50 protein-coding genes (1 of these 50 cut by a window edge) are annotated in these 57671 nt (G+C 66.3%); 16 read left to right on the forward strand and 34 right to left on the reverse strand.

Annotation, left to right across the window (positions count from 1 at the left end; translation table 11 throughout):
- The 8 genes from ACFPZJ_RS01095 to ACFPZJ_RS01130 form a co-directional block, all read right to left on the reverse strand.
- On the reverse strand, positions 1–3620 hold the 5' portion of the coding sequence (locus tag ACFPZJ_RS01095; RefSeq protein WP_381015875.1) for a phage tail tape measure protein. 649 nt of this gene lie to the left of the window's left edge; the window shows 3620 of its 4269 coding nt (coding positions 1–3620); it begins with the start codon at positions 3618–3620; its stop codon lies beyond the left edge, outside the window.
- A 37-nt stretch (positions 3621–3657) separates the two neighbouring features.
- Positions 3658–4056: a TFIIB-type zinc ribbon-containing protein gene (locus ACFPZJ_RS01100; protein WP_215170681.1), complete on the reverse strand. Its 399-nt coding sequence runs from the start codon at positions 4054–4056 to the stop codon at positions 3658–3660.
- Positions 3999–4553: a hypothetical protein gene (locus ACFPZJ_RS01105; protein WP_215170683.1), complete on the reverse strand. Its 555-nt coding sequence runs from the start codon at positions 4551–4553 to the stop codon at positions 3999–4001. Before ACFPZJ_RS01105 ends, ACFPZJ_RS01100 begins: the two co-directional genes overlap by 58 nt.
- A gap of 2 nt (positions 4554–4555) precedes the next feature.
- Positions 4556–5191, reverse strand: a complete 636-nt coding sequence (locus tag ACFPZJ_RS01110; protein WP_055550365.1) for a phage tail tube protein — start codon at positions 5189–5191, stop codon at positions 4556–4558.
- 131 nt (positions 5192–5322) lie between these two features.
- The gene (locus ACFPZJ_RS01115; RefSeq protein ID WP_143662768.1) at positions 5323–5766 is read right to left on the reverse strand and encodes a hypothetical protein; all 444 of its coding nucleotides are present in this window, start codon (positions 5764–5766) and stop codon (positions 5323–5325) included.
- A complete protein-coding gene (locus ACFPZJ_RS01120; protein WP_215170687.1) occupies positions 5763–6191 on the reverse strand; it encodes an HK97 gp10 family phage protein in 429 nt (142 codons plus the stop codon). The genes ACFPZJ_RS01115 and ACFPZJ_RS01120 overlap by 4 nt, the downstream gene beginning before the upstream one ends.
- On the reverse strand, positions 6191–6622 hold the full coding sequence (locus tag ACFPZJ_RS01125; protein WP_215170689.1) for a DUF6093 family protein: 432 nt from the start codon (positions 6620–6622) through the stop codon (positions 6191–6193). The genes ACFPZJ_RS01120 and ACFPZJ_RS01125 overlap by 1 nt, the downstream gene beginning before the upstream one ends.
- A complete protein-coding gene (locus ACFPZJ_RS01130; protein WP_381015878.1) occupies positions 6612–6989 on the reverse strand; it encodes a hypothetical protein in 378 nt (125 codons plus the stop codon). The genes ACFPZJ_RS01125 and ACFPZJ_RS01130 overlap by 11 nt, the downstream gene beginning before the upstream one ends.
- Before the next feature lie 228 nt (positions 6990–7217).
- On the opposite strand from ACFPZJ_RS01130, the gene ACFPZJ_RS01135 reads away from it, so the two are divergent.
- From ACFPZJ_RS01135 to ACFPZJ_RS01160, 6 genes are all read left to right on the forward strand, one after another.
- The gene (locus ACFPZJ_RS01135) at positions 7218–8432 is read left to right on the forward strand and encodes a helix-turn-helix domain-containing protein (RefSeq protein ID WP_361001241.1); all 1215 of its coding nucleotides are present in this window, start codon (positions 7218–7220) and stop codon (positions 8430–8432) included.
- A 158-nt stretch (positions 8433–8590) separates the two neighbouring features.
- Positions 8591–8971: a hypothetical protein gene (locus ACFPZJ_RS01140; protein WP_241837774.1), complete on the forward strand. Its 381-nt coding sequence runs from the start codon at positions 8591–8593 to the stop codon at positions 8969–8971.
- A 151-nt stretch (positions 8972–9122) separates the two neighbouring features.
- Positions 9123–9482, forward strand: a complete 360-nt coding sequence (locus ACFPZJ_RS01145) for a hypothetical protein (protein WP_381015881.1) — start codon at positions 9123–9125, stop codon at positions 9480–9482.
- Between the two features lie 5 nt (positions 9483–9487).
- A complete protein-coding gene (locus ACFPZJ_RS01150; protein ID WP_084907741.1) occupies positions 9488–10789 on the forward strand; it encodes a radical SAM protein in 1302 nt (433 codons plus the stop codon).
- Positions 10786–11691, forward strand: a complete 906-nt coding sequence (locus tag ACFPZJ_RS01155; protein WP_381015884.1) for a radical SAM protein — start codon at positions 10786–10788, stop codon at positions 11689–11691. The genes ACFPZJ_RS01150 and ACFPZJ_RS01155 overlap by 4 nt, the downstream gene beginning before the upstream one ends.
- 34 nt (positions 11692–11725) lie before the next feature.
- Entirely contained in the window at positions 11726–12496 is a 771-nt protein-coding gene (locus tag ACFPZJ_RS01160) for a hypothetical protein (protein ID WP_381015887.1), read from the forward strand.
- Between the two features lie 58 nt (positions 12497–12554).
- On the opposite strand, the gene aspS is transcribed toward ACFPZJ_RS01160, so the two are convergent.
- Entirely contained in the window at positions 12555–13865 is a 1311-nt protein-coding gene (gene aspS, locus ACFPZJ_RS01165; protein WP_055550337.1) for an aspartate--tRNA(Asn) ligase, read from the reverse strand.
- Positions 13866–14206: 341 nt separating this feature from the next.
- Between aspS and ACFPZJ_RS01170 the strand changes: the two genes are divergently transcribed.
- From ACFPZJ_RS01170 to ACFPZJ_RS01180, 3 genes are read left to right on the forward strand one after another with little or no spacing between them, the layout of a single operon-like run.
- Positions 14207–14689, forward strand: coding sequence for a GNAT family N-acetyltransferase (locus tag ACFPZJ_RS01170; protein WP_381015890.1), 483 nt, complete (start codon positions 14207–14209; stop codon positions 14687–14689).
- Complete coding sequence (locus tag ACFPZJ_RS01175) at positions 14686–15636, forward strand: hypothetical protein (protein ID WP_381015893.1); 951 nt, start codon at positions 14686–14688, stop codon at positions 15634–15636. Before ACFPZJ_RS01170 ends, ACFPZJ_RS01175 begins: the two co-directional genes overlap by 4 nt.
- Before the next feature lie 42 nt (positions 15637–15678).
- Positions 15679–17205 (forward strand): amino acid permease, encoded by a 1527-nt coding sequence (locus ACFPZJ_RS01180; protein WP_381015895.1) that lies wholly within the window; start codon positions 15679–15681, stop codon positions 17203–17205.
- A 384-nt stretch (positions 17206–17589) separates the two neighbouring features.
- Here the strand turns inward: ACFPZJ_RS01180 and ACFPZJ_RS01185 are convergent, their stop codons facing one another.
- Genes ACFPZJ_RS01185 through queC form a run of 4 tightly spaced genes read right to left on the reverse strand, consistent with a single transcriptional unit; the run spans position 17590 to position 20065 of the window.
- Positions 17590–18357, reverse strand: a complete 768-nt coding sequence (locus tag ACFPZJ_RS01185) for a GTP cyclohydrolase I FolE2 (RefSeq protein ID WP_215166558.1) — start codon at positions 18355–18357, stop codon at positions 17590–17592.
- Positions 18358–18360: 3 nt separating this feature from the next.
- On the reverse strand, positions 18361–18717 hold the full coding sequence (gene queD / locus ACFPZJ_RS01190; protein ID WP_381015896.1) for a 6-carboxytetrahydropterin synthase QueD: 357 nt from the start codon (positions 18715–18717) through the stop codon (positions 18361–18363).
- Entirely contained in the window at positions 18717–19352 is a 636-nt protein-coding gene (gene queE / locus ACFPZJ_RS01195) for a 7-carboxy-7-deazaguanine synthase (protein WP_215166560.1), read from the reverse strand. The genes queD and queE overlap by 1 nt, the downstream gene beginning before the upstream one ends.
- Positions 19353–19354: 2 nt before the next feature.
- Positions 19355–20065: a 7-cyano-7-deazaguanine synthase QueC gene (queC, locus tag ACFPZJ_RS01200; RefSeq protein ID WP_381015899.1), complete on the reverse strand. Its 711-nt coding sequence runs from the start codon at positions 20063–20065 to the stop codon at positions 19355–19357.
- Between the two features lie 110 nt (positions 20066–20175).
- On the opposite strand from queC, the gene ACFPZJ_RS01205 reads away from it, so the two are divergent.
- Genes ACFPZJ_RS01205 through dbpB (ACFPZJ_RS01220) form a run of 4 tightly spaced genes read left to right on the forward strand, consistent with a single transcriptional unit; the run spans position 20176 to position 24598 of the window.
- The gene (locus ACFPZJ_RS01205; protein WP_381015901.1) at positions 20176–21063 is read left to right on the forward strand and encodes a hypothetical protein; all 888 of its coding nucleotides are present in this window, start codon (positions 20176–20178) and stop codon (positions 21061–21063) included.
- Positions 21060–22202, forward strand: coding sequence for a DGQHR domain-containing protein DpdB (gene dbpB / locus ACFPZJ_RS01210; RefSeq protein ID WP_215166563.1), 1143 nt, complete (start codon positions 21060–21062; stop codon positions 22200–22202). Before ACFPZJ_RS01205 ends, dbpB (ACFPZJ_RS01210) begins: the two co-directional genes overlap by 4 nt.
- Positions 22199–23455, forward strand: a complete 1257-nt coding sequence (gene dpdA, locus ACFPZJ_RS01215; protein WP_215166564.1) for a tRNA-guanine transglycosylase DpdA — start codon at positions 22199–22201, stop codon at positions 23453–23455. Before dbpB (ACFPZJ_RS01210) ends, dpdA begins: the two co-directional genes overlap by 4 nt.
- Before the next feature lie 48 nt (positions 23456–23503).
- Positions 23504–24598, forward strand: coding sequence for a DGQHR domain-containing protein DpdB (gene dbpB, locus ACFPZJ_RS01220; RefSeq protein ID WP_381015902.1), 1095 nt, complete (start codon positions 23504–23506; stop codon positions 24596–24598).
- A 59-nt stretch (positions 24599–24657) separates the two neighbouring features.
- On the opposite strand, the gene dpdD is transcribed toward dbpB (ACFPZJ_RS01220), so the two are convergent.
- Genes dpdD through dpdE form a run of 8 tightly spaced genes read right to left on the reverse strand, consistent with a single transcriptional unit; the run spans position 24658 to position 42375 of the window.
- The gene (gene dpdD / locus ACFPZJ_RS01225; RefSeq protein ID WP_381015905.1) at positions 24658–26709 is read right to left on the reverse strand and encodes a protein DpdD; all 2052 of its coding nucleotides are present in this window, start codon (positions 26707–26709) and stop codon (positions 24658–24660) included.
- A complete protein-coding gene (dpdK, locus tag ACFPZJ_RS01230) occupies positions 26706–27227 on the reverse strand; it encodes a phospholipase D-like domain-containing protein DpdK (protein WP_308114528.1) in 522 nt (173 codons plus the stop codon). Before dpdK ends, dpdD begins: the two co-directional genes overlap by 4 nt.
- A complete protein-coding gene (dpdJ, locus tag ACFPZJ_RS01235; protein ID WP_381015907.1) occupies positions 27224–31726 on the reverse strand; it encodes a protein DpdJ in 4503 nt (1500 codons plus the stop codon). Before dpdJ ends, dpdK begins: the two co-directional genes overlap by 4 nt.
- Positions 31723–32409, reverse strand: coding sequence for a hypothetical protein (locus tag ACFPZJ_RS01240; protein ID WP_381015909.1), 687 nt, complete (start codon positions 32407–32409; stop codon positions 31723–31725). The genes dpdJ and ACFPZJ_RS01240 overlap by 4 nt, the downstream gene beginning before the upstream one ends.
- Positions 32406–35531 carry a protein DpdH gene (gene dpdH, locus ACFPZJ_RS01245; RefSeq protein ID WP_381015912.1) on the reverse strand — a complete coding sequence of 1042 codons (3126 nt, stop codon included), beginning with the start codon at positions 35529–35531 and terminating at the stop codon, positions 32406–32408. Before dpdH ends, ACFPZJ_RS01240 begins: the two co-directional genes overlap by 4 nt.
- The gene (dpdG, locus tag ACFPZJ_RS01250) at positions 35524–36432 is read right to left on the reverse strand and encodes a protein DpdG (RefSeq protein WP_381015915.1); all 909 of its coding nucleotides are present in this window, start codon (positions 36430–36432) and stop codon (positions 35524–35526) included. The genes dpdH and dpdG overlap by 8 nt, the downstream gene beginning before the upstream one ends.
- Positions 36432–39068, reverse strand: coding sequence for a protein DpdF (dpdF, locus tag ACFPZJ_RS01255; RefSeq protein WP_381015918.1), 2637 nt, complete (start codon positions 39066–39068; stop codon positions 36432–36434). Before dpdF ends, dpdG begins: the two co-directional genes overlap by 1 nt.
- Entirely contained in the window at positions 39058–42375 is a 3318-nt protein-coding gene (gene dpdE / locus ACFPZJ_RS01260) for a protein DpdE (RefSeq protein WP_381015921.1), read from the reverse strand. Before dpdE ends, dpdF begins: the two co-directional genes overlap by 11 nt.
- 552 nt (positions 42376–42927) lie before the next feature.
- On the opposite strand from dpdE, the gene ACFPZJ_RS01265 reads away from it, so the two are divergent.
- Together ACFPZJ_RS01265 and ACFPZJ_RS01270 are read left to right on the forward strand one after the other, a co-directional pair.
- Positions 42928–43443 carry a VUT family protein gene (locus tag ACFPZJ_RS01265; protein ID WP_381015923.1) on the forward strand — a complete coding sequence of 172 codons (516 nt, stop codon included), beginning with the start codon at positions 42928–42930 and terminating at the stop codon, positions 43441–43443.
- 113 nt (positions 43444–43556) lie between these two features.
- Entirely contained in the window at positions 43557–44003 is a 447-nt protein-coding gene (locus ACFPZJ_RS01270) for a hypothetical protein (protein WP_381015926.1), read from the forward strand.
- On the opposite strand, the gene ACFPZJ_RS01275 is transcribed toward ACFPZJ_RS01270, so the two are convergent.
- The 5 genes from ACFPZJ_RS01275 to ACFPZJ_RS01295 all read right to left on the reverse strand — a co-directional run bounded on the left by ACFPZJ_RS01275 (position 43939) and on the right by ACFPZJ_RS01295 (position 48640).
- On the reverse strand, positions 43939–44862 hold the full coding sequence (locus ACFPZJ_RS01275) for an IS5 family transposase (protein WP_381015929.1): 924 nt from the start codon (positions 44860–44862) through the stop codon (positions 43939–43941). The two genes, ACFPZJ_RS01270 and ACFPZJ_RS01275, sit on opposite strands and share 65 nt — an antisense overlap.
- A 1206-nt stretch (positions 44863–46068) precedes the next feature.
- On the reverse strand, positions 46069–46350 hold the full coding sequence (locus ACFPZJ_RS01280; protein ID WP_215166575.1) for a hypothetical protein: 282 nt from the start codon (positions 46348–46350) through the stop codon (positions 46069–46071).
- Positions 46350–47399 (reverse strand): major capsid protein, encoded by a 1050-nt coding sequence (locus ACFPZJ_RS01285; RefSeq protein ID WP_381015932.1) that lies wholly within the window; start codon positions 47397–47399, stop codon positions 46350–46352. Before ACFPZJ_RS01285 ends, ACFPZJ_RS01280 begins: the two co-directional genes overlap by 1 nt.
- Before the next feature lie 14 nt (positions 47400–47413).
- Entirely contained in the window at positions 47414–47830 is a 417-nt protein-coding gene (locus ACFPZJ_RS01290; protein WP_215166577.1) for a head decoration protein, read from the reverse strand.
- Positions 47831–47935: 105 nt separating this feature from the next.
- Positions 47936–48640 (reverse strand): hypothetical protein, encoded by a 705-nt coding sequence (locus ACFPZJ_RS01295; RefSeq protein WP_215166578.1) that lies wholly within the window; start codon positions 48638–48640, stop codon positions 47936–47938.
- 120 nt (positions 48641–48760) lie between these two features.
- Between ACFPZJ_RS01295 and ACFPZJ_RS01300 the strand changes: the two genes are divergently transcribed.
- The gene (locus ACFPZJ_RS01300; protein WP_381015935.1) at positions 48761–49813 is read left to right on the forward strand and encodes a nitrilase-related carbon-nitrogen hydrolase; all 1053 of its coding nucleotides are present in this window, start codon (positions 48761–48763) and stop codon (positions 49811–49813) included.
- Between the two features lie 28 nt (positions 49814–49841).
- Here ACFPZJ_RS01300 and ACFPZJ_RS01305 read toward each other — a convergent pair whose 3' ends face one another.
- From ACFPZJ_RS01305 to ACFPZJ_RS01340, 8 genes are all read right to left on the reverse strand, one after another.
- Entirely contained in the window at positions 49842–51587 is a 1746-nt protein-coding gene (locus tag ACFPZJ_RS01305) for a hypothetical protein (RefSeq protein WP_381015938.1), read from the reverse strand.
- A gap of 84 nt (positions 51588–51671) precedes the next feature.
- Positions 51672–51899, reverse strand: coding sequence for an HNH endonuclease signature motif containing protein (locus tag ACFPZJ_RS01310; protein WP_215166581.1), 228 nt, complete (start codon positions 51897–51899; stop codon positions 51672–51674).
- A 631-nt stretch (positions 51900–52530) separates the two neighbouring features.
- Complete coding sequence (locus ACFPZJ_RS01315; protein ID WP_381015941.1) at positions 52531–53997, reverse strand: terminase large subunit domain-containing protein; 1467 nt, start codon at positions 53995–53997, stop codon at positions 52531–52533.
- Between the two features lie 23 nt (positions 53998–54020).
- On the reverse strand, positions 54021–54554 hold the full coding sequence (locus ACFPZJ_RS01320) for a hypothetical protein (protein WP_215166584.1): 534 nt from the start codon (positions 54552–54554) through the stop codon (positions 54021–54023).
- 25 nt (positions 54555–54579) lie between these two features.
- Complete coding sequence (locus ACFPZJ_RS01325) at positions 54580–55482, reverse strand: ParB N-terminal domain-containing protein (RefSeq protein WP_215174648.1); 903 nt, start codon at positions 55480–55482, stop codon at positions 54580–54582.
- Positions 55483–55484: 2 nt separating this feature from the next.
- Positions 55485–56819, reverse strand: coding sequence for a putative antirestriction adenine methyltransferase (locus ACFPZJ_RS01330; RefSeq protein ID WP_381015944.1), 1335 nt, complete (start codon positions 56817–56819; stop codon positions 55485–55487).
- 134 nt (positions 56820–56953) lie between these two features.
- Positions 56954–57355 (reverse strand): DUF488 family protein, encoded by a 402-nt coding sequence (locus tag ACFPZJ_RS01335; protein ID WP_381015946.1) that lies wholly within the window; start codon positions 57353–57355, stop codon positions 56954–56956.
- Between the two features lie 146 nt (positions 57356–57501).
- Positions 57502–57645 (reverse strand): hypothetical protein, encoded by a 144-nt coding sequence (locus tag ACFPZJ_RS01340; RefSeq protein WP_381015948.1) that lies wholly within the window; start codon positions 57643–57645, stop codon positions 57502–57504.
- Positions 57646–57671: the final 26 nt, after the last annotated feature.

The following is a 57671-nucleotide window of genomic DNA, read 5'->3' on the forward strand; positions in this document are numbered from 1 at the left end:
GTGACGGTCACCTCTTTGCCGCGCAGCGCGTTGATGCGGCCCTGGATCGTGTCGGCCGCCTTGGTCGGGCCCCCGGTGGGAACCGTGACCTTCACGTCCTTGGAGCCGGGGATCTTCTTGATGCGGAAGCCGAGCGACTCCAGCTCCTTGCGGGCGCCCGCGGTCGGCGCGCTGACCCGGACGCTCTTCGCGCCGGGCGTCGCCCGGATCTTCGCCTGCACGGCCTCAAGGCTCTTGATCGCCGCGGCGGTCGGCGCCGACACCTTCACGTTCTTCGACTTCGGGGTCTGCCCGAGCTTGTCGATCAGCACGTCCAGGTTCTTGCGGACGCCCGCGGTCGGAGCGGTGATCTTGATCTGTCGTGTGCCTGGCACCGTCTTGACCGTGAAGCCGAGACTGCGCAGCTTCTTCTGCGCCCCGTCGCTCAGCGAGTCAACCTTGATCGTTTTCTGTTTCGGCAGCCTGTGGAACTCGGCCTGCACCGCGATCAGGTTCGCCAACGTGCTGTCCATGCCCTTGGTCTGGAGCAGCAGCGACACCTTCGACGGCAGCAGGCCGAGGCTGTCGGCGACGCCCTCGGCTTGGGCCTTGGTCAGCCCGTAGCCGCGTGCGGCTCGGATCGCCTCCGCGCGGGCGCGGCTCATCTCCCCGCTGGCCTTCGACAGCGCCGCGGGCAGCGACTCACCGTTGCGGATGGCCAGGTCGTAGGTGGCCACCGAGGCGTCGGCCGCCGCGTCGGACAGGGCGGTGAGCTGGGTGTAGAGCTGCTGCCCATTCCTCGTCGTGGTGTTGAGGGTCTTGTCCTCGTTGACGAGCTGCTTGCCGCCGTAGCCCTGGCCGCGGTTGACGCTCTTGCTGCCTTCCTGCAAGTCGAGGACGGCGGAGTTCACCTTGGCCTTGGCTGCCTGAAGAGAGATCTGGCCGCCCGACAGCAGGTCGAGCGCCGACTTCAGTGAGCGCGTGCGCGTGTCGGCGTCGGCGGTCTCGTCTGCCAGACCGCCGACGGCCGCCTTCAACCGGTCGTATGCGGAAGGGCCGTCCCCGGCCCCCTTGGTGGCCTTGGCGAGCTCCTTCGCGTTCTTCACCGACTCGGCCATCTCGCCCTTGACGCTGCCGAGCGCGTCGGCGGCGTCCTTGTACTGCTGGCCGACCTCGGAGTAGTCCTGGATGGTCGCCTTGCCTCCGGCGACGTCCTTCCACACCTTGTGCTTGTCGGCGGTGGCCTGGAGCTGCTTCTGCAGCGCGTCCAGCGAGGTGCCCTGACCCAGGTACGCGTCCGTGAGCGACGCGAGCGGCACGCCGGCCTGCTCCATGACCTTGGTGAGCTGGCCTTGTTCGGTCTTCGTGTCCAGCAGGGCCTGGGCCGCCTGCTGGCGGACGTTGCTGTCGATCTGTCCCCCGGACTCACGCAGCGCGGACGTCAGGGTGGAGACGCGCTGCTGGTGTTCGGCAGCGGCCTGCGCGGCCTTCTGCTGGCGCGCCGCGAGCAATCCCAACCCCACCGACACGCCCGCCATGACGACCCCGAACGGTCCGCCGAGCGCGTTGGTCACGCCTCCGAGCGCCGAGCGCAGTCCGGATCCAGCTGCCCTGCCGACCCCGTTGAGCGTGCCGACGAACGTCTGCCCGGCGCCGTTCGCGCTGCGGAACGCAGCCGTCATGTTCCCGAGGAATCCGACACGAGCCTGGACCGCTGCCCATGCCGCTCCGTACCGGGACAGCGCGACGCCGGATGCGGCGGCCAAGGACTGCTGCACCCGCATCTGCTGGTTGAAGGACTGCACCCCGGACCGGACGGGGCCGGTCATGGTGTTCGCCATGTTCGTCAGGGCGGGCTGCGCGCGGCGGAACAGGAGCATTGCCAGCGCGGCCGACTGGATCGGCGCGGGCAGCGCGCCGAACGCGCTGACCAGCCCGCCTACGAGGTGGCCGATGGGAACGAGGACCAGGGACAGCCCGGAGACCGCGTCCATGGCCACGTTGCCGACGGTGGCGATGATGTCGAGCGTGCGGGCCGCCGCGCCGCCCTCCTCACCGAGCCCGGCGACGGCCTTGAGGAGCGGTTCCGCGCCGTCGGCGGCGTTCTCCAGGACGTCGCCCAGGGTGCTTGCGGCGTTGATCAGCAGGTTCAGGCCGGTGGCCAGCGAGTGCTCACCGATCTCCGTGAGCGGCCCGATCAGCTCCTTGGCCTCATCGATGAGCCCGCTGAGCCCGTCCTTGGTCGCCTCCTTCAGGTCGGGGCCGTACAGGGTGGCGATGTCGCGGCCGTAGTCGAGGGCCGTGGTCAGGTACGGGGTGGCCCCGGCCATCCCGCGGGTGAGCAGACGGGTCACCCACTCCAGGCCGGGCGCCATCCCCTCGTACAGGGCGATCCCAGTCTGCTTGGCCTGGGTGCGCAGCTGCGTCATCGCACCGGCGAGACCCTGGCCGCGCGAGGCAGTGATGGACGCTGCCGAACCGGTCTGCCGTACCGCCATCGACAGGGCGTCGAAGGACTCGGTCCCCTGGTGGGCGAGCGCCACCGCGCCGGACAGGGCGGGCTTACCGAAGGCACGGGTCACTCCAGCCGCGAAGTCCTTCTGGCTCATGGAGTGTTCGGCCTTCGACAGGCCGTCGATCACCGTGCGCAGGCCCTTGAAGCGTCCCTGCGCGTCCCAGGCTTCAATGCCGAGATCCCGCAGGGCGTTCCTCATGATCGGCGTCGGCGCCGCCAGGTTGGCGAAGATCCCGCGCAAGCTAGTGCCGGCCGTCTGCCCGAGGATGCCGCTCTTGCCGAGCATGCCGACCGCGGCGGCGGTGTCCTGGAGGCTGACGCCGAGCGCGTTCGCGACCGGTCCCGCGTACCGCATCGAGTAGTAGATGTCGGTGATGGAGCCGGAGGCGTTGTTCGCCGTGGCCGCGAGGGTGTCCGACGCCTTGGACGCCTGATCAGCACCGAGGCCGTACTGATCCATGATGTCGCCCAAGTACTTGGCCGACGTGGCGGCGTTGACGTCGGCCGCCGCCGCGAGCTGGAGCGAGGCGCGTACGGCGTCGATCGACTGATCCGCACGGAAACCGGCCTTGCTCAGCTCGACCATGCCCTCGACGGCATCCGCCGACGTGGACGTGGGCAGCGTCAGGTCATTGCCGAGTTCCTGAGCGACGACGGCGGCGCGCTTCATCTGCGCCGCCGTCGCGCCGGTCACCGCCCGGAACAGGTTCATCTGCCGCTGGTAGCGGTTGCCCTCCTCGATCATCTCGCCGGTGCCGAGGACGAGGGCGCCGCCGGCGAGCATGTTCGTGGCGGACAGGCCCCGGCGACCGGCCCCGGCGGTCGCCCGCTGGAGCCGGGACATAGACCGAGCGCCGTCGTCCCCGGCCGCGCGCAGCGCCGCACGGGCCGCCCCGGCGCGGGCGGCGATCCGGTTCAGCTCGCCGACGGCCGCACGGGAGGAACGATTCAGCGCGGCGAACTGCGCAGCGAGCCGCGCCCCGTTGGCGTCCAGTCGGGCCAGGGACCGGTTCGCGGCGTCGGTACGGTCCCCCAGCATCCGCATCTGGGCGGAGGCAGCACGGGTTCCCGCGATCAGGTCGCGGACCTCGGCGCGCATCGCGACCGTGAGGGTGAACCCGGCCACCGCGGCGGCCTCCTTACTTACGTGGTGCGGGGGTGGATCAGGGGCGCGGCTCGTACTGCTCGCGCGGCAGGAGCTGGATCTTCACGCCGTAGCCGGACCGGTCCTGGGGGACGTGATCGCGTTCCTGCTCGATCAGCTCGCAGCCGGGGCAGCGCAGGGTGTCGGTGACGTAGGCGTGGGGGTCGCCGCCGCGTTCGCGGTCCCACTCCTCCAGCCGGGTGTGGCACTCCGGGCACACCGACCGCTGCCACTGCGCCCAGGCCAACGCCTTGGCCCGGTCGAGGTCGGACCAGCGGCCGTCGCCGCCGAGGAACTGCGAGTGCGGGATGCCGTACCGCTCGCACAGCTCCAGTTCGGCGCGCAGGCCGGCGTCACGGCTCAGCCTTTTCCCAGCTCGACCCGGCTCTCCTGCTGGATCTGCCAGGCGGCGTCCCACAGCGCGTTGGCGTCCGGCGCCGACCAGCCGTTCAGCAGCTCCTCGGCCTCCTCGCGGCTCATGCCGTCCACGGAGGCCGCCGCCACCAGCGCGGCGGGGAAGGTGTCGGCGTTGAAGATCGCCCCCTCCTCGGCCTGCTGCTCGGTGGGCGGGTGCTCGCTGATCAGCTCCTCCAGCACCGGGCGCGGCAGCGCGCGGAAGGTCAGGAACTCCGAGGCGGCGTCGAGCGCCGCCAGGGCCTGGTCCCGCGCCGCATCAGCATCGGCGGCCTGGCGCGCGGCCAGCTCGTCACCGGGGTTGGCCTCGGCGACGAACCGGGCACGACGGGCGGCCTGCTCAGCCTCGTCGTACCGCTGGCGCAGCTCGGCGTCATCGCAGATGCGCAGCCGGTTCTGCGGGCGGGCCCGGCGGCGGAGCCGTTCCATCTTGGCCGACCACGCCCCCTCCGCCGCCGTGGCGGAGGGGGACGGGCGCTTGGCCTGTGCGGGGCGCGACACGATCAGCCCTCATCGGCGTCGTGCTCGCGGACCGTCGCCTCAGTCTTGGTCTTCGTGGTGCTGACCACGGTCACGTCGACGTGGTCACCGTCGGGGTGGCCGTGCCCGTGGTCGTCGTCGCAGTCCTCGTCCGGCAGCGGGCGGGGATGGGCCTGCGGCACCGGGCGGTCGAGCGACGGCTCGTCAGTGATCGTGAAGTCGACCTTGAACTTCGCGGCCTCGTTGCCGGTGCTGTACGTCGCGGCGCGGGTGGCGACCTGCACGGGGAACACGTCCACCGAGCGGGAGCCGGGCAGGTCTCCCTTGCGGAGCAGGATGACGTAGCCCTTCGCGCCCTTGGGGAGCTGCTGCTCGATCGCGTCGGAGAAGCGGTCCTCGTAGAAGGTCAGGCTGGAGTTCTCGGCCTTGTCGTTGCCCGGGATCGAGGAGTTGAAGGTCGAGCCCATGTCGGGGGTCTCGATAGGGTCGTTCTCCAGTGCCCAGCCCTCGATGTCCGAGACGGCGTCGGTCAGGGCGAAGGCGTTGGTGATCTCTCGGCGGCTGGGGTACTTCGGGTCGTTGAGGTCCTTGGACCACAGGATCTTGGAGATGCCGCGCCGCAGAAATCGGGTCTGGGTCTTCTTCGTGCTCGTGGACACCGGTCCGCTCCCACTTCTGGGGCAGCGTCCCGTGCCGAGGCCCTGCCCCTTGAGGTTCAAAGGGGGTTCGCCTGGCCTGGGGCCTAGCGTCCGCGCGGGCCTCCGCGGTGAGGATCAGAAGAATCGATTCTTCATGCTGGGGTCACGGTGATCGTGACCCGCTGCACGTAGGACACGATAGCGCCTGCCGCCGACACCGAGGGCTCTCCTCCGGCGTCGTAGGTCAACTCCCGGTCGATGACGCGCGCTTCGGGAACGTGCAGGTCGTGGGTCCAGCTTCCGTCGGTACGACCGACGACGCCGGCGCGTACCCGATCGGCCAGCCACTCGACCTGATCGGCCCGTTCCCCGACCGAGGTGACCTGGTAGGACCAGGCGGCATCGGCGTGCCAGTCCCACAGCGGCGGGCCCGCGAACTCGGCGGGCAGCGAGTCGAGGATCGTGTACGGCACGGGCGCGGGCTCCCAGCCGGACTTCCCCTGAACACGCGGGAGTTCGCCGACGCCACACGGGCGGCCCGTGACGTGCTCCAGGAGGGCGGCGAGCGCGCGGGTCACCGGAAGACGAGCGGTCACGGCAGCACCCCGTCCGCCAGGGCCTGGATGAACGCCGGTTCGGTCTGCCGGAACGCGGGCTCGACGTGCGGGAACGGCGGCTGCCGGTAGTGCCGCCCGAGGCTGTCCACGCCGACGAAGCCGTATTCCAGGCGTCGCGCCTGCGGGGCGTCGGAGAACACCTCGGCGGTGACCTCGCCGCCGCCGCTGCGCATCCGGACGTCCCAGGAGGCGCGGTACTGCCCGGTGATCACGTTCGGGCCGGGCATGCCGCTCGCGTTCCGCTGGATGCGGACCCGCAGCAGCATGGCGTGGTGCCGTGTGATCGTCCGCGTACGGGCACGGGTCGCCGGACCCATCCGGGCCAGCGCGGCGGCCAGCGCGATCGGATCACGGAACGCGGTCGCGTCCGGGTGAGCGTTGGGGTGCGGGTTGGCCGGGTCCATCAGTCGATCACCTGCACCCTGACGATGCGCACCACGCTGTAGGTGCCCACCGCTTCGTCGGAGACGCGGAACCGACGGCCCACCAACTGCGGGTCACGGGGACCACCGGGGCGCACGGAACCGGCCACGCGGATCACGTCGTCGCGCCGCAGCACCGGGGCATCGACCGGCAGCACGGCCTGGTAGTCGGTGGTCGGCGGCTCGACGGCGACCGACCCTCCGACGGGCTGGGTGATGGCCGGGCGGCTGATCGGCATCACCGCGCCGAGCCCGTCCCAGACCAGCTCCTCGTCCGGCGCGGGCGGCACGAGCCGACCCGTGGTCTCGTCCAGCACGTCATCCGTATGGCCTGCGCTGTCCCGCCACGCTTCCAGTTTGTCGTCCAGGATGCGGTCGAGGACCCGGCGCGCACCCTCCACGTCAAAGGCCACGGGCCCACTCCCCGAGCTGGGTGAGCATCGCCTTGGTCAGCGAGTACGGCTCGGTGCCGAGGTCCGGCCGTGCCAGCGCGGCGCGTTCCAGGGCCTCTGGGTCGATCGCGTCCAGGAAGACGGCTGCCACTGGGCCCGGGTCGGGCGGGTCGGCAATCGCGACGCGGGCCATCCCCGACCACTGGCTGTCGCCGCGGTCGGCAACGTGCAGCAGAATCTCCGGCCGCTCCCCGGCGAAATGGGTGACGGTGTACGCCTTGACGGCCCTCGGGTCTATCCGTGTGCCGTCGATCTCGATGTCGGCCTTACCGCCCCGCGCGCTGATCTCAACGCGCCGGGCGGTGGCCGTGTCGTTCGCCTGATCCATTCAGCCGACGCTAGGAGCAGTGTCGGACACCTCGAGGCGGCAGGAACGGAGCCCCGTGTGCGCCGTCCCGTGCCTGGCCAGCCGTACGGGCGTCCTGGCGTGGATCTACGGGTTTGCTCCGTCGGTCCGTTAACACTTGGCGACGGGCCTTCTGGGCACCATTCGCAATACGTACTCTGGCCACAATGCTCCGATCAGCGAGGGGAAGCCGACGTGAATGAGAGCGTTATGCTGGGGGACCGGCTCCGGGTGGCACGCAAGACGCGGGGACTGTCCGCCGCGCAACTTGCCCAGCGGGTCGCGGTCTCCCCCAGCCTGGTGCAGAAGCTGGAGTCCGGCGCGCGGAAGGCGACGCCGAGCCTGATACTCGCCCTGTCGAGGGCCCTGCACTTCGGCCCCGAGGTGCTGACCGGTCAGCCGTACTACGGGGACCCCGAGGCGGAGGACGGCGTGCACGCCGTCATTCCGGAGCTGAGGCGCATCCTGCTGTGCTTCGACACCCCAGATGAGCTGGAGACGCGTCCACGCGCTCTGCCGGTCCTGGCCTCCGAGGTGGACCAGATCGCAGCTCTCCGGCGTGATGCCCGGTACGTGCCGATGGGGCCGCTGCTCCCGCCGGTGATCACAGAACTGACCCACGTCGCTCTCAGCGCGCGTGGCGATGAACAGCAGAAGGCGTTTTGGCATCTGGCCCGCGCCTACCGCGCAGTCAACAGCCTGGCCCACAAGATGGGGCACCACGACCTCGGCAATACGGCGCTGGAGCGGGTGAGGTGGGCAGCGGATCGCAGTGGTGACCCCCTCATGCAGTTCACGGCCGGGTTCCTGGTGGCGGGGTCGATGCTGCGGCAGGGAGCTACTGAGTCGGCTCGTCGCAAGCTCAAGGGTCTGCGGCACGAGTTGGAGCGGGCCCAGCCGGAGCATTCGTACACCGACGACGCGCTTGCGGTCGACGGGGCGCTGCTGCTGAAGCTGGCGGTCGTTGAATCGCGGGACAACAACCCCGATGCGGCGGAAGAGTTCCTGCGCGAAGCAGAGCAAGTCGCGCTGATGGCCGGCAACCGGGACAGCCTGGCCTACGAGATGAGCTTCGGCCCCACAAACATCAAGATCCACTCGGTGCATACGTTGATCGACACCGGCGACAGCGAGCAGGCCCTGGCCCGGCTCGCTGAATGGGGACAGGGCGGAGCGGCATGGGCGCCGCCTGCCTCCACGGTGGGTGAGCGATCCAGCCACCATCACATCGACGTCGCCTCCGCACGCCTGGCGGAAGGTGACCGCGGCGGAGCGTTCGCAGAGCTGAAGCGAGCCCGGAAGATCGCGCCGAATCACACGCGATTCCACCCATCCGTGCGCGAAACGCTCGGCTCACTGCTGCGCATGGACACGCACCCGTCGGCCGAGTTGTCCGCGTTCGGCACCTGGGCCGGAGTCGCGTAGCACAACTCCCTTTACTCTTGCGGGACTTGGCCTGAATTGGGTGCGGACAGTTTGTCCGCGCACACCCGCCTCCAGAGTGGAATGGTCCTCTCACACTCAGTTGTGAGGGGGCCTTTCCTATGTCGGACGCGATCCCGACCACTCGACTGCCAAGGTGGATGCCTCTCGGCAGCGAGCCGGAGTTGTGTCCCGCCGGCACGTGGTGGGACGCCATCCGTGCGCCCGAGCACGTGGGCCGCAGGGCCGTAGAGCTCATCGAGGAGCAGGGGCTGCCTGTCGGGTCCGTCGTCCTCGACGACGGCGGCCGTGAGCCGCGCATGTACTTCCTGACGCCGGTCGGCACCGCTGAACGGTGGGAGGAACAGGGCACTGTCGCGTTGGGACCGTCCTGCCACGTTCTCGTCCCCTCGGCGAAGCGGACGTCCGGCCCCGGACTCCACTGGCACCGGCTGCCCACCGGCCCCCGTGCCGTGATCTCACCTGACGGGCTTCACCGCGCCCTGATCAAGGCGCGCCGGGAGCGCGAAGGCCCCCATTAGGACTCGCTCTGCGGCCTGAACTCCTCCCCATGGGAGCTGCCGCAGAGCGGCTAGACGCCGCCCCACCCACTCCCCGTGGGGCGGCCCCCGCCGGACCCCGGCGGATGCAAGTGATTGTTCCAGCACGTCCGACACACAGAGAGGATCAACTGTGCCTCAGCCCAGGCGAGAGAAGAAGGACCACCTGATCTACGCGGACGTCGTGGACTCCAAGTCCAAGGCGGGCGTCTGGATGGGTGAGCGGGCCTCCTTCCAGGAGAAGCAGGGCCGCATCATCGAGGCGCTCAAGGAGCAGACCGACTGGGTCGAGCTGAAGGACGCGATCATGGTCATCGGCACCGACCCGGCCGGCATCACGGTCATCGCCCCCAACCCGACCCTGCCCGGCGTGATCGTCCTCGCCGACGGTGGCTCGCCGGCCACCTCCGCGAAGCTCCAGGCCACCGCCGAGGACAAGGTCCGCGAGGTCATGGCCGAGCTCGGCATCGCCGAAGAGGAAACGGCGGCCTGACCAACATGGCCGTCCCCCGGATGCTGTGGGGGAAGTACTTCCAGTACGAGCGGGACGGGGAAGCAGTTCTCCTCGACCCGGTAGGGCTGGACAGTGTGTTCATCGACTCCGGCGAGGTCCACGACCTCGCCGGGGTCCCCCCGACCGCGACTCATGAAGCCCTCGCAGGGCTCGGCTTCACCTCCGACGGCCCCGTGGCCGACCGGCGAGAAGCACTCCGTAACCGTCTTCGACTCCTTGGGCTCGACGCCACACCTGACCGCATCAGCGGTCTGCGCGTAGTGCTCACCGACCGCTGCAACATGGCCTGCACTTACTGCTTCGTCGATACGAACACCGGCAAGCCGGACATGACGAAGGAGGAGCTGTCGGAGGGCTTGGAGTTCCTGTTCGAGCAGAACGCCGGCCAGGAAGAGGTGTCCATCCAGTGGTTCGGCGGCGAGCCGACGATCCGCTTCGACCTCATGCAGTACGGCGACCGGCTCGCAGATACCCTCGCCGACCGCTACGACGTCGCAAGGGTCCGGCGCACGGTCGTCACCAACGGGGCCCGTCTGACCGACGAAGCCCTCGACCACTTCGTCGCGTACGAGTACGGGGTCGGCATCTCCATCGACGGCCCCCCGGGTATCAATTCCGCCCATCGCCTCCTGCTCGGCGGACAGCCCGCAGACGACCGCATCCGCCGCAACGTCGCCCGATTCGTCGAGGCGGAGGGGCTGCACGTGGGCTGCAACCTCACCCCAACGGCCGCGAACATTGGGCGCTTGGCCGAGACTGTCCGGTGGATCATCGATGACCTCGGGCTGAAGTTCATCTACGTCAACACTCCCATCCCGACTGCGGGCCGCTGGCAGGTAAAGGGCGCCGACCTGGCTCAGGAGCTCTACGAGGCCCGCCTGGCCGCCCTGGGTCGCGGCGGAATGCTGTTCTCTGTCCTCGACCGCGCCTTCCAGGCCCTCGACACCCGCCGGCCGATGCTGTTCGACCACATGCAGGGGGACCGCAGTCTGAACGCCGCCCTGCTGCCCGGCAACCGGGTCAGCCTGTGCGACATCAACTTCACCGAGCCGTCATTCCTGCACACCCTGGACGAGTTGCGGGCCGATCCCGGCCGCCTGGCTGGTGTGGCGAAGAACGTCGCACCCATACCCGAGTGCGGGAACTGCCCGGCGCTCGCCATCTGCGGCGGCCCCTCCCGCAACGAGCAGGCCCTCGTCGGAGGCACCAGCCCTGATCCCGAGATGTGCGCGTTCTACACGAGCACCGTGGAGATCGCCGTGTGGGACAACACGGGGGTGCAATGAGCGTCAAAGTCCGTACGGCGCTGGTCTCCACGGCCGGGCACTGCAAGGTGGCCTGCGGCTTCTGCTTCCGCGCTGACCGTGCTCACGGCTTCCTCGACACCGCGACGTACACACGCACACTGTCGCGGCTGCGGGAGGCCGGCGTAGAGGGCGTATGTCTGACGGGTGGCGAGCCCACCCATCATCCGCAGCTCAGGCAGCTTGTACGGCTGGCGCACCAGTTCGGCATGTCGGTGTCGATGGTGACCTCGGCTCGCTCCGTGGCCGAGGTCATCGCCCTCTCCCATGTGACCCACCTACTGAGCAACGTGACCGTGTCCGCCGACTCGCAAGGCGCGATGCTGCTGGGACGCACCACCCGCACGGCGGCCTCGGGCATCGCCACGCTACGTGCCATCAGCACCGAGACGAAGATCCTCCACGTGACCTGCTGGAGCCTGAGCGACGATGAGTGCCAGGAGCTGGCCGACCTCGTGTCCGAGGCAGGCGTGGAGGTCCAGTTCAGCCCCGTCGTCCTCGACGAGCGCGCCTTGCGCCGGGACGGCAAGTCGGTCCAGGACTATCTGGTACAGCAACATCTGGACGCCGACGTGCTGAGCCGCTACTTCAACCTGTCCGATCGGTACCGGGCCTACCTCGGCGAACTCCGGGACCTACAGCTGCCACCGACTGGGGGCGAGCGGTGGTCGTGCCGCTCGGCGACCGCGTACGTGTCCGCTGACGGTCAGATACGGCGCTGTCCCTACGGCCAGGCATCAGTCAGCGTCCATGCGCCTCGGGCCAGCATCAGACAGTTCCTGAGCGATCCGGCACAGGACCGCGTGACCCCGGACTGCGCTGCCATCTGCCGATCCTCCGCCGCATCCGACGACCGCGCGGCGTCGTGCGCCGCGCCGGCGTGAGCGGCGCTACGTACACGACTCCATGGACCGCCCTATGACGATCACGACACCGGACGACTTCACACATCGGTGGCGGCAACCACCGAACTTCCCCCTGGAGGTCGCCTTCGACTACACGTTCCTGCCCGCCATCGACATCCTCGACCACATCCGCCGGGACGCGGAAGTGCGCTTCACGATCCTCGGGGACGACGACTGGCAGGTGCGCATGGATCGCACCGCCGCCTTCCGCACCGCCCCGCTCGAAGAGATCGTCACGTGGCCGTTCCGGCTGGTGCACTTCAACCTCAGCCGCTTCTACGACGACCTTCTGCACGGCTTCCAGGACGAGGTGATGATCCCCTGGCGCGCCCATCTGTCCGCCCGGGGGTTCACCTGGCAGCGCCTGGCTCCGATCCTCTTCCTGTCCACCGAAGGCGCGTCCTCGACGTACCACAACGACAACTCGCACGGCCTGGTCTGGCAGGTGCATGGCACCAAGACGTTCCACAGCTACCTCGCCCCCGACAAGCACCTCTCGGCCGATGCCGCGGTGATCGGCGAGACGACGGGTGAGGAGCCGCCCGAGCATGACGCGGCCGACCGCCAGTCCGTCGTCATGCGGCCCGGCGACCAGTTGTGGAGCCATGCCCTGACCCCCCACTGGGTCACCACCGAGTCGTCGCTCGCCATGAGCGTCACCCTCTCCCACGGCGGCCTGTGCCACCAGGGCCGCTTCTCCGAGCGGGAGTTGGCACTGCGGGCCTACTGGGACAAGAACCCTGCCGAGGCGTGGACGCATGACCTGCGCAGCGTCCGCTACTGAGACCGCGTCCCACGACACGAGGCATCGGCCCGTGTCGTGGGACGCGCCCATCAGCCGGTTACGGCGTGAGACGGTTCGGTCCGCGGAACAGGAAGGTGGCCTCGCGGATCGACTCCAGACCGAGGAGCACCATCAGCACCCGGCCGAGGCCCATGCCCAGGCCACCGTGCGGCGGGCAGCCGTACCGGAACGCGTTCAGGTAGTCCTGCAACGGCTCTGGGCTCATGCCCTTCTCGGCGGCCTGCTTCAGCAGCACGTCATACCGGTGCTCGCGCTGCGCGCCGGTGGTGACCTCCAGCCCCTTCCACAGCAGGTCGAAGCTCAGAGTCACACTCGGGTCGTCGGCCGGCCGCATGTGGTAGAAGGGCCGGATGCTCACCGGGTAGTGCGTGATGAACACGAACTCGTGCCCGGTGGCCTCCTGGATGTGGGCGCTGATGCTGCGCTCGCCCTCCGGGTCCAGGTCCTCCTTGATCCCTTCCGGGTCCCAGCCTCCCTTGCGCAGGATCTCGTGCGCCTCGGCCATGGTGATGCGAGGGAAGGGCGTCGTCGGGACAGTGATCTCCACACCGAAGTGCTCTCGGATGGCCTCACCATGGGAGTCGGCGACCTTCGCGATCGCGTGGGCGAGCATCTGCTCCTCGAACGCCATCACGTCCTCGACGCCGTCGATCCAGGCGAGCTCGACGTCGACGCCGGTGAACTCGGTGGCGTGCCTGGAGGTGAACGACGGCTCGGCACGGAAGACGGGGCCGATCTCGAAGACCTTCTCGATGCCGGCCGAGATCGCCATCTGCTTGTAGAACTGCGGCGACTGCGCCAGGTAGGCGCTGCGGCCGAAGTAACCGAGCTTGAAGACCTCCGCTCCGGACTCCGAGGCCGTGCCCATGAGCTTGGGGGTGTGCATCTCCGTGGCGCCCTGCGCGTAGGCGTACTCGCGCATCCCCTGTTCCAGGGTGGTCTGCACGGCGAACATCAGCTGTGTGGCGGTCCGACGGCGCACGTCCAGGAAGCGCCAGTCCAGCCGATGCTCAATGCCGGTCTGCTCGTCGATCGGCAGCGGCGTCGCGGCCAAGTTCAGGACCTCGACCGACTCAGGGACGAGCTCCAGGCCGCCGAGCTTGACCTGCTCGGCGTCGACGACACGGCCGGTGATCTTGACTGCGGATTCGGGAGTGAGAGCTTCGAGCTGGGCCTCAAGCGGCCCTTCGTCACGCTTGTGGGTCACCTGCACCATGCCGGTGCTGTCCCGCACGATGACGAACTGCATCTTGCGCTGCAGGCGCAGGGTGTTTACCCACCCGCAGACAGTGACGGTACGGCCGACGTGTTCTCGCAGGTCAGAGACGTGTACGCGGCTTTGGATCATTGCGGTCCTCCGAAGGACGTCGTCATGATCCCTTGGGAGTGCGGGCGAGAAGGGCAACTCGCGGTGCCACCGCACTTTCGCCGCCACAGCGTGGCGGCCTCATTCGGGCCCGCTGACGGGGGCCAACCGGCGGGGCATTGGACCACCGAACGGGGTCGTTCCTCCCCGCGCTCAGGAGGGTCTTCGCCTCGGGGCGCGAGGCCGCCTTTCCAGCTTCCGGCGGCTCTCTCGGCTCGCGTGATCCCGGGCTACTCGTCTCCATCAACGCGTTGCCCAGCAGGATACGGATCTCACGGGCACCGCCGCAATCAAGAACACACTTCTGAACGGGAGGAACGGCTGTGAGCGTGCCCGTGCGACGGGCGGTGGCCGCCGACGCCGGGGAGCTGGCCCGCCTGCGCCAGCTATCGCTGACCTGCCCGGCGGTGCCTTGGAGCAGGCCCCGGGATGTACCGGACGGACCGTGGGTCAAGGAGTGCCAGCAGGTGTTCGTTGCCATGCTCCATGGCACGGACACGGCCGCCGCGTTCGTGGTGGATGCGGCTCCCGGCCGCGTGGCGTCCTGTGCGGTGGGGTTTCTTCTACCCCGGCTTCCTGGGCCAGGGAGCAGCAAGCCGTTCAACGGTGACATCAGCACCGTCGCCACCGATCCAGAGTTCCGCAGGCGGGGCTACGCCCGGGCAGTGGTGACGGCCCTCATGGACTGGATGGCCGTGCGCGGCTGCAAGCGCATCAGCCTCTCGGCCAGCCCAGAGGGAGAGCCGCTGTATACGTCGCTCGGGTTCGTGTATGACGAACCTCGGATGACCTGGCGGGTCCAGTGATTGCCCGGCAGCGGAGCGACCAGAGCGTCCCGCTCGACCAGCACCCGGCGCGCGACGACGTCGCGCTGCGGCCGGCGGTGGAGGACGCCGCGATGGGCCGTTGGGAGGGGGCACGGGACCTGCTGGCCGCGACCGGCCCGGATTGGGATCGCCGGATCTTCCGCCTTCAGGTACTGGCCGAGGCCGGAGCCCGCCTACGGTTCGCTGACACCTGGGCAAGGGCCGAACCGCGCTCGCCGCACGCGCTCGGCCTCCTAGCCAACGTTCAGGCCCTCCGGGCCATGATCGCCGGCCCAGGCAGCAGCGGCCGGGGCCTGATGGAGGAAGCCTGGGCCACCTGCCGTACGGCCCTGGACACGTGGCCCGAGGACGTAGCGCCGCTGGTGGTGATGCTCGCGCTGCTACGTAGCCACGCCCCAAACCGTAAGACCTTGAACGCGGTGTGGGACGAGATCGTCAAGCGCGACCGGTGGAATCGCGAGGCACACCACGAGGTCGTGACCTTCTTGCTCCCCCGCTACCACGGCCAGCAGGGCGAGGCGATGTGGTGGGCCGAGGAGCAGGCGGCCATCGCCCCTCAAGGCCTGCCGATCGCGGTTCTGCCGCTCGTGGTGATCGCGGAGGCCCACCGGACCCGCCAGGAGCAGGACCGCGACGCTTACGGGCTCACCATCCATCCCTGGGTCGACTGCCCGCAGATCGACCACGTGCTGGAGGGCTGGTGGCGCTACCGCGCCCCGCGACCGCACGCCTGCTTCGCGGATGACGCCAACTACCTGGCTCACGCCCTGTCGTTCGCGAACCGTCACAGCGAGGCCCTGGAGGTCTTCGACGCGATCGGCCCGTACGCCACGCAGGTCCCCTGGTCGTACTGCGGACAGGCCCGCGACCTATTTCTGCGGCACCGCGCCTGGGCCTACAGCCCACCTCGGCGCCGACGCCGCTGAGCCCTCGAACTACCCCTTAAACAAACGAAGGACGGAAATCCTGTGCCCCTCGATGTCTCTCGCGTCTCTGACGAGGAACGCCTGAAGCAACTCGGCTACCAGCAGACGCTCTCCCGCTCCATGTCGGGCCGCGCCAACTTCGGCGTCAGCTTCACGATCATCTCCATCCTGTCCGGCTGCATGACGCTCTACGGCTACGGGATGAACACCGGCGGGCCAGCGGTGATCATGTGGGGCTGGCTGTTCGTCGGCTTCATGACGCTCTTCGTCGGGCTGTCCATGGCGGAGGTCTGCTCCTCCTACCCCACCAGCGCGGGCTTGTACTTCTGGGCGCACCGCATGGCGCCCGCGAGAACGGCCGCGGCGTGGGCGTGGTTCACTGGCTGGTTCAACACCCTGGGCCAGATAGCTGTCACCGCGGGCATCGACTTCGGCGCCGCCACCTTCCTCAACGCCCTACTGGACCTGCAGTTCGGTTACGCCGCCACGCCCGTCCACACCATCACGCTCTTCGGGATCATCCTCTTCCTGCACGGCGTACTGAACACCTTCGGCGTGCGCATCGTCGCCTTCCTCAACGAGGTGTCCATCTGGTGGCACATCCTCGGCGTCGTCGTCATCTGCGGCGCCCTGGTGCTCATCCCTGACCACCATCAGTCGACCAGCTTCGTCTTCGGCGAGTTCGTCAATAACACCGGTTTCTCGTCGAGCGTCTACGTGGTGCTCATCGGACTGCTCATGGCCCAGTACACGTTCACCGGCTACGACGCCTCCGCCCACATGACCGAGGAGACCATCGACGCCTCCACCGCCGGTCCCAAGGGCATCGTCCGCTCGATCCTCGTCTCACTCGCCGCCGGCTTCGTCCTGCTGTTCGGCTTCACCTACGCCATCCACTCCTACTCGGGCGCGCTCGAGTCCACCACGGGGGTGCCACCGGCGCAGATCCTGATGGACGCCCTCGGCGCGGCGGCCGGCAAGTGGCTGCTGCTGGTCATCATCGTCGCCCAGCTCTTCTGCGGCATGGCCTCGGTGACCGCCAACTCCCGGATGATCTACGCCTTCTCCCGCGACGGCGCGCTCCCCTTCTCCAGGACGTGGCACAAGCTCAACCCGGCCACTCGTACCCCCACGAACGCCGTCTGGCTCGCCACCGGTGGAGCCTTCGCTCTCGGCCTGCCCTACCTGTGGAACAGCACCGCGTACGCGGCTGTCACCTCCATCGCCACCATCGGTCTCTACATCGCCTACGTGATCCCCACCTTCCTCCGACTGCGCCAAGGCGACAGGTTTGAGCGCGGCCCCTGGCACCTCGGCTCCTGGTCCACCATCGTCGGCACGATCGCCATCGCCTGGGTCTTGGTGATCACTGTGCTGTTCATGCTGCCGCAGACGTCCCCGATCACCGCGCGCACCTTCAACTACGCGCCCGTCGCAGTTGGCGTCGTCGTGGCCTTCTGCGGCGCCTGGTGGCTGGCCTCCGCTCGTAAGTGGTTCCTCAACCCGGCGCACTCTCGCAGTTCGGGCTTCAGTCGAGAAGCTCGTGGACAGGAGCCCCACCGCCTATAGGCTCCGTCCGGCAGCCCGGCCGCAGCGTCGCGGTCTGCTCATGCGAGCCGTTTGTGCGCAGCATGTGGACACCAAGACAGCTCCCCAGTGGACGCACACCGCGACGCTCAGCCATCTGATCACGAACGACTGACCTTAACTGGGACCGGGCTCCGGCTCACGGGCGCGGCAAACGTTCGAGGTCATGCCACCCCCGGCTCACCCTCGTGGCACCCCTCATCCTGGATCTGCCGGGGCACCGCCCTGTTGCGACACGGACCGTTGGCTGGACTTACCCCTGCGGCCAGCACGCGAAGGTGCAGGTCAGCCACATTATTCACGGTTCCGTCGAGGGAAGCCGACCGGAGCAGACCGTACGGCATGCCCCTGGATCGGGTGCGGGGCTCAGCCAGCGACGTATGCGATGGCGTCGTGGCTATGGATGCTTTCTAGGTTGCGGACCTTCACCGAGTGACGAAGACCCCGCTCGCGGCAGACGTGGCTGACCTCCCGCGCCATATCCTCCACGAATACAGGGTGGTCGTACGCCTGCATCGTCAGCACACGTTCATCCGGACGCTTTACCAAGGGCACGATAGGAGCGGACGCACACCGTTCGAGAAGCCGTACGGCCTCCTGCACCCCAAACGGATAGGGCGTGTCGCCATGCCCTGTCACGGACAGGGTGACACGACTGCGCTGGTTGTGGGCACCGTAGTCAGAGATCGCTTTCGAACACGGGCACAGGCTCGTGACCTCGGTGGTCACCGATGTGATCAACGTCGTGTCTCCGCCATCCCAGCGGCCGTCAAACCGGACGTCGTGAACCTGGCACGACTCGGCACCGCTCGCAGGCGCGATCACAGTCGTGCTCAATGGGACGGCAACGGACACCGCGAGCGCCGGCGCATCAAGAAGATCCGCCCCGACTTTCAGGACGTACGGCAGCTTCCGCGGATCGAACCGGCGCAGATGTTCGTGGACGAGAGCCACCATGCGGCTCATGTGAGTGCCACGGCGGTCATGCTGGAGCCGCACGGTCACCTCGATCTCGGCAATGCCCTCCTGGCGGAGGTGACCGTCCTCGAAGTACAGGGGATACCGCAGACCGCTGATGCCGACATCGTCGAGCTCGATGCCGCGAGAGTCTGTCTCGTTCTGAATATCGTGCATCGCTCACTCGCCCCGATAGGTGCAGCCAGACGTGCACGTCTCGCGGACGGTGAGGGCCGAGAGTGCAGGCAGGGTCGGCTGCAGCCGCTCCCAGATCCAGCGAGCGAGGACCTCGCTAGTCGGGTTCTCCAGGCCCTCGATGTCGTTGAGGTAGTAGTGGTCGAGCCGTGCTTCGAGAGGCTTGAAGGCCTTCTTGAGGTCGCCGAAGTCCATGACCCAGCCGGTCCCAGGGTCGACCGGAGCCTCGACGTGGACAATGACCTTATAGGAGTGACCGTGCAGACGGGCGCACTTGTGACCCTCGGGCACGTTGGGCAGGCGATGTGCAGCTTCGAAGGTGAACTCGCGAAAGATTTCCATTACTGAATTCCCAGATACTTGTGCGTCTGGAGAGAGAGGGTCCAGCGCGGGTTCTTCATGCAGTACTCAACGGTCGCCCTGGTGTTGGCTTCGGCGTCCGGGCCGTCCATGGGCTGGAGCCTGAAGTGCCGAAAATCCAGGTGCTCGAACTGGCGAGGGTCTCCACCCAACTGGGGGTACACCAACTTCAGTTCGTCCCCGCGGGTGACGACCACCTCGGAGCCGATCTTGGGGCTGACGCAGATCCAGTCGATGCCCTTGGGCGGTACACGGGTGCCGTTCGTCTCGACTGCCACCTCGAAGCCGCGGGCATGCAGCGCGTCGATCGCTGCTCCGTCGAGTTGCAGGAGCGGCTCGCCGCCCGTGCACACCACGAAGCGGTGCTCTCTGGAGGACAACGGCCAAGCGTTCTCGACTGCCTGAGCGAGGTCGTCCGGGCTCCGAAACTTACCGCCACCTTCTCCGTCGGTTCCGACGAAATCTGTGTCGCAGAACTGGCAGATCGCACGGTGGCGATCCTTCTCCAGGCCCGTCCACAGGTTGCACCGGGAGAAGCGGCAGAAGACGGCCGGACGGCCCGCGTGGCTCCCTTCGCCTTGCAGGGTGTAGAAGATCTCCTTGACCAGGTAGGTCATTCTCACGCGCCCTGGTACTGCACAGGGTCGGTGACGCCAGCCTCGGCGAAACCCTTGAGACGGAGCAGACAGGTCTCGCAGTGCCCGCAGGCCCACCCCTGCTCGTCCGGGTCGTAGCACGAGGACGTCAGGGAGTAGTCCACGCCAAGGCGCAGGCCTTCACGGACGATGTCGGCCTTCGACATGGAGATGAGCGGGGAGTGCAGCTTGAGCTTCTGCGTGCCCTCGACCCCGGCGCGAGTGGCCAGGTTCGCCATCTGCTCGTACGCCTCCATGTACTCAGGCCGGCAGTCCGGGTAGCCGCTGTAGTCGACCGCCGTCACGCCCGTGAAGATGTCACTCGCCCCGACCGTCTCCGCGAAGGCCAGCGCGAAGGACAGGAAGATCGTGTTGCGTGCCGGAACGTAGGTGACGGGCACGCTGCTGTCGATGCCCTTGTCGTCAGCGACATCCAGGGACTCGTGCTTCGGAACCTCGATGTCCGACGTGAGGGCCGAGCCACCGAAAACTCGCAGGTCGATGTCCGCGATCACGTGACGCGCAGCCCCCTGGGCCGCGGCCACGCGCTTCGCGGCCTCAAGCTCCACACTGTGCCGCTGGCCGTAGCGGAAGCTCAGCGCGTACGGCGTGTAGCCCTGGTCCTTGGCGATCGCCAGGACAGTCGTCGAGTCCAGCCCGCCACTCAGTAGAACGATCGCGGGACGCTCCGCCATGCCTGCTCCTAGTTAGATCTCACGTGTACGGCTGAACACTAGCGTGAAAACTGGCAGGTAGAGTAACGGCAACAAACTTCTAGTTATACTCGTCGGGGAGTAGGGGCTGCATGAAGCAACTAACGCTGGTCGTCACATGCACGGACCGCAAGGCGGCTGTGCCGGAGACCGAACTGCAGGCGAGGCAGCTTCCCGCAGGACCCGTGAAGGAGCGCGCCACGCTCTGGAGCGAGCGCATTAACAGTGCCGCTCACACCCACTCGCTCGCCGAGCTCTACCGCGGCGACCATTGGACCCAGGCGCGTCGGCTCACCGAAGCGACTGCTCAGGCCGGATTCAAGGCCGACCTCTGGGTGGCCTCCGCCGGCCTCGGCCTTCAGCCGGTATCTGCCTCCGCCCCCTCCTACGCGGCAACCTTCAGCACCCGACATGCCGACTCGGTAGCCACCACCGCAGAAGACGGCGCCCTGTGGTGGAGTCAACTCCAAGAAGGAACCGGCCGGGCAACGCTGCAGGAACTCGGCAAAGCCAGCCCTATCCTCTTGGTCCTCTCCGAAACCTACGCAAAAGCCATGGAAGCGGAACTCCACGCCCTGGCCGACGTCGCCAGCGAGGCACTCCTCTTCGGCGGAGTGGAAGTCGCCGGCATCCAAAGAGTCCCCGCCGATGCAGGGTTGAGGCGCAGCTTGGGCGGAACACTGACGAGCCTGAATGTACGCATGGCCGCGTCGTGGCTCCAGCACTGCCAGGACGGTCAACTCACCTCAACGGCCACCAGCGACTCCTGGAACAAGTGGGCCGCTACTGAGTCGAGGCCTGAGCAACACAACCGCCGACCGATGACCGACGAGCAGGTGATCGCCTTCATCCGAAAGCAGACCTCGTCCCATCCCGGCATCTCGCGGACGCGACTCCTTCGTCTGCTTCGAGACGGGGGTCAGGCCTGTGAACAGAGCCGGTTCGCCACCCTGTACATCAAGACCATGGGGAAGCAGTGACAGAGAACCTCATCCGGCGCAGAGCCCTGCGCATCGAGCAGAACCCCAGCATCCCCCTCTACCTCTTCGCCCTCGAAGCCGGAGAGGTAGATCGTGTGGCTGACGTCGCCCGAATCTCCCGTGACGAGGCGGGCAAGCTGCTCGGCTACCAGCGCCCTGAGAAGAAGCAGCACGTCAAGCAGATTCTTGATTACCTGGACGGCGAGGACGTCCTGTTCCCTAACGGTCTCATCCTCGCTCTCCCCTCCTCGGTCCGCTTCAAGGGAAGCCGAGGGCCCAATAGCACAGACGGGCTGGCAACAATCGGGACTATCGAGATTCCGCTGCCGGCCTCCGACGAAGCACCCCGCCCCGCTCTGATCGTGGATGGGCAACAGCGAAGCCTCGCTCTTGCACGCACGAAAAAGTCGAAGCTTCCCGTCACCGTTGCGGGGTTCGTCGCTGAAGACCTCGAGGTCCAACGCGACCAGTTCCTCCGGGTCAATACCGTGTCGCCGCTTCCCACCAACCTGGTGGCAGAACTCCTGCCTGAGGTCAACACCAAGCTCCCCACCAGGCTGTCCGCTCGGAAACTTCCGTCCACCCTTGTCAATGCGCTGAACCAGGACAGCGACTCACCGTTTAGAGGGCTCATCAAGCAGGCTTCGACGACCGGCGATAGAAAGTCAGAAGCCGTCGTCAAGGACAACAGCCTCATCTCCGCGATCGAAGAGTCACTCGCTCCTTCCGGGGTGCTCTTCCCATACAAGAACCTTTCTAACGGCACCACCGACACCGCAGCGATGAGAGATATTCTTGTCGTCTACTGGACTGCCGTCAGGGACACCTTCCCAGAGGCTTGGGGGCTCTCGCCGGCAAAGAGTCGCCTCATGCATGGCGTCGGAATTAGGTCAATGGGGCGCCTCATGGACCGGATAATGGACCGTGTGCTGTTGAGTGCAGAAGTCGGGTCGAAAGACGCCTACGACAAGGCCATGGCAGAACTGGAACTGGTCAAGCCTCACTGTCACTGGACCAAGGGGCGCTGGCCAGAACTCAACATCCCTTGGAACGACTTGCAAAATACACCCCGCCATATCAGCACTCTGTCAAACGTCTTGATCCGGATCTACCTTCAGTCGAGGATGAGCGCGTCGTGAAGTTCTATTTCCCAGACAGTCAGGACCAAATCAGCCCTGGGTACGATTTCATCAACGATGAATACCCGTATCATCGGGTCCGACAGAGGGATGATCTGTACGCCCATCAAGCGGTGAGCCCGGCACCGTACGACGGGATACTGGTCAGCAAGGCCATCGTAGACGGAACGGTAAATGGCGCCGGAAAATACGCCGGAAAGTACACTACTGGACAGCGGGACCGACTCTACCGAGACGGAGTGAGCCACTTCTTTGGGCTGCCCGACACGATGAGAAGCCTCGGCGACTGCGGGGCATTCAACTACATTGACCAAGAGTACCCGCCGTACAGCATTGATGAAGTCCTCGACTTCTACTATAAATGCGGATTCGACTCGGGAATCAGCATTGACCACGTGATCTTTGGTTACAAGCCCGACCTTCCCGAGGAGGACGCCGATCCGGCATGGGTTAAGCGTCGCGAGATTTCACTTGATCTGGCGGAAAAGTTCATCAAGGCTGTCAAGAGCCGCAACAAGCTGATGCCGGAGGGGAAGAAGAGACTTGAGCCAGTGGGTGCGGCTCAGGGATGGAGCCCGGACAGCTACGCGGACAGTGTCTCCAGGCTTCAAGAGATGGGATACAAGAGGATCGCGCTAGGTGGCATGGTCCCCCTGAAGACGCCGGAAATCATTGCATGCCTCGAGCGAATCTCTGACGTTCGCCAGGACGGCGTTGAATTTCATCTGCTCGGAATCACTCGCGTCGATAGCATGGAACGGTTCGTCAAATTCCATGTCACCAGCTTCGACAGCACATCGGCGTTCCGTCAAGCCTTCATGGACGAGCGGAACAACTATCACACAGCCGACCGCTCATACATGGCGATCAGAGTTCCCCAGGTCGATGGAAATCTCGCACTCAAGCGACTGATTCTGGCGGGGGTGGTTTCGCAATCCGAGGCCATCAAGGCTGAACGAGAATGCCTCAAGTTGCTTCGCCGCTACGACGCAGACGACGGCGTCGAAGTTCAGGAAGTCATGGATGCGCTGCGCGCGTACCAGTCCCTTCTTGGCGACGAGAAGAAGCTGAAGAAGGTCGAGAAGTACGAGGCCACCCTCACTGACCGTCCCTGGCGGCGCTGCCCATGCGATCTGTGCAGGCAGCACAAGATCGAGATGGTTATTTTCCGTGGAACGGAGCGAAACAAGCGCCGCGGATTCCATAACATGACGGTACTCGAAGCCAAGATGCGCAAGCTGCCGCTCACATAATCGCCCAGATCGCGCATAGCACTCAAAGTAACTCAAACAGGAGATGATGTGGCCGACCGCTACGTGTTGAAGGTTCCCGCGCTCAAGGTGCTCCAAGGCAGCAAGGAGATCTACTGCTTCGCTGTCGACGGCAAGAAACTGCACGACTTCGCCTCCGTATCGCGTATCCGCCGTGACGGCCAGAAGCAGTTGCAGGGATACCAGCGGCCCGAGGTCCTCAGCCACATCCGCTCGATCCGCCGCTACCTCGAGTCAGAGGGAGCGATGCTTCCCAACGCTGTGGTGCTGGCCTTCGACGAGCGGGTGACGTTCGAACCGGCCGTCCGCAGTAGCGACGTGAAGTACTCCGTCCCCGGCGAGCTGGTCATCCCAGTCGATGAGTCACTTGCTGACGACCAGAAGCCGGCCTGGCTGGTGGACGGGCAGCAGCGCAGTGCCGCCATCAGGGACGCCGACCTCGCAGAGTTCCCAGTCGCAGCCGTCGGCTTCATCGCGTCACAGGAGGAGCAGCGGTCGCAGTTCATCCTGGTCAACTCGACCAAGCCGCTCCCCAAGGGGCTTGTGTACGAACTACTGCCCGAGACCACCGGCCAGTTGCCGCGTTCGTACGCGCGACGCCAACTCGCCGCCCGGCTCATGGTCCTCCTGAACATGAGCGACGGACCCTTTGGCGGCAGGATCAGCAGTCCTACGTCGCCGAATGGCAACATCAAGGACAACAGCGTCCTGAAGATGCTGGAGTACAGCATCTACGAAGGCGCCTTGTACCAGTACCGCAACGCCACCGACGGTACGGGCGACGAAGAGCGGATGCTGGCTCACCTGACGGCCTTCTGGACGCCAGTGGCAGACATCTTCGAGGACGCGTGGGGGAAGCCTCCCAAGGAGTCGAGGCTGACCCACGGTGTCGGCATCCAGGCCATGGGCTTCGTCATGGACCGGCTGACTTCGGGCACCCCGGTCGAAAAGGTTAAATGGGACAAGGTTCGGCGCACCCTCCGAGCCCTGGAGGACCACGTGGCCTGGACCTCCGGCACCTGGAAGTTCTCGGATGGCCAGGAGTACGGCTGGAACAGCCTCCAGAACACCATGAGCCACGTACGTCTGCTCAGCAGCCACCTTCAGGCTCTGGTCACGAAGTAGTACCCGACGGCACTCCCCGATGGCGGCCGCCCCACCTTTGTAGGGCGGCCGCCCCGCCGTCACGACGCTGCAGCAGCAGCGCGAAGAGCGTCGACGGCAGCACGAAGAAGAGAAGCCGACCCACTGCCATTCGCGTATCCGATGTGCTCGGTCTCCGCGTTCTGATCGATGAAGCCGGTTGCAGCGTGCTTCGCACAGCGCGTCGCCAAGACGATCACATCCGCTGAACGGGCCTTCTGTCGGAGTTGCGGCGAACCGACGTGATCCGCGGCCGTCACGACCTTCACCGCCGGCGCCAGTTGCTTGACCTCCTCCTGGCAGCGGGTGAGGACGGATTCATCCAGCGAGTACAGCAGGAGCGTCAGCGGCGGGATGGCAGTCGCCGGCTCGTCATCGGCTTCACCACCGGCAGGCGCCTCCCACGCAAACTCGATGCCGAGTTCTTGGGAGAGGCGCTTGGCGAACGCCAAGTCAGCTGTGTCGAGCCGTTGCTGATGCAGCCACAGAGGCTCCAACAGCGCATACGCCAGGTTGCTGCGAGCATCCTCGCTGGGACATGCCGCAAGGAAGAGCCGGTCGACGAAGTCGAGGGCGATTGCTGCCCGCTCGGCAGCCACCCACCTGCTCCGCTCCGACCCAATCTCCTCCAGCAGGTCCCTGTACTCGGCCTCAGTGGGAGCCGCTCGTAGAGCAATCTCCATCAGGGCCTGGAGGACCACAAGATCCCCCGGGCCGAACCGGTCGAAGGTCAGCGCATTGCGAATGAAGGCGTGGGCCGTACGCCCTGCGGGTGCTTCATACCCAATGGCATCGATGAAGGCGCCTACCGCGCTCCACACACGGTCTGCCTCATGGTCCTGCAAGCCGTCCAGGAACTCAGCGAGCGCCGCATCTTCGCTTGCCGGACTGGGCCAGTCCACCCATCTGCGATCCTCCAGGACGGCCTGGGCCTCGGGAGTTCCCCCTGCGATCGCCTTCAAGAGCGCGCCCCAGGACTCGACCGGTACGTGAGATTCCAGCGCACGCGCGACTGTTGACTCGACCAAAGTTGGCTGCTGTTCGGGAAGCAGGCCTGCTGACGCCTCGGCCGTCTTCTCCTGCTCCAGCAGTTCCACGACGTGCTTCCACACGGACGACGGGATTTCGCTGTCATGGCCGCTGTGCTGGGTGGCGGCTACAAGGCGTTGCAAGACCGCCATGTCCTCACGGACTCTGGCGGCAAGCAACAACACCGTCATGGCCTGGGGCCCAAAACTGCTGAACTCGCCGGAGAGTAGATCTGGGATCACCCTGCCAGATTCGATCAGGCTGCTCTTCGCGGCATCTAGATCGTTCTCCGTTAGCGGCTTCTCCAACGCCACCGAATAGATAGCATTAAGAATCGCTTCCCGGACTGGAGCAGGCGGGTTCTGGCGAACAATGTCAAGAAGTCCGGGGAATGCAAGTACATCTGCACTGCGCCCCAACCGGTCCAGCCTCTTGATGTGCAAGTTGGCCAGATTGGTTGCAGTAATGCCACCGGTTGCGGCCAATTGCTCCAGCACATCAAGAGATGCCGACTCGCCACCCGCTGACAGCGACGCGTCGAACTCGGCCAAGAGCCGTCCCATGGGCTTGGCGAGTCGCCACAACCTGGGCGGCCGGTTTGCGACTGTCCGCTGCATGAGTTGGAGTGCCTCAGCCAGGTTCGTGCGGTGCTGAGGAGTCTTGCCGGTGGTGAGACGGAAAGTTACCCCGGGCCCGAAGTGGTCGAGGATGGCCTTCTCGATGGGATCATCGGGGTCGAGTTCGGCGGGACGCAGGCCCCACAGCGGGTTGTAGGCGATGTACGTCGGGCCGGCGAAAGCACGGATCAACTCAGCCGTCTTCGCCGCGTCCACTGTGTCTCTCGCGATGACGTACATCACGAACCGACGATCCCCGCTTGGGTACGTGCGGGGCAGCACGATGGGAGCATCGTCGCCGCGCCGAAACGCCTGCACGAAGGGTAGGGTCCGGTGGCCGTGGCGGTATTCCGGGTCGAGGTTCGGCCAGACCCCGTTTCCTTCCCCGAAGAACATCTGCAAAAAGTGCTCGGACTGCTCACGTGTGCGCTGCTGGATCTGATTCACGCGCCGGCACCCCACCTCTGCCTCAGGTCCAGCCGGGCCTGGCTTGCCTCTGGACCGCCGACTTTGTACGTGACCGATTCATCGTTGACCGCCATGCCACGGACCGTGTAGTTCATCGATCCAGTCAGAATCCATTCGTCACCGCACATTGTCTTTTCATGCACATCCGGGTTCAGCACGATATGGATGAAGTCGCGTTCCGTTGACGACTCCAACCTTCGTAGGAAGGGTGCATTGTGGGGGTCTGGTCGCGTCACCACGTGGACGCCTGTCCCTCTGCTCGCGATCTGAATCAAGGCCTCAGACAACCGCCAGTCCAACGGAGGCACATCGCCGAAGAACGAGTCGTATGCGCCTTGGCTGTTGTCCAGAACCTGGATATCAGTGATCCACGGCGAAACCAGCCAGATCTCGTTGCTTGGGTTCACCACTTCGGCGATCAAAGCGGACGACAGCATTGCATCGATCCGAAGGCCCGTACCCGCTCCGATGCGGACCGTCCGTTCCAGGACGCTCACTGCGCTGCCTCCCGAAGTTCCACTCGAACTTGAAGTTGGTCGCCTTGGCGGGCGAAGCCGCGGATCTCGCCGTACACCCGCAGGACATCGCGGTCTACTGGCAGGGCTGGCACGCGTACGAGGGCCTGTGCCATCGCTGAGCCTTCCCGCGCAGGACACACGAGGTGTACCGCAGCGCCTTCTGACATCGCTTTCTGATACGTCAGGGCCCAGTCGGTCTCGGTTACATCGATCTGCGGGATACGCTCGTCGTGCGCGACCTGCACGAGAAGCCGATCGAGCACGGGCGACCCTACGTAGGGCTGGTAGTGCTGGAGATCTTGAGTTCGAGCCTGTCGTCCGCGAGGCCACATCAGGCTGAACGCCTGGTCCGCAGTTACCTGGGAACTGGGCAGCGAGAGGCGGCCCTTCCCGGCTGCGTATGCCACAACGCGGGCGTCGACCTCGACGCCGAGCCGGCGTTCCAACTCGTTCCAGGCGTCGACGAGGCCCAGCGCCACCGCGTCCGTATCGGGGCTTGAGCCCGGGCGCAGGAGCCGTGTCGACATGGCCGACACCGCCGTGCGCCTCGGCGGACCGTCCAGGCGCTCCCAAGCTGACCGAAGCCTCTGGAGCGCAGCAGCCGCTGCCGTCGAATCATGAGCACCGCGAAGAGCCCTTATCGCGTCGGCGGCCTCGCCGCCGGGTTCCTGAATGAGGTGCTGTAGGAGACGAGTCAGCGTCGCGTCGACGTACTCGTAATCGCTGGGGGCCAGCGCACTGGCAACGAGCCCCCAGAAGCGGCGTGGGTCTTCGGTGTAGTACTGCACGAGGTGCTCGACGACGCCCAGGCCCCCGATGGACGTCTCACTCAGCCACACAGTAGCCGGGTCACCCGGGCCGTCTCCGGGGAGCACGTCGACGATCAAGTCGCCTTCCTGCGCGTCGGGGCAGGCGCGCTGCGCCGCGCTGGCTATTGCAGCGGCGAGGGTGTCTCGGTACGCCCGCTGAGCCAGTTCTTCGGTCAGGTCAGCCACGTCGGGTGCCACCAGGAGTTCCGCGGCCCTGTCGAGGGCGGCGATCACACGATCGTCGTGGGACAACTCCAGAAGGGCAGTGACGAGACGATCACCGTCCACGGGCTGTTCAGAGTCGCTGTTGTCCCGGTAGAGGACCTTGAAGATCTCAGCGAGATTATGACTCCATGATCCATTGGCGAGCGAAGCCCGCACCTGCTCGCCGGTACGCATACCGTCGAGACCAGCCAAGGCGAACGCTGTCAAATAAACCTGGGCCAGCCACTCACGCTGGAACGTGTTCGTGATTTCGGCGAGTGTTGGATCTTCAGAGACTGCCTGCGAAAACGCCAGCGACCGCCATTGAGGACGGGCGAGATACGCACGGATAGCAGGATCCGCGAGGTCCAGCGGCCGCAGCCTGACGTGGAACGCATCGACATCAAGCCGGAACCCGAGGGCCGCTGGCTGACCGTTCACTTCGTAACGCACGGTTCGCTTCTCACTCCCGCCGCGCTTACGAACGACCTCGCAGTCTGCACCCATCGTCATACGTCGAACCTCGATGGGGTTGCCACCGGCATGCGTCGCAAAATTCACCGAAACGACGCGCTGAGACCACAGAGATGGGTAGGGAACAGCTGCCGGGCTCAGCGGCACGTCCTGGGAGGCAACGATCTGCGTGCCCCAACGGGGAACGCCCTGAGATCGGGTGTCGATCTCCTGCGGAGGTTGATCGAGGATGAGTTGATGCGGGCGGAAGACCTCAACAGAGGAGTCTTCTCCGTGAGGGTGCCAGGTCCCCTCGGGATCGTGACCGCGGACGATGTCAGTGAGCGGCAGGGTGTTCGTACCGTCGGGAGGCAGCGGAAGCCACGTGCGATGCTCGTCGCGACGGTAACCATAACGGCGGCTGACCCGCCCCGGCACCGCCTCGCGCAGAGCCCGGGCGATGGGCAACTGCTCGACGCTGTCGCCCTCGGAGAACGGAAGCAGCAGGTCCACCTCTGGCAGATTCAGAGGCGCGAACAACGACTGGGTGACGAACTCTGGCAGGAGAGAACCTTCCCTTGCCCCCGAGTCTTCACGCAGAGGGTGCCACCGGCTCCGCAAACGACGCAGGGCTGTCGGTACTACGGCCAAGAGCAGTGAGCGGGGCTGCTCCCACAGCAGTGCCTGAGCTTCGTCTGCGCTGATCTGGAGGGCCTTCACCAAATGATTGGCGAGGTCATCCTGGAGTCCGGAATCGTCGAGGAGCGCCTGGAGCAGATCTGCGAGCAGGTCTTCGGATGCCGGGTCCCGCTTCTGCGTGGCATTGCTGTATGGAGCCTCCAGCAGCTTTCGAGGATCGGCCCACGGGTTCCGACGGCGGAGCTTCCGGGCCGTCCAGTCAAGAAGAGCCTGCGCACCTTGGATCTTCAGGACGAACCGGTTACCCACGGGCAGTGTTCGGGCCGGCACCTCGGGGGCGAACAGGGTCTCGTAAGCCTGGTAGGCAAGGCGGTCACGACCGTAGTCTGACAGCGTGACCACAGTGATGGGACGAGTCCCGCGCTGACGTCCGGCCCGACCGCGGCGCTGGATGAACGCGGCGGCATCCCGGGGCGCCTTGTGCTGCAAGACCAGACCGACGCGCGGGTCGTTGAAGCCGACCTCCAGCGAGGCAGTGGCCACTGTGAGATCCGCGTCGTGGTCGACGCCCGCGTCCTGCGATGACGTACGGCCGATGCGCAAATGATGGAGGCGGAGGCTGGGATCGAGGTCGTGGCCGATCTTTTCGACGAGATCCCAGGACTGTCCCTCGCGGTACCGGGCACCGTGCTCGTCTCGATCCGGGGAGCGAAGGCCTGCGAGCACGGGGTCCCAACCGTTACGGCGGCCGGACCGGGTCTGGCCGCCTTCGGCATCACGGAGGTCGTCGTAGAAGCGGTTGGTGACGTCGAGGTCATCGGTGAACAGGAAGCCCTTGGAGCCGTATAGGAAGCGGTCGCTTTCGAGGTCCAGCACCCGCCCGTAGAGCATCGCTGTCTGGATCGATGCCGACAGCAGGCTCGCCCCGGCGACGGGGTCCCCGCGGAGGGCGATAGCGTATTCGCGGCCTTCGGCTTCCAACTCAGCTTCAGCCGGCTCGATCGACTCGATGTCGCCCGGACGCAGCCCCGTGAGCTGCGCGAAGAAGTGCTTGGCGTCTCGCAGTGTGGCGCTCAGCCCGACGAACGTGACGGGCCGATCGACCGCATCCCGCCAGCGGCGGAGGAGGAGGGCGACCTGCGCACCGTGCACACCGGTGTAGGTGTGGACCTCGTCGAGCAGGACAAGGGCGGGACCGGGGTTGCCGCCGCACCAGCCAAGAAGCCGCTCAAGGTTGCTGTTACTGCTGGCCTGGTTGAGCGTTTCCGTGGTGGTGAAGAGGAGGTCAGGCTCCTTGTCCTTCAGCGAGTCTCGCGTCAGTGCCAGGCGACCGTCCTTGATCGTGTAGCCGCACTTCGCATTCGCACAGGTGAGCCGTTCGCGGCGCTGGAGCCGGTCACTGTCTGACCACACCAGGTCACCCGTCCCGCAATCGGGGTTGGGGCAGGCTAGGTACGGGCAGATGGCCCCGTCTGCGGTTCGCGCCCAGGCTCCGCGAGCCTGGCTCCCGGGCTGCAACTTGGGATCGTTGATGCTCCATGGCGTGCTGCCGTAGAGTGCGCCGATTCGCAGGGGACGGCGTCCTTGGGCACGCAGGGCGGGCTCTACGCCTTCAGCCGCGCGAACCGCGTCCCGAAGTTGATCGCGAAGCAGTTCCAATCGTGGGTAGAGCGCGAGGGTATGCACCCGCGGTTTTGTGCCTGGGCGTGCGTGCTCTGCCATGGCGGCGAACGCCGGCAGGTAGAAGGCGAGCGTCTTGCCGCTACCGGTGCCGGCGCCGACGATGATTCCCGCTGAGCGCCGACCGCCAAGCGCCGTAAACACGGCACGGGTCGCTTTCAACTGGAAGTTTGCCAGCTTGTAGCTTCCGACGTGGGCCGCTGCGACGGAATGCTGGAGGTCGCGCCAGTGATCAAGATTGGCCAGTTCAGCCAGGGCGACGTCCGCGGGGATGTCACGGCGGGGGTAGCGGCGTGGGGCTACGTGGAGCCGGTAGTCGGCAATCAGTCGCTTCTGCTGTCGCCACCAGCCTCGTTCCGGCGGCGAGGACCATCCGCCGCGTACGAAGAGTTGCCGGAGCCCAGCCGTCAGCCTCAAGGTCTCTGCCATGCGGGTCCGGTACCGCGGCGGAGAGACGACGGGCACCGGTACCTCGAGTAGCAGGGCCCGCTCGAGGCACTCCTCAAGAACCTCGTCGGGTGAGGCGCCGGATGGTGCGTCTTGCCGTGTGAGAAGTAGTTCGTCGATGGTCTCCAGAACCTCGGCCTCGGAAAGCGAGCCTTCCGTTACACCCCATGAGAGCAGCGGGAGTTCGCGATCTTCGAGTCGGTTGAGGAGAGCATTGGCGAATCCTTGACCGAAAAGCTGTGTCACGCGCCCTTCCTTGTCAGTGAGACCTGGCCGTCCATGGCGAATTCGCGCAGGAGGGCGATTTCCTGATCTGTGATGTCACGGAGTGTCGGTGCGGGCCGACTGTCGAGGCGTTCGAGGAGCGCGAGTAGTTCAGCTGGAGGCTCCTTTGCATCGCGCAGCGACTCGGCAAGAGACTCCCACTTGGTCACGAACAGCGTGATGTCGCCCGTGGTCACCGTTTTGGCTGATGCCGCCCGTTCCAGGTCCACGCGACGTGACCGAGCCGATGCTTGCTCTTGCGGAGGCAGCATCGGAATCCTGGCCAGGGGAAGAGCGGCGAGACGTCGACCAGACCACTCGGCCCACGCCGCTAGATTCTCTTCACGGATGGCCGTGGCTGCTTCCTGCACCTTGCGCTTGGCCGTATTGAAGGCTTGGTCGCCGGGCCATCCGTTCTCAGCCCGCCGAGTGAACGGCTCCAGTCCATCGCTGGCTGCCGGCAGGCTCGCTACGACTGCTGCGCCCTGGTCCTTCAAGGCAAGCGCCACAGTGACTTCCCTGCGAAGCTCTGCCAGGCGTGCCGTCAATTCGCTGATACGTGACGCAACCCGGGCTGCTTCCTTCTCCCCAGCCGCGCCCTCAGACAACTGCCGGGCACGGTCCTGTAGTTGCAGCGCCATCTCGTAGACGGGTCTTTGTGTCATTCGTTATCCCCCTCCTGCGCGACGGGAGCCTCGGTCGTCTTCCAAGAGGCAGAGGCGAGGTGCGCTACCTCACTCCATTCACCGAGCACCGTTTGCATGGCGAGAGAGACGCTGTCGATGGCAGTGGTACCCGCTCGCGCTTCAGCCCTTCTCAGCGCAGCTTCCAGCCACGATTCGCTTTCGGAGAGCAGGAGAAGGATGTCTTGTATGCTTGTGCCGCGATCCTGCGCTGCCGCAGCAAAGCGAGCGGCCTGGCGGACACGGTCGGTTCGACTTTCATCTGATGCCCGGGCGAGGTCGTCTTCCAGTTCGGAGACCTTGCTCCATTCGGCCTGCCTGCCTCGCTCAAGAAATTCCTCGAAACGGAGTGTCTGATCAACTCCGAGGGGCATCAGCCCATTGACCTCCTTGGCCGCGGCGAGAGCGCCCTCAATTGCGGAGAGGGTGTGTGCGCTGTTGGTTCCACGAGGGTGACGGCTCCGGATCTCGCCCAACAGCCGTTCGAATTCGGCGAGTTGAGCGTCCACCAGCGTCGGAAGCGAGGCGAAGCCAGTTACTGCCTTCTGGACCCAAGACGGAACCTGCGTCCGGTCGACCGTCCATTCCCACTGAGACGCCGCTTGCCTCAGCAGGGGAAGCACTCGGGCAGCGTCGATCATCCTCACCGCTCCGGTCACACCCTGGGCGACACCCACGGCTTCCTTGAGTCGATCTACGAGAGCAGGACGCGCATCGAGGTGACGCTTCAAGGCGTCGTTCCACTGCTTTGTGCGCAGCGCGACGTCTGTCCGCTCCCATCCCTGGCCTTCGTCAAGGACCGCAGTCAGTAGAGCAGCGGTCTCCATCCCTGGGTCCGCCTGACCAGCGAGCATCGCTCCCAGCAGGGAAGCACGTAGACCGAGCACCAACTGCTCGTCGGTGATCTCTAGGTGGCGCTGAACACGGGAAGTAAGGGCTGGTCCGTGCTGGTCGGCGTACGTTGCGAGACGCCGAATGTCCTGGCTCCTGACCTGACCCTTTCCCGCCTCTGCACACAACAGGCTCTCAAAGAAGTAACTGTCCTTCGCTGTACGCCCAAAGCGGATAGGTGCGTCAGCAGCGCCAGCCAGCCGTTCATCCGCCCCAGTTACTGAAACCACGGTCGCATTATTAGGCCAGGCCTTATCTGTCACCTTCTTTGGCTGCTCATGCATGAGCGGTGATTCCCAGCGGTATCGCTGGAGCACGGCCGTTGCAATTATGGAGCGGACATTATGAGCCGTCGCGTTGTCGAGAACCTCTTCCTTTGTCAGCCAGACCTTGACGGTTTCCAGTTTCCGCTTCAGGGACCGGGGAATATTATCCGCATCGATGGTGGACTCGGGCTCTTTATCCGGTTTCTCAGCCTTACGATCTGCCGTGGAGATTGTTGACGTTGCTGCCGGAATCCTTCGACTTTTCCCATCCAAGGGAGGCAAGGAGAATGCTTCCAGGATTGTTTCATCGATCTCATTGGCGTCCGCAGGAGCGTCTCCCCAAAATAGCAGGAGGGTTTTTCGGCGTTCAGGATCGACGCGGTCATGGTCGTCGATGAAGGCATGCGCATCTCGCCCCAGTTCCTTGTCGATTTCGGCTCTCGGGAACCGACGTCGAAATTCAGAGTCGGGGAATTCTCCTCGGCGGATTTGGTCGGCGTGATTGATCAGAAGGGGGCGTACGACACTGCCCAGGACGGTCCGGGGGACGAACGACCAGGGTTTCGTTGAGTCAGCGGTAGAGTGGACGGTTCTGACAAGCGCGGAAGCGTTGAAGGGGAACAAGCCGTAGCCCTGCGGTGTCACGCCGAAGGCCTCGTGACAGCGTTCCCGTAGAGTGCATCCGTCACACGCGTTAGGCGTCTCCCCGTCACGTGCTGTCTCCAGAGCGTTTCGGCCCACGCGGGCCGCATTGAGATAGCGTCCGACGAATGAGGCGATTTCTTGGCTGCCGGTGTCAGTTTGACTAAATGGGACATCCAGGTTGTAGACGTATCCTGCTGTGGCTCGAATGCGGCTCAGCGCGGTCTCTGGAATTTGTTCAAGGTAGCCCGGGGTGACAGCCATAAGCGTGCGGATTGGGGCGAGCGATGTCCTTCCGTCTCGGTTCGCTGCTTCGATAACTGCGTCCAGGAGGTCCTGTTGGACGCCTTGGATGAGAGCAAAGTCCTCAATTAGAAGAATGATTTCCTTGCCAAGTCGCTGATACTCCGCGCGTACCTGCATCATGGCGTCTAGGAGACGTCCTGCGCCAAGGTTGGCCGCGTTCTTGACCGCAGCTTCCAAATTCCTGTTGAGTAGATCCACGGCCGTGGCCTGTAGGTCGTCTCGCGTAGCAATCTGATTAAGCAGCCGGGCGACCATATCCGAAGCGGCGTTGTCATAATCGACGTCTAGGGGCAAGTCCTCAATGGTGAAGCTCTCGGGACGCTCGTCTTGCCCGCTACGACGATCCTTGAGGAGTTGAGCCGCGAGTCGCGGAACAAACTTCCCTTCCGACAGCATGTGCTGCCGAATGAACGGGTCATGCAGCATCGCTGCCAGTCTGCCGGGGCCGGCAAGGACCCGTCCTGGCCCAGGGATCTCCTTCGGTGGCGTCGAAGAGAGGCGCTCACTCAGTTCATTGAGGATTCGGCGGCCAAGCGACTCTTGATCAATTTCGGCAGTGAACCTGTCGACATCATCCCTGAGCTGTGCTAGCTCGCTGCTGTCTGCCTTGGCGATGAGAGCCTTGACCACTGCCTTGAGACTGGTCATAGAGCGTTCGAGATAGATGACCTCGTGGGTGGCCGAGTCGGGAATGAACTCCGGGAGTTTCTCGCGCACCCATCGAATCAGATGGGACTTCCCGGACCCGGTGTCTCCGAGGACCAACATCAGGAGAGCGCCTGAGTCCGACTTCTTCGTGACGAAGTCGTCTATCACCGACCGCTCATTGATCAGGTCGCCGATGGGCTGGACCTGCTTGTCCTCCGAGACCAAGGCGCGCTTGATACGCAAGGGTGCATGCGTGGCAAGGAATACGGACCGGTGCGGGCTGATGGCCTCGGTGTTGATCGTGGCAGTTGCGGTCGCTGGATCCCAGCAGAGGTCGCGGAAGTCAGCCATTGACGGCCTCCAAGATGGTGATGGCGCTGACCGGCCGTGCAGATGACCTATCCGGGTCGTGCACCTGGAGAACGTGTTGAGCATCGTCATCGTGCTCCAGCCGCAACCACTTCTCGTCTTCACCGCGAAGCAGCGCATATGAGAGAGCTGCGCCGGCTGCGGTGTCTCCCGGTGAGCGGAGTCCCACCGCTCGTGAGTGAGCACCACCTGGCAGTACAGGGAGCTGTTCGCGGATTGTACGCAAGAGCTCCACTGCGTTTATCCTCACGTCGGTTTGCTGTAGTTCGGCAAGGGTTTGTCTCACGGCGACTGTGCAGTCAGGGACAAGCCGGTTTGCGTTGCCTTCCTCGATTTGGAATAGAGGCGCTCCCGCTAGACCCAGAGGTGGCGCCCAGTAGTTGAAGCGAAGCCAACGAGTGTGATTGGAGAAAACGGGTCCTGCCTCAGGACGCAAGGCCTCTCTCTGCTCGTTCTGCGCCCTGAGCCAGTCCATTGGATCTGTGGGATCAAACGTGAGCAGCCACGCCAGAGCTCTGGTGAGGTCGCGAGGTCCGGTTTGGTCAGGTGAGTCGCCAAGCGATGTGTTCTTGGCAGGATCGAGGATCGCGCGTCGGAGTGCGGAGCCGAACGCAGATACGTCCTGGCCGTCGAGGTCAACAGCCTGGCCAGCGAGAAACAGTTGCTGATCTTTCCCTTCGATCCGAATTAGGTCCAACTCTTCCAATGTGCTGATTGCCTTATCGAAGGCGGGCTTGTCCTGTGTCTTCTCGCCGCGGATTGAAGGTGGAGACAACAGAGCACGCGCTTCTTCCAAGGGGGGTGCCTTCTCAAGGCAGGCGAGCAGCCGCACCACGGCCCATGCTTGTGATGGCAGGGCTGCGCCTACGTTTAGGAGAGTCATCAGAGTTCCTCCAAGGCACGGAAGACCGGAAGCTTGGCTCGGTGAATATCGATCAGCAGGTCACTGGCCCGGTCTGGGTGTCGAGTTTGGTGCGGGTGGAGGAGGTATGTGACGTCCTCCGAACTGAACCGTGCGGCGGTGTCGTAGTCGAGTGACGCCGAATCGTCCAAGATCCAAACCACGGGGCCGGCCCATGACTTCAGCAACTCTGCATCCTCGTCGAGTACAACAGGGTGTGTACGTGCTGCCTTCTGGAGCACCTCTCGGCATTGTGCCGTGACACCAGGACCACCAACGATGGTCATGTCCCGCCGGACCAGCCGCTCCAGGAGGCGGGGCACGTAGAGCCGCAGTTCCTGCTCGTCCTCCCACCACAAACTCAGACACGATAGGCCGTCACGGTAGTGGGCCAGCGGGTCTTTCACGGGAGGTGCCGGGAAACGCAGCCACGGCCGAGGCTCACCCGCGAGTCGGTAGAAGCCAGACTTGTCGGGGTGCCCAGTTGCCCTGCAGTTCGGGCATCCGCGGCAGGTCACACGGGTTGGCAAGGAAGCTTGGCCTCGACGCAGGCGGTAGTACTCCCCGAGGACATCACCAATGCACTGACTTCCACCAAGCGCCTCTTGGAGACCCTTGAGGGATTTCTTCTGCTCATCAAGAAGTTTCTTGCGCTCTGCCTCGAAACGATCAGCGAAACGCTCCGTAGTGTTGACTTGCGGGTCTTTGATTGTGACCTCAGCTTGTGTCGCCACGCGCTTCTTGAACTCCTCAACGCGCTCCTCCCAGGCGGATTCGAGTTCCTCACCTTGGCGCTGAGGAGGTTGCGGCACGTGGAGTTCGATCAGCTTCGCGCGAACCATGAGATTCAAAACCCGAACGTTCCACGACCTATTAGTTTCAGAATCCTCGCTGACGTGGCTGGGGCGGGAGTCTAGATTGAGCCTGTAGCGGCTGCCGCCGAGTTGCTGTTCTCGTCGGAACATGGCATCCCAGCGTTTCCACGCTTTCTCAGAGGAGATGACTGGTTCGCTACCGAGGGTTTCGGCGATGTCCCGGTCACCGGGTGCTGTCACCATGTAGGCGACTGACGGGTTTCCGTCGCGGCCGCCTCGGCCGATCTCCTGGTAGTACCGGTCAACGGTTTCGGGTAGGCATGCGTGTAGCACGGTCCGAACGTCCGGCAGATCTACACCCAGCCCGAATGCCGAAGTGCCGACGACAATGTCGTACCTGGTGGAGACTCTGCTGTCGGCCTCGGTGGATTTACCGCCCCAGCCCTCCACTGCATCGCGTCGGTCCTGGTCACTTGAGTCCCCGGTTACATGAGTGACTCGATGAAAGCCAGCAGTTTTAAGGCGCCTCGTCCATTCTTTTGCGTCTGCCACTGTCGAGACGTACAAGGCCATGGGTTTAGGCAGGAGCGACACAGCCTCAAGAATGGAGTTCTCGCGGCGTTGAGTGGTCGCGGACGCGTTGATGTAATAGGTAGGTTCGTGACGAAGTTGGGAAGCCCAGACAATCTGAGCTTTGTCTGGTCCTGCAAAGAGATCTTCAAGCGTGCTGACTTGCTGTGTGGTGAGGGTGGCACTCATGGCGACCGTGACGGGTGCCAGACCTTCGGGAGCCTTGCTCAACCAGGTGCGACGATGGCTGGACATGGTCTGGAACTCGGGTCGGAATCCGTTGCCCCACTGTTCCACGAGGTGGGCTTCGTCGATGACGAAGTACTTGAGCAGACCAGCTCCTGCCGCGTCTTCAAGCGGCTTGCGCAGACTCCGGACAAGAGCCTCAGGTGAGGTGAATACGAGGCGCTGCCGGCCCGTGCGGATGTCATCGCGCATCTGCTGCTTGACGTCGTCCGGCAGGCCACCGACATAGGCATAGCGTCCCGTAGGACTAGTCCGCCCTTGCGCCTCCATCAGAGGGCGGGTACGGCGCTCCATGTCGAGGGCAAGGACGACGGTAGGCACGACCACCACTGAGACGCCGGCGCTTCGACTCGCGAGCAGCGCAGGTGCCTGGATGACTGCGGTCTTGCCGTGCCCCGTGGGCAGGCAGATGATCACGCTGCTGCCTGGTTGCGCGAGCGCGACGGCCCGCGCAGCCTGCCTTTGACCGAAGGACAAGTACTGCTCGTGCGTCGCGCCGAGCGCCGCCGTCCAGAACGGGTCCGCCGGGTGGGGTTCCCGGCGGCGACGGTGTTCGGCCGCTTCTCCTAGGTACACCTGCCGCAGATCCTCGCGAGCTACTGCCGCCGCATCGTTCTCTTCCACCGGTGGATGCCAGGGCTTCGCTGTGATGTACAAGCCCCGCTCGTGTGGCATCGCATCGCAGTGCAGTTGTGACCATTGCTCTTGGGAGGGCAGTACAGGGTGTTTGGGGACAACCAGGCCGTTGTGGACCCCGCGGGCCTGGGCTTCAAGCAGGACTTGACGGATGAGGGCCGCCGCATCTCGCCATCCCGACGACCCGTTGTCCAGTCCGACGAGGGCGTCGCGGAGGCGTCGCAGGGTGCCTTGGCTGTCGTCCATGGGCGGAACCGAGGGCCAGGAACGCAGAAGTTCGTCGGCTCCTGTCCAACTGTCAATGTTTAGAGCAGCTTTGGACAGGGAGGTGCTGCTTGCGTCAGGAGCCATGCCGCACCCTCCTATACCCGCTCTTCACGATGCACGTGGCCGCGACCAGTCGCACTGTTGGCTGGGTGAGTCCCTCGACAAGGGCGTCCGCGACGGACACGTCCGTTATGTAACTCTCGGTATCTCCCAGGAGGTGGCTGGCTGCCCCACGAGACTTGGCCTGGGCTGCAGCTACCGCGAGGCGACGGCGGGCCGCCTTCTGTGCGCGGTCGCACATGGCAGGGAGTTTGGTTACCTGCTCAAGCTCTTCGAGGGCGATTACGTTGGCTGATTTTGCTGCGGCTGCGTAGTACTTCCACCCTCCGAAGATGTCGGTGAGTTCATGGATCAGTTTCGGGTTGTAGTTGTGGTCCTTGTTGTTGTCGTAGGGCTTCTCCAGCCATACGAGGGTCTGCTCGTCGGTAACGGCCTTCGTGCTGCCTGCTGCGACCCACACCTTGAGGGCGAAGGGGGGAAGGATCCGGTCTGCCTGTCGGCGGAGCGCGAGGCGGGCCTTCTCCGCGCCCACATCGTTGACCAGGGCGACGGCGCCGTTAATGTTGGCTTCTACCACGAAGTCGAAGCCGAAGTAGGGCTCCAGTTCGCCCCGGTGGTTGGGGGCGAGTCTCCAGAAGGCCGTGGCCTGCCCTCGGTCATCGGTGTAGATGACCGAGGTCAGCATGTCGACGAGCGGGTTGCCGATACGGAACAGGCGGGTGCCGGAGGAGCGCAGTGCGTCGGCCCGGAAGAACGTGGCCTCAGCGGCTTCGGCCGGCACTTTGGTCTTCAGCCTCTGGTAGAGGTGCGGGGAGACCAGCGGCTGGGCCTCGAGGTTGAATTTGTGGCGGATGCAGCCGTTCACCGAGCGTGTCCAGTGCGGCAGCTTGATGCCGGAGGATCCGTCGCCGGCGTAGTTGAGCAAGGCATCTTCGATCTTGCGGCGCGGCTGCTCGAATTTTGCGATTTCGGCAGCAACGTCTGTCTGGTAGGTGGCGGACTCGTGGACGGCCTCGACTCGTTCGAATTTGGCGATGGCAGCCCGAGCGTCCTTCAACTGGGACGCGACGTGTGGCGATAAGTTGGCCAGTCCGTCCGGTCCTTCAACGAGGGCGGTGCACCACACGCCCGCGAGATCCCTTGCAATGGCGTCCTGCAGGGTGGAGACCGACCCGGAGAAGATCTGGTAGCCGTCTTTCAGTAGAGCCTGCCAGGCCCCGGTGAACTCGCCGGCCTCGGCAAGGACGAACTGAGTGGCGGGGTCCTGACCGGTCTCCCCGAAGTCGGGGTATCGGTCGAAGCGGCCGAGTCGTTGCTCCAGACGGTTCGGTGACCAGGGAAGCCGCAGGTGTACCGCTGTGTTGGTGGTTTGCAAGTTCAGGCCGTCGTCAGCCGAGTCGTCCATGACGAGTACGCGAGGCAGCTTCTCAGCCCCACGAGCATCCCGAGGGTTCTTCGGATAGGGAGCCCGCCATGCCTCTACGGCCTTGTGTGACGCTTCCGATCCGGCGTGACGGGTGTGCTCGGCAACGAGCACGTCGGGGAGGCGACGCTGCAGTTCTGCAGCCAGATTCGATGCGAGCGAACCGGCTCCCGCGAAGATCGCGGTTCTTCCGCTCTGGGCCACGATGGGCAGGAGGACGGCAGTGAGCTCGTCCGTTTCCTCTTTGAGGAGGTCCTGTTCGAGCTTCGCTTCGAGCCGCTCCAGGAGAGTCGACTCGTGCGTGAGCAGCGGCGGGCCGGCCAGCAGGTCGCGCTCCTGGCTCGTCAGGCCAGCACGACCTGCTGCCTGCGTGTCTTGGCGCACGCGCCACCGCAGGGAGTCCAGGAAGTCGTTGGAGGGACCGCCGAGTCGCGAGACAAGGATGCCGAGAACGAGACCGTACGCGGATCGTTGTTCATCGAGGTTCTCGTCAAGGAGACGATCCCACGTTTCACGCTGCCAGGTCCGTGCAGTCTCCGTGGCAATGGAGTGCAGCGTCCCGTCACCGAGGAGTTGGGGGAGGGCTCGACCGCGTACGACATAGGGGACGAGGTCGGAGTCTTCGTCGTCACGCAGGACACGGGCTCGGCGGTGACGGATCACTCGGCGGTCGAGCCGGTACGTCTCGCTGATGTGAGCACGGAGCGCCTCGACACGCAGGGCGAGTTCGGGCGTGTTCGCTTCGTCGGCGAGCTCGTCGTACTCGTCGAGGAGTTCGAGGATTTGCGGGGCCAGCTCCTCGAAGAGCGGGTCTTCGGGGATGACGTCCCGGATGCGGTCGATGGTGGAGGGCAGAAGGGGAGGGAACTTCTCATCGAGGCCGGAGACGCGGTCCGCGAGCTTCTCACGCATCTCGTGACGACGCGCGAAGGCGTCCCGGTCTTCCCAGCTGTAGAGGGCGGGGTCGAGGAGGTGTAGAAGGGCCAACTGAGCTGTCGGTCCGGCTGTGATCGGTGTGGCTGACAGCAAGAGAAGCTTGGGGGCGGCGTGGACCAGGGCGCACAGTTCGCGGTACCGGGGGTCATTATTATCGGCGTTGTGCACCAGTTCGTGAGCCTCGTCCACGACGACGAGTTCGCTGTCGTGGTACTCGGCCCAGTTCTCCGGCGTCTCGTGGGATGAGTACCGCACGCGGCGGTCAACGAAGTCGCTGATGAAGAACTTCTCGCGCAGTTCGCTCAGCCACTGCCGCCGCAAAATCTCCGGCGTGATGATCGTGATCCGGGCGCTCGGGTTGTCGATCAAGGTCTGCCGAATGACGTAGCCAGCCTGGATGGTTTTCCCCAGACCGACTTCGTCGGCGAGGAGATACCGCTGGACCGGATCGGAGAGCACGGTCAGGGCCGCGTGGATCTGGTGGGGGTAGATCTCGACCGCGGACGACAGCAGGGCGGGTGTGCTGGCACAGGCTGCCCGCTGGCCGATGAGGTTGTGAAGCAGCGGTAGCCGAGTGTTGTGGTAGTAGCCGGATTCGTTGCCCCCCGAGACCAGCACTTGGAGCGGGTCGCGCACAGGTTTGTCCCACCGGACGCGAAGCTCGGTCTCCTGCACCGGCAGGTCTGACTGGGTGTTCGGGAAGTGGACGAAATACGTGGGACGCCGGGCCAGTTGTACTCGCCCAGCGAGCCACGCTCCCGTGTTCGGGTTGCGCCAGAAAACGCGAGTCTCCCGCTTGAGCACGGCGGGCCGGCATGCAGTCGCTGGAACCGTGCGCGACTCGACTTCTGGCTCGGCGACGGACTCGAAGAAGTCGATGCGGAGAGTACCCCCGTCGACAGCCCCCACTCGGCCGATTCCGGGCGCTCCTGTGAACGTGACAAGGTGCCCGACCTCGAAGTCCGGAGACATCCTTCTGCTCGCCCCCCACCTGCTGATTTAACAACTGGCACGAGCTTAAGCGCACCCACTGACAACACAGTCGACGGAGCAGACCGCGAATTCGCACGCACTTTCGGTACTGGACGGTAGGCACTCCTGCGGCGCCCTCTTGCGACGCCTCATATCTCCCTAATGTGAACTAACTGAACTTATCGGGCGGCTTTGCTGTGTGCATCGCGGCGTAAAATTCGGCCGAAACGACGTCTTGCTTAGGGATGGCGGCGCTGTCGCAGGGAGCCGTGCACGGCAACGAGACTCTTGCCGTCGCCGGGGGATGACCTCCGCCTGACCTGCGTCTGCATGCTCGAGACGCGCTGCCTTGTATGCCCGGATGCGGCCGACTCGTGCCGACGTGATGTGCATATGCCTCCGGCAGTGCACTCAATCCCGGACAGAGTCTCCAAGATCAGGAGCGGTGCCGATGTCAGTGGCCTGGGATGTACTGTCTGGGCGTTCGCCTCGCTGTCCGTCCGCGGCGTGGTATCGGCGCAACAGCTACATCACCGAGAGAGAAAGAAGCCTGTGAACGTCCCCGCCCCTGCCGGTACCGCGACCCTCGTCGCTTACATCGCCACCATCCCGGCTGCCAACCTCGCTGTCACCCACTTCGGAGCAGTCCCCGTCGGCTTCGGCTATGCCGCCCCCGCCGGCGTCTACATGGTCGGCCTCGCCCTGGTCCTTCGAGACCTCGCTCGTGAATCCGCTGGACGAGGAGCTGTCCTCGCGGCCATAGCCGTCGGAACCGTGCTGTCGTACTTCCTCTCCACCCCTGCGCTCGCTGTCGCTTCGGCATCTGCCTTCGCGGTCGCCGAGATCATGGACTTCGCCGTCTACGAGCCCCTCCGCAAGCGCGGCCTGCTGATCGCGATGCTCGCCTCGAACGCGGTCGGTTTGCTCGCGGACAGCATTCTCTTCCTCAAGCTGGCCTTCGGCTCTTTCGACTACCTGCCCGGTCAGATCCTTGGCAAGGCATGGATGACCCTGGCCGCGATCACTGTTCTGACACTACTCCGACGCCGTAAGCAGGCGACCGTCTGAGAGGCCGTTCTCTTTCCGAACCTCGTGTGCCTGTTCTCGCTGGTCAGGCGTGACGTAGCTGCTGCTGCGGGAGCCTGGACCTGTTGCCGGGCGAGGAGTCGTGGAGGTGGCGGATGCCGTCGATGCGGACGGCTCTGGCGGACGCCGAGGAGGTGCACCGGCGCCGGGTGATCGGCCTGGAGCAGTACTTGGAGGCGCTGGCCGAGGAGAACGCGTCCGCCGTCGTGGCCAGCGAGATGTCACAGAAGAAGGTGGTCGGGCCGCGCCGGGCGGTGCCTCACCGGCGGCACGCGAGTGAGGTGACGGAGCTGTCGCCGGACTATCAGGCGTTGATGGCCGCCGCGGCCGATGGGGGAGACGACGGGCTCGGTGCCCGGCGGGCGGCGGTGGTGCTGGGCTGGGACAGTGCGTCCGTTTCCCGCGTCGAAGGCGCCAGGGCACGGCTTAAGCGGCTGGTGGAACGGGGCTGGCTGGTCGAGGCGAAACCGGGCAGGTTCACGCTGCCTGTCCCGCCTTCGCAGCAGGACACTGGTGCCGGGCGGCCAGGCGGCGGCTCATGAGCATGGTCATCGACCACAGGACGACGGCTTCGCCGGTGTCGGGGCGACGTTCGTAATCCCGGACCAGGCGTCGGCTGCGCAGAAACCAGGCGAACGATCTTTCCACGACCCAGCGGCGGGGCAGCACCTGGAACCCTCGTGTGTCGTCGCTGCGGCGGACCACGTCGAGGACAATATCGAGCTGGGCTGTGCTCCAGTCGACGAGGTGGCCGGTGTATCCGCCGTCGGCCCACACCCGTGCCAGCCGCCCGAAACGCTCCCTGGCCGCCGGCAGCAGGACGCGGGCGGCGTCCCGGTCGGTGGTCGACGCCGGAGTGACCAGCACGTCCAGCAACAGCCCGAGGGTGTCGGTGAGCAGGTGCCGCTTGCGTCCGTTGACCTTCTTCCCCGCGTCGAAACCGCGTGAGGCGAGGGCGACGGTGGCATCCGCCTTCACCGACTGCGAGTCGATGACCGCCGCACTCGGCTCCGCATCGCGGCCCTCGGCCCGGCGGACGGTCTCCCGCAGCCGATCGTGCAGCTCGGCGACCAGGCCCGCATCCCGCCAGCGGGCGAAGAAGGCATACACTCGCGGCCAGGGCGGGAAGTCCGCGGGCATCGCCCGCCACTTGATGCCGTTGTCGACGAGGTAGCGCACCGCGTCGATCATCTGCCGGTGGCAGTAGCCCTCCGGTCGCCCGCCCCGGCCTGCCAGCCACCCCGGCACCGGCAGCAGATCCCGCACCAGGGCCCACTCGGCATCGCTCAGGTCCGAGCCGTACCGAGCCCGGCGTCCCGGCCGGTCGGCCGCGTTCCCGAACCTATGGGCGAGACAGTCACACCCAGGAGTGGACGGACTGGACCCGTCACCCGTGATCACGCGACACTTCGACAACAGGGCCTCTTGCTCCTCGCTGGACTCGACATCCGCGAGCTACCAAGAGGCCCTTCTTCCATGCGTCCACAACGGCAGACTCACCCGAACCAGGCCCCTGTTCGAACCCCGTCGATCACCCGGCCGGATAGAGAACAGCCAGTGAGCGAACCATAGTTCTGTGCGCTCTGGTGGGTCGGCCTGATCGACGGGTTGGTCGAGCCAATCGCGATTGCTTCAAGATCGCAGGTGGGCAGATACCCGTGTAGAGACAGAACCCAGCGATCGCTACCACCACGCTGCGAGCCGCACGGCTACTTTCACCAGGCCCCAACAACGCCTCGGAGTCAACTTGCCTTGCTGCTAGCCCCTTCGATACGGTCGCGTCATCAATGAGGGCCCCACCATGCCTAGGTCTGGTGGGGCCCTTTTGTGTCCCCTCGAACCCCGCGGGGACCGAGTGTCGCGTGCCACCGTCTCCTTCAGGTTTGGCGGCCAGGGGGACGGCGGCCGTGCTCATGCGAAAAGGACAACTCTTGAGTAGACACCATGGCACAGGTTCCAGCCAGCAGTCACCCGGGGATGGCCCCGTGGACGACGCCTGGGCGGAGGCTCCCCCATCGACGTCCTCCCACGTACGACGCGCCAACGTACAACTGCTGGTCGGTGGCCGTACCATCTTCGCGGTGTACGTCTCGCCTGCGATTGTGGCAGGCGCAACAGGTGCGGCCCTGGTACTCGGGGCGGTGAGTTGGGGCCACTGGCCTTGGCTGTAGAACCGTGAGACAGGCCGCGGGGGATACGTGCTCCCGCGGCCTTCGGCCCGTCAGTGGAAGGCACATGGCCAGAGCTTCGCTTGTCTTGTCTTCGTCCTCTGGCGGGTCGTCGGGCGCAGGTACCTGCCGTGTGACTTCCATTTGCCGCTCAATGCCGCGCAGGTTCTCCTGCAGGTCCATGGTCACCACACCATCAACCGAGACCTTCAGTGGGTCAGCGAGCAGCTTCGCGCGACGCTCGCCCAGGACCTCGAGAGCGACGGCCCGTACCGACCGCAGCCGGAAGAAGCGGCGTTCCAGGCCGGCCGGGTCGGTGTCCGGGCCGAGCTGCGCGAGGAGCCACGACCGCTGGAACTCGTCCATTCACATCCCTCGATACGAGGCACGGCCCGGAGCCAGACGGGGGAGCCAGCTCCGGGCCGTACAGGTGAGCGTATTACGCGGAGGACGAGCGTGTCCGCCGCGACGTCGACTTCTTTGCACCGACGCCGTCGGCCTCGCCCTGCTCCTGGTCCGGCGTGCCCGCGGTCGGGCCTGGCCCGCCGGCCGCGGTCGGTTCCGGCTCGGCGTCGTCGGGCGACGGCGCATCCCAGGCATTCGGATTCGTCACCTCTGCGGCGATCTCCGGTGCCGGGCTCTCGCCGGGCAGCAGGATCAGGTCCTCGTGGGTCTCCGGGTCCTTCACGTACACGGCAGCGATCAATCGGCGCACGGGCATCACAGGACCTTCGCCACGATGTGCGCGTCCGGGGTGTGCATGACGGGCATACCCACCGCGGCACCCTTGGTCCAGATCTGCACGGGGTCATCCTGCACCCCGCGGGTGATGATCAGGCCAGGAGCGTCCTCACGGATGATCTCCGGGTTCGACCCGCGCGACAGCACCAGGGCCTCCGCCGTCACCCCGTACATGGTCTGCGCCCACTTCTCCCGCTCCGGCGGCACCAGAATCCACAGGTCCTCGGGCAGCACCTTGCGGGGCTTGCCGTCCACCCGCACCTGGGCCTTGTAGAACTGGATCGGCGGCAGGCTGTAGTTGCCGCGCACCACGTTGATCTGCTGTGGGGTGAGCGTCGCGGTCGGCGTGGTCGACGGGTTCACGCTGCCGTAGTAGGCCGCCCTGTAGGCGTTGTTCGCCGCCAGGTAGCTGAACGCCTTCCGGCTGGTGATCACCAGCTCCGGCTCCGGTGCGCCGATGTCGTCCAGGTGCTGGATCCACCGCAGCTCGTCCGCGATCGGGTCGGAGGCCGGGTCCGACCACGGTATGCGGGCGACCGGCATGTTCTCGGCGGGGACGTTCCAGTCCACCTCCAGCGTCAGGCCGTTCTCCTGCTCCAGCGTGAACCGGCCGTCCGTGAGCACGTCGCCGGCCGCCAGCTCCAGCCGGGAGCGGATGGCCTCGACGTGGCGTTCCACGTCGTCGTACAGCAGCTCGATCAGCCGGTCCTGGTCCGAGCCGTGCGACGCCTCCAGCAGGATCTGCTCCTGCTCGGAGACGACGAGCTTCTGCCCCAGCGCGGGCAGCGCGCCCTCGCGGGAGGTCTGCCACGCCTCACGGGTCGCGAACGGGACGCTCGCGTTGAACGCGCGGTACTTGGCGACGTTGACGTACCGGCCCGAGTCCTTCGTACGCCACTTCACCTCGCGCATCTCCACGGTCGGGAAGATGGTCTGGGTGAGGAGGAAGTCCTTCGGGGACGGGATCGCCCTGGCGAACGCCGTCAGGTCCATGACCGAGACGTCCTTGAGCAGGTACTGAATCGTCACAGCTCAGCCCCCGCTCAGACGAAGCGGATCTGCGCGGCACGCGGGTGCCACACGAGCTGGGACACGTCGATGCCGCCCGGCACCTTCGACGCCTTCACCGCGCCGTGCCACAGCAGAGCGGCCGGAACGCGGGTCTGCCCCGGAGCGAACGGGGCCTCGGCGATCACGAAGCCGCGCAGGATCTGGCGGCCGCAGTGCGCCTCGGGGTCGTACGGGCCGTACAGGCCGGACTCCGCGACCCTGCCGACCGGCACGCCGGAGAGCACCCGGCCGTACGGGTCGCAGCCGTCCCCGCACACGTAGTGCGTGCCCTCGCTGAACAGGGTGAGGTCGAGGGTGATCGTATCGACGGAGTCGGTGCCGTGCAGGGACGCCAGCCACTCACGGTTGGCGGTGGTGTACTCGGACGTCGAGACGGGCTGGATGGTCATGTGCGTGTCTCCATGGACGCTGCGGTCAGAATCCGCACACCGCCCACGGAGGCGATGCCGTCCACGAAGTTCAGGGGGCGTGGTCCCCCAAGGTCTGGGCCCGGACTATCGGGCGGCGGAGTCGCTGAACTCCGGGATCAGCCCGCGCCGCCTGGCCATCTCCAGCCCGGCCGAACCGGGCTTGGACACCGGGGCGGTACGGGTCGGGCCACGCCCCGCCGGTGCTCCCGCGGGTGCCGCCGGCACCGGGGTGCGGACCTCACCGAACAGCTCGGGACGGCGTGCGCGCAGGGCCTCGGCCGCCGCCTGGATCCCAGCTTCGTCCGCGTCCTCGTCGTCTACGGCAAGCAGACGCTCCGCGTCCACCAGGTCATCGCCCTTCGCGCCGAGCGCCACCAGCGCGGCCCGGCGCAGTGCCGCCCGCTCCCTCTCGGCGGCCTGCTCCTCCCGGCGCGCGGCCTGCAACTCGCGCTCGGCCGCCGCCTGTTCGCGGCGCTCCACCTCCGACAGGGCGGCCTGTTCGGCCTCCCGCTGCGCGGTCACGAACTCGCTCAGCGCCTTCGGGGAGTCGAACCCGAGCTGGGACAACAGGCGCTTGATCCCCGCCCGTTCGCCCTGCGCCTTTTCACGGGTGAGCATCTTGCCCAGCCGGTCCTGGGTGAACGTGACCTGCTGCTCCTGGCCGCTGTCCGTGGCGTCGTCCAGCTGGTCGTTCGTCTCGTCCTCAGAGGAGGCACCGAGAATCGGGTAGATCGGCCGCCCGTCACGACGGAAGCCGACAGGACGGCGAAGCGGCAGGGGCTGGACCATACATCTCCTCCAGAGCGCGCCCCCGCGCTGCCGGCCAGTTTAGCCACCTGCACCGACACGACCACGAGCCCCTGTCCGACCGCCCCCACAGGATGGCGTCGAACAAGGAGGTATCCCCCCATGACGCTCAACCCCTACACCGCCGTCGGGCTCATCCCCGAGATCACCGAGATCCAGCAGCGCGACGACATCGCCACCAACCTCGACCACCTGTACGCCCTCACCCGGACCGCGGTCTCCCTCGGCGGCCTCGACCACCCCGTCCGGCTGGTCGTCCTGCCCGAAGGGGCACTCCAGGGCTTCACCGACGAAATCCACGACCTCGACCACGCCACCTACGCCCGCACCTGCGCCATCAGCCTGCCCGGCGCCGAAACTGAAGAGCTCGGCCGCTGGGCCCGCGAGTTCAATGTCCACATCATGGCCCAGGCCAAGGCCCTCCACCCGGCCTTCCCCAACCGCTACTTCAACGTCGGCTTCGTCATCAACCCCGACGGCGAGATCGTCCTGCGGCACTACAAGCTCACACCGCTGCCGCCTATGGAACACAGCGTCAGCCCACACGACGTCCTCGACCAGTGGACCCGGCTCCACGGGCGCAACCCCGAGGCGTTCTGGCCCGTTGCCGACACCGCCATCGGCCGCCTCGGCGTCATGATGGCCAACGAAGCGTCGTACCCGGAGAACGCCCGCGGCCTCGCCCTCGGGAGCTGCGAGATCGCCTACCGCACCAGCTACCCGCTGCCCGGCGTCACCTCCGACGCCTTCGACATCCAGAACCGGGCCCGCGCCCTCGACAACACCATGTACGTCCTCGCCCCCAACCCGGCCTCCTACACCGGCGTCGACGGGCAGCGCGTCGACTTCTTCGGCGGCCACTCCACCATCACGGACTACACCGGCCGCACCGTCGGCCACCTCGACCACGGCGGTGTCGCCACCTTCGTCACCGCCACCATTGACCTGCCCGCCCTCCGCCGCCAGCGCACCTCCGCCGCGTGGACCAACTGGGCCAAGGACCTGCGCACCGAGCTGTTCGCGACCCTGTACGACCAGCCCATCTACCCGGCGAACCTCTACGCCGATCGCCCGCCGTACGACCACGCTGAGTACCGCGAGCACGTCACCGAACCCCAGATCGACCTGATGCGCGCCCGCGGAATCTGGCGCTGACCTTCGCCTCACGCACCCGGAGGCCGCGTCACCGGCTCGCCTCCACCAGCTCCCGCTCGCTCCCTTTCTCGACCAGCCTCTTCGACCCGGCCGAACCCGGCCCGGCCCCCTCCTGGTCCTCGTCCTCCTCGTCTCGCGCGCGACGCGCGGCGGCCTCCGCCATCCGCACCGCGGCCTCCTGCTCCGCCTTCGCCCTGATCCGCTCCACCTCCTGCGAGGCGTCCTTGATCGGGTACCCGGCCTCCAGCAGCATCGCCACCGCCGTCTCCAGCGACAGCACCCCCGCCCCGTACGCCTTGACAACCTCCTCCAGCACCGCGCCCCGGTCCGTCGGCGTGTGCGGCGCCCACGCCAGCCGCGCCGGCAGCGTCTCCCCAGCCGTCCATCCCTCCGCCCGGCCCGCCTGGTACAACCGCTGCACCATCTTGAACAGCAGCCGGTACTTGTGCTCCCGTGCGAGCCGCATCATGCCGATCAGCCCGTCCAACGGGCCCAGCGCGAGCTTCAACGCGTACCCCGACGGCACCTCCGTCGCGTCCAGCGTCCCGAGCCCGGCCGCCGTCACCCGGCTGTTCGCCGCGATCCGCTCCAGCAGGTGATCCACCCGCGCCCGCAACTCGGCCAGCTGCGGGGACGTGTCCAACGCGTCCATACGCCCGGTCTCGCCGAGCTGCCACACCGCACCCGCCTTCACCTCCAACTCCTGCGGCCTACCCGTCGCCCGGTCCACCGGCAGGCGCGCCCCCGCGAGCCCGATGATCGGCGTGCCCGTCGTCGCCGACGCCGCCGAGCTGTCCGAGTCGGTGGCCGCGAGCTCGTCGAGCGCCTGCAGAACCCGTGCAAGAACCGAGCGACCCCAGTGCTCCCCACCGTCGGGGATCGTGTTCGCGATGTGCACCACCGGCACGAAGTCGATCATCAGATCCAGCCGGTTCAGCTCCGTGCCGTCCGGCCGCACCCGGTACGCGGCCTTGTCCATCGGCAGCCGGTCCAGCGTCTCGCCGTTCTTCAGGTCCTCCAGCAGCCACTCGCCGTCAGTGAGGTAGCAGGTCACGTTGGACGTCCGGCCCGGCTCCCACGGGTACTGCCGACCACCGGCCACAAGCCCATCGTCGCCGGGCTCGCCATACTCGGAGATCGGCCCCAGCTCGTACGTCACCCGCCGCACCCTGGCCTTCAGCCCGGCGTCATCGTCCGCCGGCAGCTCCCACGCCAGGTGCACCCGACGGGGGAAGTCCTCGTCCTCGTCGTCCCACTGCGGGAAGAAGAACCCCGGATCGTAGACCCGCAACGTCGGCCGCTGCTTCTCCGGGTTCCACGCCAGCACCATCACGCTGTCCCCGAGGAGCACCGCCGCCCGCTCCGCCTGCTGGACCCGGAACGTCAGCAACTCCTTGTCCGCCCACTTCCGCAGCCGGTCCTGCACCGCCGCAGCCTCCGCCGCCCCTGGCGTTGGTGTCTCCTCGTCGGCGTGCTCCGCGCCCTCCACTACGACCTTCTGCTCCGAGCCGAGCAGGTAACCGAGCGCGGTGTCCACCAGGTTCGCCGCGTCGCCCAGCTCCCGCCGCTCCAGCGCGCTCTCGTCGCCACCGACCGCCGATAGCTGCCCGGCCTGGTTGTTGTCGTACGCCGCGAGCACCTTGTATGCGGCCAGCCGCCGTAGCTCCTGCGGCGGGACCCACGTCTTGGCCAGCTCCGGAAACGCGCGGCTGCCGGGACGCCCGGCATCGGCCATCACGGGCTTGTAGTTCAGCCACGACCACGCATCGATCACAAGTTGACGCAGGCCCACAGTCTCCTCCGGACGTCGGCCCCGCGCCGTTGATCAGCCTATAGTCCAGCGAACCCCACGACCCGGCTACGTGAGACTGGCCGCCCAGGTGGCATGTCGTTCTGCCGCCACCTTGCGCAGGCGTTCGGTAAGCGCGGCCCGCTCCGCGCCGTGCGTCTTGTTGCTGTGGCAGTTCGGGCACAGGGCGATCATCGCCGCCGGGTGATCCCGACCGCCGCCAGCGTGGTCATCGATGTGGTCGACTTCCAGTAGCGGCTCCCCGGCCTTCGTCCGGTACGGGAGGTCTGGCAGCAAGCACTCTGGGTTCTCGCACCTTCCCCCGCTTCGGATGACCACCGCCCGACGTGCTGCGGGATTCCGGACACGTCGGTCTCCCGCCACGGCCCGCCGCTCCTGATCCCGCCCGGACTCCTCCCATTCCGCCGCCCTCATACACAACGCCCGGTACGCGGCTTCCGGGGGGGGCGAGCACGAACCGTCGGGGTGCGTACGGCTCGGGAACCAGACGGAAGCTGTCCGGTGCGGCCTGATCACCTGCCACCTCATCCAGCCCAGCCCATGCGGCCTGCAGCTGTGCTTCGACCGCCTCCTGTTCGGCACGGTCCTTGACCACGAGCGTCAGCTTCTGGCCCTGCCTGGCCATCTCGATCGCCACCGCCACAGCGGTCGCGGTCTTACCCGTCCCGGTGGGCAGACGCATCACGCTCTTCATGCCCACTCCGAACCGGCCGAGCATGCCCTCACGGCGAGATCTCATCTTGCGAGCGTCCACGACCAACGCCACGACCGGGACCCCAACGGTCCGGCCGCTCTCCAGCCATGCCGGCATCTCCCGAGCTTCCCCCGCCATCCCCGACTCCCTGCCTGTCCATCGCCGATCACCTCGCAACGCTGCCACAGCCCACTGACAACGGCCTTGGCTCAACTACCGCCGACCAGCGAGCCGCTGGTCATCCCCACCACGCGGAGGCGGCATCGTCGGATCCAGGAACAGGTCCCACAACGCCCACACCGCCGAGTCCAGCAGGTCGGGCGAGTCCTCCGTCTCGCCCTGGCCGACAAACGTCGTCATCTGCTCCTCCAGCTCCGCGAACCGCCGGGCCGGACCGACATGCGACACCCTGGCCTGCTCGTACAGCTGCGCCGCTGGCGCCGCCCGCGCCCGCTTCCCGCGCGTGGCGTGAACGATCCGCCAGTTCACCGTCGGGTCCACCTGCTCCAGGAGAGCGGGCAGGTAGTCGCCGCCATTGTTCGCCTCGATGACCACGCAGTCCGCCCGGTGCTCGTGGTACAGCGTGGCGGCCCGCTTCATCGCCTGCGTCGGCGTGTGCCGGTCCTGCTCGCAGTGCAGCAGGTACCCGCGGGGCCGGTCGTCCCCGAACATCGTCTCCACGGCGAACCCGCGCCCCGCCACGGTGAACGCGGTCATGTCCGCGTTCTCGTGCGACTTGGTGGCCGGATCGACGGAGACCACCACGCGCTGGAGGTCCGGCAGATGCTCGGGGCGGCGCCGGAAGCCCTCGACCTCCAGCATCCAGCCCTTCCACAGCGCGCCCTCCACGTCCTCGAGTAGCTCGCCGGACAGCTCCTGCCGCCCCAGCCGGGTGCCGGCATACTCCTCCTCCAGCTCCTCTCGGGCCGCCGCCGACAGGTTCGCGTCGTTCTCCCGCATGTGCCCTCGGGTTAGCACCACCCGCGGCGGCGCCCCGCCCTCCAGGTGCGCCTTCTCCTGGGCACGGCCACGCTCGACCAGCCGCTTGACGTGCGGGAGCGGCTTCGGCGTCGTGGAGATGACGACCTGCGGGGTGTCCGCCTCACGCAGGCAGAACCACAGCATGTCGTAGACCTCTTGCGCGGTGTGCCGCGACCAGGCCGCGTACTCGTCGCACCACGCCTTGTCGAATGCCCAGCCGCGCAGGTTGTCCGGCGTCTCCGCGCCGAATCCCCGGATCAGCGTGCCGTTCGTCAGCCGGAGCGTCGTCTCGCCCAGGCTGGAGTTGTACTTCGCCACCTCCTCCGGCGGGAACACCGACAGCAGCCCCGACTTCGGGGACTCGAAGCAGATGTCCCGCACCAGCGTGGCGTTCTTCGCCACCACCGCGATCTGAAGACCTGGTGTCTGCGCCCACTCCCTCACCGTCTCCGCCGCCGTCCGGGACTTGCCCCAGCCACGGCCGGTGAGCAGCATCCACACGGTCCACAGCCACAGCGGCTGACGCTGCGCCGCACGGGCATGGTGGTGCAGCCAGCCCGCGTGGGGCAGACCGTCGCAGTTCGGGACCTCGCACGCCCACCGCCGCGCCGACAGCTCATCAGCCCGCACGAGTGCCGCGACCTCGGCCTTCAACTGCTCGTCGCTCATCACCGATGGATCCGCGAAACCCTCGATCACGCGGCGCTTCGCCCGGCCCCGGCTCACTGCGTGCCCTCCGACAACCGGCGCTCCAGCTCCCGTCGCAGCTGATCCATCCGTGCCCGACGCTCCTCGTCCGACAAGGAGGCCACGTCCACGCCCTGGTCCCGGTCCTCGACCGTCCCCGCCGCTGGGGCCTCGCCCACGGCCCGCCGTTCGATCTCCGCCGCGACCTGGATGTAGCGCAGCAGCTCCGACGGCGACAGCTCCCGCGGGTCCAGTGACTGGAGCCGGGCCACCGCCTTGCTCTGTACGGCCTGTGCCAACTTCGCGTGCCTGCGGGCGATGTCCCGGCGCGCCTGCGCCTGCTCCGCGAGGAACAGCCGGTCCTGCTCCCGGTCGTAGGCCGCCGCCCGCATGACCCATGCGAACTGCCGCGACCACCGGCCCAACAGGGACCGAGACTTATCCAACTCCTGTGCCGCCTTCGTGACACTCCGCGCCGGGCCGAGATCGCGGTACACAGCGAACGCCTCGAACGCCTGGACCGACTCCCCGCTCTGCCGCTCCCAGGACTCCACGGTGCCCTCGGCCACCGCTCACCTCCTGGCCGACGGCCGACTAGTTGTGCTGTGCGGCCAGGACTTCCAGCGCCCGCCACGGTTCGTCGGCCGGCACAGTGCCCTCCTGAACCATCTGGTCGATGGCCGCCCGCACCACGGCCGCCGTCTCCACTGGGAGGTCGCGCACACCGAACACCGTCTCCAGCGGCGCCGTCCCCGCCCGGGTCGCCTCCCCGATGGCCGAGTCGAACCAGCCCTCGGCCAGCTCCCCAAGGTGTCGCTCGAACACGGCGAGGATCACGCCGAGCGCGGTCGCGCTGTTGCCGATCTTGTACGCGGCCCGGGAGGTCTCCAGCGCATCGAGCACCGGCTCGTACTGCTCCAGTCCGGCGATCCACCGCTGGTCCGCCGTCGCCGTGGAGCGGGCCGCGTCGAACGCGGCCTCTGCTCGCTCCAGCTCGGCGGGCAGGAACATGAACTGCACGCTGGCGAAGTCGAGGTTCGCCTCGCCCAGGGAAGCGACGTCCACCTTCTCCAGCAGGTCAAGGGCCTTGTCGTCCAGGCCCGTGTACTGCCGCCATTCCACCGACTCCAGTTCGTCGTACAGCTCCTTGAGGATCGCCGGATCGTCCTGACCTGCGATGGCGTTGTGCGAGAGCTGAAGCGCGATCTGCCGCTGGCGGGGCAACGGCTCGTCTATCTGCATCCACCAGATCTGCGACAGGCCGGCCTCGATCGCGGCCAGGGTGCGGTGGTTGCCTGACAGGACGACCAGCCGCCCCGTGTCGCGGTCGTTCCACACCAGCGGCGTCGATGTCAGGCAGCCGTCACGCTCGATGTTCGCCACGAGCTGCCGGAACTGCTCGTGCGGCAGGAACCGCGCGTTGACGTCGAGCAGCGTTAGCGTGCGCGGGTCGCCCTGCACCATCTGCGGCGGGGCGAGCCGAGTAGTCTCCTCCATGATCAGACTCCCGTCTTCGTCGTCGGGGCGCCCCACCGCTTCGCCCACATCTGGAGGGCGTCGGCCAACGTGTGCTGGCCCATCGCCCCCTGGTACTGGAGCTGAAACTTCCAGCCGTCCTCGTTCGATGGGCTGCGCTTGTGCAGCCGCAGCAGCCCGCGGTACTTCATCGACACTGGGTTGTTGCTGAACGCCGTCGTCGCCACTCTCCGGATGCGCCGCGAGAACGACCGCTGGCACAGCAACTGCGCCTCGCTGGACATGGCTGCGAGCACGATCAGCTTCGACAAGCGCGGGTAGTCGGTCGGCGCGACGGCAAAGTCCGAGAGCACGTACGCCTCGTCCGGCGTGAACGTGCTCGGAGCCATCGCGAAAACGCCGAGCAGCCGCCCGCGGCCGTCCTTCACCGCGACGGCCAGGTTTGCCGCGCCCGGAGCGATGCGCGGGTTCAGGTACCGGGAGCGCAGCGCGTTGAACTGGCCCGGCTTCAGCAGCGACAGGCGCAGCGGGCCGGCCAGTTCGTCGCCTTCCCGCAGCCGGGGGATCTTCACCGGCTCGATCGGCTGGCGCGGGGCGACGATCCTCGTCGGGGCCTCGCTGGCGTACACGTAGAAGGGAGCGGCGCGCGGCGTGGCCTTGATCACGCCGCGCAGGTACGGGTACAGGTCTGGAACGTCGTGGTTGGAGGCGGTCAGCCAGTACGGCCGGTCCGTGATCCCGCCGAGCACGCTGACCACGTCGTCGTCGGACAGCGGCTCGTACTCGGGCGCGTCCCAGGTGAAGTGCGCCTCCAGCGACTCGTACAGCTTCTCGTAGCCGCCGCCGTAGAAGGGAGGGAAGGAGCACACCGGAGCTTCGCGGGGGACCTTCTGGAGCCAGGACCGGACGTCTTCCACCTCGTACGAGGCCAGCTCGACGTCGGAGCCGGACAACCGCTCGACGGTCTCCGCGTGCTTGGCCTTCCACTGCTCCCGGTAGGAGCGGACGACCCGCTCGTGCCACAGTCCCTCGCGGCCGACGCTGGCAAGGAACCGCGTGCCGAGCATGAGCGTGGCGACGGTGCCGACACCATCGTCCAAGGAGTCAGCGAGCCAGCCGAGTTCGTCTCGGCTCTCCTCGCGGAGCTGGATGCCGACCGGCTGGCGGGTGAGCCACCGGCCAACGGCGCTGGTGTAGATCGATACGTCGGAGGAGTGGAGGGCGAAGCCCATGCCGGCCACGCTGCGCTCGATGGTGAAGTTCCCGCAGCACGGGACGTACACCGGGCCGCGCGGCCACTGGCTGGCGGTCTCACGCACGATGGAGCGCATGGGGCCCGGGATGGTGCCCTGGAACATCTCTCGCCTCCCTACGAACGACAGCGCCCGGCCTCGGTGACATGCCGGGGCCGGGCGCTGCTCTGGAACCTTACACAAGGAGCAGGCAGCTCCTTGAGATAATGTCACCTATCTCATGAGCGCGGTTCCGACGCTCAGATCAAGGTGCCCTGCTGATCCATCGGGGACAGCTCCCGCACGTCGTCCCCCGTGACGTCCTTCCACCAGGCGGCGAACACGCGGCGATGACACCACAGGCCCGGCTTGGCCAGGTCCTCGAAGCAGAGCAGCACCAGTCGGTGATCCCCCTCCTTCTCTGTGATCTGCCGCAGCCGCGCGGCGATCCGCTCCGGCCCGAGCTGATCGAGGTCAGCCCGGTAGGCCGCCGTGAACTCGGACTCGGGCCGCGAGAGGTAGTCCCGACGCGGCGCGAGCTCCCGCACCGAGTGGGTGAGGGAGTAGGGAAGCTTGAAGCGGGGAGCGCCGAGGGTGATGCGCACCGGCACCCCTTGCGGAGGCTGGAACGCTTGGAACCGGTTGGTGAACAGGGTGAGCACGTTGTTCCTTCCTTGCTGCTGAACACCCTGGCCGCAGGCGTGGTGCCGAGGGCCAGGGCCTTGCCGGCCCCACTCGCTCTTGGAGCGGGACCGAACGGCACCGGGTCCGCAGGGAGGAGGCCCCCCGCGGACCCGAGCCAGATCTCTCACTCCTCCGAGAAGACGAAGGACGTCGGGGCTGCCAGTTGCAGGACGACGTCGAACTCCACCGGTCCCTCTGCGCAGTTGACCGTGAGCCGGAGGACCCTGTTGGTCTCATTGGCGAACCCGGAGGCCGTGGTCTCTTCCACCTCGGAGATCACCTCCGAGGCCGGAC

Origin of the sequence: Streptomyces bullii (assembly GCF_042657145.1) — a bacterium.
GTDB classification, from domain to species: Bacteria; Actinomycetota; Actinomycetes; order Streptomycetales; family Streptomycetaceae; genus Streptomyces; species Streptomyces bullii.

Excerpts from the sequence above, each read along its gene's own strand:
- ACFPZJ_RS01120 (WP_215170687.1), bottom strand. The coding sequence starts at position 6,191 with ATGGACCCGGCCAACCCGCACCCCAACGCTCACCCGGACGCGACCGCG.
- ACFPZJ_RS01130 (WP_381015878.1), bottom strand. The coding sequence starts at position 6,989 with ATGGATCAGGCGAACGACACGGCCACCGCCCGGCGCGTTGAGATCAGC.
- ACFPZJ_RS01135 (WP_361001241.1), top strand. The coding sequence starts at position 7,218 with ATGCTGGGGGACCGGCTCCGGGTGGCACGCAAGACGCGGGGACTGTCC.
- ACFPZJ_RS01140 (WP_241837774.1), top strand. The coding sequence starts at position 8,591 with ATGCCTCTCGGCAGCGAGCCGGAGTTGTGTCCCGCCGGCACGTGGTGG.
- ACFPZJ_RS01150 (WP_084907741.1), top strand. The coding sequence starts at position 9,488 with ATGGCCGTCCCCCGGATGCTGTGGGGGAAGTACTTCCAGTACGAGCGG.
- ACFPZJ_RS01155 (WP_381015884.1), top strand. The coding sequence starts at position 10,786 with ATGAGCGTCAAAGTCCGTACGGCGCTGGTCTCCACGGCCGGGCACTGC.
- ACFPZJ_RS01160 (WP_381015887.1), top strand. The coding sequence starts at position 11,726 with ATGACGATCACGACACCGGACGACTTCACACATCGGTGGCGGCAACCA.
- aspS (WP_055550337.1), bottom strand. The coding sequence starts at position 13,865 with ATGATCCAAAGCCGCGTACACGTCTCTGACCTGCGAGAACACGTCGGC.
- ACFPZJ_RS01185 (WP_215166558.1), bottom strand. The coding sequence starts at position 18,357 with ATGCACGATATTCAGAACGAGACAGACTCTCGCGGCATCGAGCTCGAC.
- queD (WP_381015896.1), bottom strand. The coding sequence starts at position 18,717 with ATGGAAATCTTTCGCGAGTTCACCTTCGAAGCTGCACATCGCCTGCCC.
- queE (WP_215166560.1), bottom strand. The coding sequence starts at position 19,352 with ATGACCTACCTGGTCAAGGAGATCTTCTACACCCTGCAAGGCGAAGGG.
- queC (WP_381015899.1), bottom strand. The coding sequence starts at position 20,065 with ATGGCGGAGCGTCCCGCGATCGTTCTACTGAGTGGCGGGCTGGACTCG.
- ACFPZJ_RS01205 (WP_381015901.1), top strand. The coding sequence starts at position 20,176 with ATGAAGCAACTAACGCTGGTCGTCACATGCACGGACCGCAAGGCGGCT.
- ACFPZJ_RS01240 (WP_381015909.1), bottom strand. The coding sequence starts at position 32,409 with ATGACACAAAGACCCGTCTACGAGATGGCGCTGCAACTACAGGACCGT.
- dpdH (WP_381015912.1), bottom strand. The coding sequence starts at position 35,531 with ATGGCTGACTTCCGCGACCTCTGCTGGGATCCAGCGACCGCAACTGCC.
- dpdG (WP_381015915.1), bottom strand. The coding sequence starts at position 36,432 with ATGACTCTCCTAAACGTAGGCGCAGCCCTGCCATCACAAGCATGGGCC.
- dpdF (WP_381015918.1), bottom strand. The coding sequence starts at position 39,068 with ATGGCTCCTGACGCAAGCAGCACCTCCCTGTCCAAAGCTGCTCTAAAC.
- dpdE (WP_381015921.1), bottom strand. The coding sequence starts at position 42,375 with ATGTCTCCGGACTTCGAGGTCGGGCACCTTGTCACGTTCACAGGAGCG.
- ACFPZJ_RS01270 (WP_381015926.1), top strand. The coding sequence starts at position 43,557 with ATGCCGTCGATGCGGACGGCTCTGGCGGACGCCGAGGAGGTGCACCGG.
- ACFPZJ_RS01280 (WP_215166575.1), bottom strand. The coding sequence starts at position 46,350 with ATGCCCGTGCGCCGATTGATCGCTGCCGTGTACGTGAAGGACCCGGAG.
- ACFPZJ_RS01290 (WP_215166577.1), bottom strand. The coding sequence starts at position 47,830 with ATGACCATCCAGCCCGTCTCGACGTCCGAGTACACCACCGCCAACCGT.
- ACFPZJ_RS01295 (WP_215166578.1), bottom strand. The coding sequence starts at position 48,640 with ATGGTCCAGCCCCTGCCGCTTCGCCGTCCTGTCGGCTTCCGTCGTGAC.
- ACFPZJ_RS01300 (WP_381015935.1), top strand. The coding sequence starts at position 48,761 with ATGACGCTCAACCCCTACACCGCCGTCGGGCTCATCCCCGAGATCACC.
- ACFPZJ_RS01325 (WP_215174648.1), bottom strand. The coding sequence starts at position 55,482 with ATGGAGGAGACTACTCGGCTCGCCCCGCCGCAGATGGTGCAGGGCGAC.
- ACFPZJ_RS01330 (WP_381015944.1), bottom strand. The coding sequence starts at position 56,819 with ATGTTCCAGGGCACCATCCCGGGCCCCATGCGCTCCATCGTGCGTGAG.